This is a genomic window from Streptomyces sp. NBC_00667 (assembly GCF_036226825.1).
Taxonomy (GTDB): Bacteria; Actinomycetota; Actinomycetes; order Streptomycetales; family Streptomycetaceae; genus Streptomyces.
The window spans coordinates 171,277-226,635 of sequence record NZ_CP109023.1 but is presented as its reverse complement, the minus strand read 5'-3'; the positions used below and the strand labels follow the sequence as shown (position 1 = coordinate 226,635).

General features: G+C 72.2%; 55 protein-coding genes and 1 pseudogene (1 of these 56 only partly in view). 7 read left to right on the top strand and 49 right to left on the bottom strand.

Annotation, left to right across the window (positions count from 1 at the left end; all coding sequences use genetic code 11):
- Window positions 1-42: 42 nt before the first annotated feature.
- The 31 genes from OHA81_RS33660 to OHA81_RS33510 form a co-directional block, all read right to left on the bottom strand.
- The gene (locus tag OHA81_RS33660) at window positions 43-1,026 is read right to left on the bottom strand and encodes a carbohydrate kinase family protein (RefSeq protein ID WP_329203069.1); all 984 of its coding nucleotides are present in this window, start codon (window positions 1,024-1,026) and stop codon (window positions 43-45) included.
- Between the two features lie 48 nt (window positions 1,027-1,074).
- Window positions 1,075-2,286 (bottom strand): methionine adenosyltransferase, encoded by a 1,212-nt coding sequence (gene metK, locus OHA81_RS33655; protein WP_329203067.1) that lies wholly within the window; start codon window positions 2,284-2,286, stop codon window positions 1,075-1,077.
- Window positions 2,287-2,392: 106 nt separating this feature from the next.
- On the bottom strand, window positions 2,393-3,133 hold the full coding sequence (locus OHA81_RS33650) for an SDR family NAD(P)-dependent oxidoreductase (protein ID WP_329203065.1): 741 nt from the start codon (window positions 3,131-3,133) through the stop codon (window positions 2,393-2,395).
- Window positions 3,133-3,978, bottom strand: a complete 846-nt coding sequence (locus OHA81_RS33645) for an AfsR/SARP family transcriptional regulator (RefSeq protein WP_329203063.1) — start codon at window positions 3,976-3,978, stop codon at window positions 3,133-3,135. Before OHA81_RS33645 ends, OHA81_RS33650 begins: the two co-directional genes overlap by 1 nt.
- 111 nt (window positions 3,979-4,089) lie before the next feature.
- The gene (locus tag OHA81_RS33640; RefSeq protein WP_329203061.1) at window positions 4,090-7,941 is read right to left on the bottom strand and encodes an amino acid adenylation domain-containing protein; all 3,852 of its coding nucleotides are present in this window, start codon (window positions 7,939-7,941) and stop codon (window positions 4,090-4,092) included.
- A gap of 288 nt (window positions 7,942-8,229) precedes the next feature.
- Window positions 8,230-9,171 (bottom strand): ribose-phosphate diphosphokinase, encoded by a 942-nt coding sequence (locus tag OHA81_RS33635; protein ID WP_329203380.1) that lies wholly within the window; start codon window positions 9,169-9,171, stop codon window positions 8,230-8,232.
- A gap of 14 nt (window positions 9,172-9,185) precedes the next feature.
- Window positions 9,186-10,271, bottom strand: coding sequence for an alkene reductase (locus tag OHA81_RS33630; protein WP_329203059.1), 1,086 nt, complete (start codon window positions 10,269-10,271; stop codon window positions 9,186-9,188).
- Between the two features lie 110 nt (window positions 10,272-10,381).
- Window positions 10,382-11,326 carry a pseudouridine-5'-phosphate glycosidase gene (locus tag OHA81_RS33625; protein ID WP_329203058.1) on the bottom strand — a complete coding sequence of 315 codons (945 nt, stop codon included), beginning with the start codon at window positions 11,324-11,326 and terminating at the stop codon, window positions 10,382-10,384.
- Window positions 11,327-11,336: 10 nt separating this feature from the next.
- On the bottom strand, window positions 11,337-11,570 hold the full coding sequence (locus OHA81_RS33620; protein ID WP_329203057.1) for a tautomerase family protein: 234 nt from the start codon (window positions 11,568-11,570) through the stop codon (window positions 11,337-11,339).
- Window positions 11,571-11,709: 139 nt separating this feature from the next.
- A complete protein-coding gene (locus OHA81_RS33615) occupies window positions 11,710-12,618 on the bottom strand; it encodes an EamA family transporter (protein ID WP_329203055.1) in 909 nt (302 codons plus the stop codon).
- Window positions 12,615-13,283: a uracil phosphoribosyltransferase gene (upp, locus tag OHA81_RS33610; protein ID WP_329203053.1), complete on the bottom strand. Its 669-nt coding sequence runs from the start codon at window positions 13,281-13,283 to the stop codon at window positions 12,615-12,617. Before upp ends, OHA81_RS33615 begins: the two co-directional genes overlap by 4 nt.
- 103 nt (window positions 13,284-13,386) lie before the next feature.
- The gene (locus tag OHA81_RS33605) at window positions 13,387-14,073 is read right to left on the bottom strand and encodes a phosphoribosylanthranilate isomerase (protein WP_329203378.1); all 687 of its coding nucleotides are present in this window, start codon (window positions 14,071-14,073) and stop codon (window positions 13,387-13,389) included.
- A 266-nt stretch (window positions 14,074-14,339) separates the two neighbouring features.
- Entirely contained in the window at window positions 14,340-14,558 is a 219-nt protein-coding gene (locus OHA81_RS33600) for a hypothetical protein (protein ID WP_329203051.1), read from the bottom strand.
- The gene (locus OHA81_RS33595; RefSeq protein ID WP_329203049.1) at window positions 14,555-15,067 is read right to left on the bottom strand and encodes a nuclear transport factor 2 family protein; all 513 of its coding nucleotides are present in this window, start codon (window positions 15,065-15,067) and stop codon (window positions 14,555-14,557) included. Before OHA81_RS33595 ends, OHA81_RS33600 begins: the two co-directional genes overlap by 4 nt.
- A gap of 35 nt (window positions 15,068-15,102) precedes the next feature.
- On the bottom strand, window positions 15,103-16,407 hold the full coding sequence (gene rfbH / locus OHA81_RS33590) for a lipopolysaccharide biosynthesis protein RfbH (protein WP_329203047.1): 1,305 nt from the start codon (window positions 16,405-16,407) through the stop codon (window positions 15,103-15,105).
- 221 nt (window positions 16,408-16,628) lie between these two features.
- A complete protein-coding gene (locus OHA81_RS33585) occupies window positions 16,629-16,865 on the bottom strand; it encodes an acyl-CoA carboxylase epsilon subunit (RefSeq protein WP_329203045.1) in 237 nt (78 codons plus the stop codon).
- Between the two features lie 39 nt (window positions 16,866-16,904).
- Window positions 16,905-17,858 (bottom strand): ACP S-malonyltransferase, encoded by a 954-nt coding sequence (locus tag OHA81_RS33580; RefSeq protein WP_329203043.1) that lies wholly within the window; start codon window positions 17,856-17,858, stop codon window positions 16,905-16,907.
- A gap of 23 nt (window positions 17,859-17,881) precedes the next feature.
- Window positions 17,882-18,709: a 4'-phosphopantetheinyl transferase family protein gene (locus tag OHA81_RS33575; RefSeq protein WP_329203041.1), complete on the bottom strand. Its 828-nt coding sequence runs from the start codon at window positions 18,707-18,709 to the stop codon at window positions 17,882-17,884.
- Window positions 18,706-19,083 (bottom strand): acyl carrier protein, encoded by a 378-nt coding sequence (locus OHA81_RS33570; RefSeq protein ID WP_329203039.1) that lies wholly within the window; start codon window positions 19,081-19,083, stop codon window positions 18,706-18,708. The genes OHA81_RS33575 and OHA81_RS33570 overlap by 4 nt, the downstream gene beginning before the upstream one ends.
- Window positions 19,080-20,522: an MFS transporter gene (locus OHA81_RS33565; RefSeq protein WP_329203037.1), complete on the bottom strand. Its 1,443-nt coding sequence runs from the start codon at window positions 20,520-20,522 to the stop codon at window positions 19,080-19,082. The genes OHA81_RS33570 and OHA81_RS33565 overlap by 4 nt, the downstream gene beginning before the upstream one ends.
- A gap of 136 nt (window positions 20,523-20,658) precedes the next feature.
- The gene (locus OHA81_RS33560) at window positions 20,659-23,043 is read right to left on the bottom strand and encodes an SDR family oxidoreductase (RefSeq protein ID WP_329203035.1); all 2,385 of its coding nucleotides are present in this window, start codon (window positions 23,041-23,043) and stop codon (window positions 20,659-20,661) included.
- Window positions 23,044-23,045: 2 nt separating this feature from the next.
- The gene (locus tag OHA81_RS33555) at window positions 23,046-23,993 is read right to left on the bottom strand and encodes an aromatase/cyclase (protein WP_329203033.1); all 948 of its coding nucleotides are present in this window, start codon (window positions 23,991-23,993) and stop codon (window positions 23,046-23,048) included.
- 44 nt (window positions 23,994-24,037) lie between these two features.
- The gene (gene fabG / locus OHA81_RS33550; protein WP_329203032.1) at window positions 24,038-24,826 is read right to left on the bottom strand and encodes a 3-oxoacyl-ACP reductase FabG; all 789 of its coding nucleotides are present in this window, start codon (window positions 24,824-24,826) and stop codon (window positions 24,038-24,040) included.
- 101 nt (window positions 24,827-24,927) lie between these two features.
- Entirely contained in the window at window positions 24,928-25,203 is a 276-nt protein-coding gene (locus OHA81_RS33545; RefSeq protein ID WP_329203030.1) for an acyl carrier protein, read from the bottom strand.
- A gap of 125 nt (window positions 25,204-25,328) precedes the next feature.
- Window positions 25,329-26,546 carry a ketosynthase chain-length factor gene (locus OHA81_RS33540; protein WP_329203028.1) on the bottom strand — a complete coding sequence of 406 codons (1,218 nt, stop codon included), beginning with the start codon at window positions 26,544-26,546 and terminating at the stop codon, window positions 25,329-25,331.
- A complete protein-coding gene (locus OHA81_RS33535) occupies window positions 26,543-27,811 on the bottom strand; it encodes a beta-ketoacyl-[acyl-carrier-protein] synthase family protein (protein WP_329203026.1) in 1,269 nt (422 codons plus the stop codon). Before OHA81_RS33535 ends, OHA81_RS33540 begins: the two co-directional genes overlap by 4 nt.
- A gap of 37 nt (window positions 27,812-27,848) precedes the next feature.
- Window positions 27,849-28,181: a TcmI family type II polyketide cyclase gene (locus OHA81_RS33530; RefSeq protein WP_190187511.1), complete on the bottom strand. Its 333-nt coding sequence runs from the start codon at window positions 28,179-28,181 to the stop codon at window positions 27,849-27,851.
- Window positions 28,182-28,214: 33 nt separating this feature from the next.
- Window positions 28,215-28,880, bottom strand: a complete 666-nt coding sequence (locus OHA81_RS33525) for a TetR/AcrR family transcriptional regulator C-terminal domain-containing protein (RefSeq protein WP_329203023.1) — start codon at window positions 28,878-28,880, stop codon at window positions 28,215-28,217.
- Window positions 28,881-28,951: 71 nt separating this feature from the next.
- Window positions 28,952-30,421 (bottom strand): FAD-dependent monooxygenase, encoded by a 1,470-nt coding sequence (locus OHA81_RS33520; RefSeq protein WP_329203021.1) that lies wholly within the window; start codon window positions 30,419-30,421, stop codon window positions 28,952-28,954.
- A 203-nt stretch (window positions 30,422-30,624) separates the two neighbouring features.
- The gene (locus tag OHA81_RS33515; protein WP_329203019.1) at window positions 30,625-31,461 is read right to left on the bottom strand and encodes a hypothetical protein; all 837 of its coding nucleotides are present in this window, start codon (window positions 31,459-31,461) and stop codon (window positions 30,625-30,627) included.
- 53 nt (window positions 31,462-31,514) lie between these two features.
- A complete protein-coding gene (locus tag OHA81_RS33510; RefSeq protein ID WP_329203017.1) occupies window positions 31,515-32,285 on the bottom strand; it encodes a response regulator transcription factor in 771 nt (256 codons plus the stop codon).
- A gap of 251 nt (window positions 32,286-32,536) precedes the next feature.
- On the opposite strand from OHA81_RS33510, the gene OHA81_RS33505 reads away from it, so the two are divergent.
- Window positions 32,537-33,136 carry a ScbR family autoregulator-binding transcription factor gene (locus OHA81_RS33505; RefSeq protein WP_329203015.1) on the top strand — a complete coding sequence of 200 codons (600 nt, stop codon included), beginning with the start codon at window positions 32,537-32,539 and terminating at the stop codon, window positions 33,134-33,136.
- 43 nt (window positions 33,137-33,179) lie between these two features.
- Here the strand turns inward: OHA81_RS33505 and OHA81_RS33500 are convergent, their stop codons facing one another.
- From OHA81_RS33500 to OHA81_RS33475, 6 genes are all read right to left on the bottom strand, one after another.
- Window positions 33,180-34,175 carry a cyclase gene (locus tag OHA81_RS33500; RefSeq protein WP_329203012.1) on the bottom strand — a complete coding sequence of 332 codons (996 nt, stop codon included), beginning with the start codon at window positions 34,173-34,175 and terminating at the stop codon, window positions 33,180-33,182.
- Window positions 34,176-34,249: 74 nt separating this feature from the next.
- On the bottom strand, window positions 34,250-34,513 hold the full coding sequence (locus tag OHA81_RS33495) for an actinorhodin polyketide synthase (protein WP_329203010.1): 264 nt from the start codon (window positions 34,511-34,513) through the stop codon (window positions 34,250-34,252).
- A 158-nt stretch (window positions 34,514-34,671) separates the two neighbouring features.
- Entirely contained in the window at window positions 34,672-35,493 is an 822-nt protein-coding gene (locus tag OHA81_RS33490; protein ID WP_329203008.1) for an AfsR/SARP family transcriptional regulator, read from the bottom strand.
- A 207-nt stretch (window positions 35,494-35,700) separates the two neighbouring features.
- On the bottom strand, window positions 35,701-36,537 hold the full coding sequence (locus tag OHA81_RS33485; RefSeq protein ID WP_329203005.1) for an AfsR/SARP family transcriptional regulator: 837 nt from the start codon (window positions 36,535-36,537) through the stop codon (window positions 35,701-35,703).
- Between the two features lie 392 nt (window positions 36,538-36,929).
- Entirely contained in the window at window positions 36,930-37,592 is a 663-nt protein-coding gene (locus tag OHA81_RS33480; protein WP_329203003.1) for a ScbR family autoregulator-binding transcription factor, read from the bottom strand.
- Between the two features lie 101 nt (window positions 37,593-37,693).
- Window positions 37,694-38,395, bottom strand: coding sequence for a ScbR family autoregulator-binding transcription factor (locus tag OHA81_RS33475; protein ID WP_329203001.1), 702 nt, complete (start codon window positions 38,393-38,395; stop codon window positions 37,694-37,696).
- Window positions 38,396-39,001: 606 nt separating this feature from the next.
- Between OHA81_RS33475 and OHA81_RS33470 the strand changes: the two genes are divergently transcribed.
- Entirely contained in the window at window positions 39,002-40,081 is a 1,080-nt protein-coding gene (locus OHA81_RS33470; protein ID WP_329202998.1) for a ScbA/BarX family gamma-butyrolactone biosynthesis protein, read from the top strand.
- A gap of 401 nt (window positions 40,082-40,482) precedes the next feature.
- On the opposite strand, the pseudogene OHA81_RS33465 reads toward OHA81_RS33470, so the two are convergent.
- Window positions 40,483-41,004: pseudogene (locus OHA81_RS33465) on the bottom strand (NAD-dependent epimerase/dehydratase family protein); the annotation flags it as partial.
- A 140-nt stretch (window positions 41,005-41,144) separates the two neighbouring features.
- On the opposite strand from OHA81_RS33465, the gene OHA81_RS33460 reads away from it, so the two are divergent.
- Window positions 41,145-41,630 (top strand): GNAT family N-acetyltransferase, encoded by a 486-nt coding sequence (locus OHA81_RS33460; RefSeq protein WP_329202996.1) that lies wholly within the window; start codon window positions 41,145-41,147, stop codon window positions 41,628-41,630.
- A gap of 39 nt (window positions 41,631-41,669) precedes the next feature.
- On the opposite strand, the gene OHA81_RS33455 is transcribed toward OHA81_RS33460, so the two are convergent.
- From OHA81_RS33455 to OHA81_RS33440, 4 genes are all read right to left on the bottom strand, one after another.
- Entirely contained in the window at window positions 41,670-41,876 is a 207-nt protein-coding gene (locus tag OHA81_RS33455; protein WP_329202994.1) for a DUF4287 domain-containing protein, read from the bottom strand.
- Window positions 41,873-42,466, bottom strand: coding sequence for a dihydrofolate reductase family protein (locus OHA81_RS33450; RefSeq protein WP_329202992.1), 594 nt, complete (start codon window positions 42,464-42,466; stop codon window positions 41,873-41,875). Before OHA81_RS33450 ends, OHA81_RS33455 begins: the two co-directional genes overlap by 4 nt.
- Window positions 42,467-42,522: 56 nt before the next feature.
- Complete coding sequence (locus OHA81_RS33445) at window positions 42,523-43,206, bottom strand: DUF998 domain-containing protein (RefSeq protein ID WP_329202990.1); 684 nt, start codon at window positions 43,204-43,206, stop codon at window positions 42,523-42,525.
- A gap of 154 nt (window positions 43,207-43,360) precedes the next feature.
- Complete coding sequence (locus OHA81_RS33440; protein ID WP_329202988.1) at window positions 43,361-43,768, bottom strand: SgcJ/EcaC family oxidoreductase; 408 nt, start codon at window positions 43,766-43,768, stop codon at window positions 43,361-43,363.
- 59 nt (window positions 43,769-43,827) lie between these two features.
- Between OHA81_RS33440 and OHA81_RS33435 the strand changes: the two genes are divergently transcribed.
- Window positions 43,828-44,367: a flavoprotein gene (locus OHA81_RS33435; RefSeq protein ID WP_329202986.1), complete on the top strand. Its 540-nt coding sequence runs from the start codon at window positions 43,828-43,830 to the stop codon at window positions 44,365-44,367.
- A gap of 95 nt (window positions 44,368-44,462) precedes the next feature.
- On the opposite strand, the gene OHA81_RS33430 is transcribed toward OHA81_RS33435, so the two are convergent.
- From OHA81_RS33430 to OHA81_RS33415, 4 genes are all read right to left on the bottom strand, one after another.
- A complete protein-coding gene (locus tag OHA81_RS33430) occupies window positions 44,463-44,969 on the bottom strand; it encodes a DinB family protein (protein ID WP_329202984.1) in 507 nt (168 codons plus the stop codon).
- Between the two features lie 626 nt (window positions 44,970-45,595).
- Window positions 45,596-46,351, bottom strand: coding sequence for a ScbR family autoregulator-binding transcription factor (locus tag OHA81_RS33425; protein WP_329202981.1), 756 nt, complete (start codon window positions 46,349-46,351; stop codon window positions 45,596-45,598).
- A gap of 110 nt (window positions 46,352-46,461) precedes the next feature.
- Window positions 46,462-47,316, bottom strand: coding sequence for an AfsR/SARP family transcriptional regulator (locus tag OHA81_RS33420; protein WP_329202979.1), 855 nt, complete (start codon window positions 47,314-47,316; stop codon window positions 46,462-46,464).
- Window positions 47,317-47,533: 217 nt separating this feature from the next.
- Complete coding sequence (locus OHA81_RS33415) at window positions 47,534-48,121, bottom strand: ScbR family autoregulator-binding transcription factor (protein WP_329202977.1); 588 nt, start codon at window positions 48,119-48,121, stop codon at window positions 47,534-47,536.
- Window positions 48,122-48,394: 273 nt separating this feature from the next.
- On the opposite strand from OHA81_RS33415, the gene OHA81_RS33410 reads away from it, so the two are divergent.
- A complete protein-coding gene (locus OHA81_RS33410; RefSeq protein ID WP_329202975.1) occupies window positions 48,395-49,165 on the top strand; it encodes an SDR family NAD(P)-dependent oxidoreductase in 771 nt (256 codons plus the stop codon).
- 170 nt (window positions 49,166-49,335) lie between these two features.
- On the opposite strand, the gene OHA81_RS33405 is transcribed toward OHA81_RS33410, so the two are convergent.
- The 3 genes from OHA81_RS33405 to argG all read right to left on the bottom strand — a co-directional run bounded on the left by OHA81_RS33405 (window position 49,336) and on the right by argG (window position 52,963).
- Window positions 49,336-50,553: a cation:proton antiporter domain-containing protein gene (locus OHA81_RS33405; RefSeq protein WP_329202973.1), complete on the bottom strand. Its 1,218-nt coding sequence runs from the start codon at window positions 50,551-50,553 to the stop codon at window positions 49,336-49,338.
- A 92-nt stretch (window positions 50,554-50,645) separates the two neighbouring features.
- Window positions 50,646-51,374 (bottom strand): TetR/AcrR family transcriptional regulator, encoded by a 729-nt coding sequence (locus tag OHA81_RS33400; protein ID WP_329202971.1) that lies wholly within the window; start codon window positions 51,372-51,374, stop codon window positions 50,646-50,648.
- A gap of 143 nt (window positions 51,375-51,517) precedes the next feature.
- Window positions 51,518-52,963, bottom strand: coding sequence for an argininosuccinate synthase (gene argG, locus OHA81_RS33395; RefSeq protein WP_329202969.1), 1,446 nt, complete (start codon window positions 52,961-52,963; stop codon window positions 51,518-51,520).
- Between the two features lie 792 nt (window positions 52,964-53,755).
- On the opposite strand from argG, the gene OHA81_RS33390 reads away from it, so the two are divergent.
- Both OHA81_RS33390 and OHA81_RS33385 read left to right on the top strand, forming a co-directional pair.
- On the top strand, window positions 53,756-55,030 hold the full coding sequence (locus OHA81_RS33390; protein WP_329202967.1) for a ParA family protein: 1,275 nt from the start codon (window positions 53,756-53,758) through the stop codon (window positions 55,028-55,030).
- Window positions 55,027-55,359, top strand: the 5' end (the start) of a protein-coding gene (locus OHA81_RS33385; protein ID WP_329202965.1) for a ParB/RepB/Spo0J family partition protein. Its footprint extends 651 nt past the window's final position; 333 of the gene's 984 nt are visible here — the first part of the coding sequence; the start codon lies at window positions 55,027-55,029; its stop codon lies off the right edge, out of view. The genes OHA81_RS33390 and OHA81_RS33385 overlap by 4 nt, the downstream gene beginning before the upstream one ends.

Sequence of the window (55,359 nt, the reverse complement as noted above, 5' to 3'; positions counted from 1 at the left end):
TGGGCGCGCGGCCCCCGGGCGTCCCGCTCCCGCACTTCCCCCTCATGCGCGCCCCGCCAGACCCGGCTCGATCTCCCGCGCCGCGGCGCTGCCGTAGACGCGGTCGATACGGGACAGCAGCTCGGAGGGGAGCAGCTTGTACTCCTGCGTGCCGACCGATTCGAGGACCACCGTGGCCAGCGCGCAGCCCAGTTGGGCGGCCCGCTCGTACGGCAGGCCCCAGGACACGGCGGCGAGGAAGCCGGCGCGCAGGGCGTCGCCCACGCCGGTCGGGTCGGCCGCGGCGTCGGTGAGGACGGCGGGGACGTCCGTACGGGAGGCGCCGGCCGTCAGGATCGAGACCCCGTCGGCGGCGCGGGTCACGACCCAGGTGCCGACCCGCTCCAGCACCTGCTCCTCGTCCCAGCCGGTGCGTTCGCGCAGCAGTGCGCTCTCGTACTCGTTGGTGAACAGCAGGTCCGCCCCGTCCACCAGCAGCCGGGTCTGCTCGGTGTCGAGCCGGGCGAGCTGCTGCGAGGGGTCGGCGGCGACGGGGATGCCGAGTGCGTGTGCCGCAGCGGTGTGGCGCAGCATCGCGGCGGGGTCGTCGGCGCCCACGAGGACGAGGTCGAGGCCGCCCACGCGCTCGTGGGTCTCGGCGAGGTCGATCCTTCCCGCCTCGGCCATGGCACCCGCGTAGAAGGTGGCGATCTGGTTCTGGTCGTCGTCCGTGGTGCACACGAAGCGTGCCGTGTGCAGGGTCTCGCTGACGCGGACGGAGGTGGTGTCGACGCCCGCTTCGCGCAGCCGGGCGCCGTATTCGGTGAAGTCGAGGCCCGCGGCCCCGATGAGCAGGGGCCGCAGGCCCAGCCGGCCGAGACCGACGGTGATGTTGGCCCCGACGCCGCCGTGGCGGACTTCGAGGCGGTCGGCGAGGAAGGACAGCGAGACCCGGTCCATCTGTTCGCTGATCAGCTGGTCGGCGAAGCGTCCGGGGAAGACCATGAGGTGGTCGGTGGCGATGGAGCCGGCCACGGCGATACGCACAACGATTCTCCTTGGAGTGTGGCGGGGCCAGTTGGCGCGGACCGGCGTCTACCGCAGGCCGGCGGCGGCGCGCAGGGCGTCGACGCGGTCGGTGCGCTCCCAGGTGAAGTCGGGCAGTTCGCGGCCGAAGTGGCCGTAGGCGGCGGTCTGGGCGTAGATGGGCCGCAGCAGGTCCAGGTCGCGGATGACGGCGGCCGGGCGCAGGTCGAAGACCTCGCCGATGGCTTCCTCGATCTTCGAGGTCTCCACCTTCGCGGTGCCGAAGGTCTCCACGAACAGGCCGACGGGCTCGGCCTTGCCGATGGCGTACGCGACCTGCACCTCGCAGCGCGAGGCCAGACCGGCGGCGACCACGTTCTTGGCGACCCAGCGCATCGCGTACGCGGCCGAGCGGTCCACCTTGGACGGGTCCTTGCCGGAGAACGCGCCGCCGCCGTGGCGGGCCATGCCGCCGTACGTGTCGATGATGATCTTGCGGCCGGTCAGGCCCGCGTCACCCATCGGGCCGCCGATCTCGAACCGGCCCGTCGGGTTGACCAGCAGCCGGTAGCCCTCGGTGTCCAGCTTGATCCCGTCCTGCGCCAGCCGGTTCAGGACGTAGTCGACCACGTGCTCGCGGATGTCGGGGGTCAGCCGCGCGTCGAGGTCGACGTCGGCGGCGTGCTGCGAGGACACCACCACGGTGTCGAGGCGGACGGCCTTGTCGCCGTCGTACTCGATGGTGACCTGGGTCTTGCCGTCGGGCCGCAGATAGGGGACGGTGCCGTCCTTGCGGACCTCGGACAGCCGGCGGGAGAGCCGGTGCGCGATGTGGATCGGGAGCGGCATCAGCTCGGGGGTCTCGTCGCAGGCGTAGCCGAACATCAGGCCCTGGTCGCCGGCGCCCTGCTTGTCCAGCTCGTCGCCGTCGCCTTCGACACGCTGCTCGTAGGCGGTGTCGACGCCCTGGGCGATGTCGGGGGACTGCGCGCCGATGGACACCGACACGCCGCAGGAGGCGCCGTCGAAGCCCTTCTTCGAGGAGTCGTAGCCGATCTCCAGGATCTTCGCGCGGACGAGCTGCGCGATCGGCGCGTACGCCTTCGTCGTCACCTCTCCCGCGATGTGCACGAGACCGGTGGTGATCAGCGTCTCGACCGCCACGCGCGAGGTCGGGTCCTCGGTGAGGAGCGCGTCGAGGATCGTGTCGCTGATCTGGTCAGCGATCTTGTCGGGGTGGCCCTCGGTCACGGACTCCGAGGTGAACAGGCGACGGGACACGGGCGGATTCCTTCTGTGGTGTGGGCGGGAGGCGACAGTCTCCGACCCCTCTGGAGATCCGCTCGAGGACCGGAAGCGGCCCTGCCCAGCAGCGGTGTGGCCCGCCTCACCAGGCGAGGCCCCCGTTGACCTCCAGGACGTGCCCGTTGACGTAGGCCCCGGCGTCGCCCGCCAGGTAGACGGCGGCCCCGGCGATCTCGCGGCCGGTGCCCATGCGGCCCAGCGCCACCTTCGGCGCGTACGTGCTCCACACCGCCTGGTTCTGCTTCAGCAGCCGCCCCATGCCCTCGTCGATGAAGCCGGGGGCCAGGCAGTTGACGACGATGCCCTTCGGCGCGAGTTCCAGGGCGATGACCTTGCTGAACATCTCCACAGCCGCCTTGGTCGCGCAGTACGCGGACGCTCCCGGGGCGGGCCGGCTGCCCAGCGCCGAGGACATCGTGATGATGCGGCCGCTACCGCTCCGCTCCAGGTACGGCACGGCCGCCTGCACGCAGTGGAAGAGGCCGTTCACGTTCGTGTCGACGACCTCCGCCCAGTCCGCGCCGGCCAGCCCCGCCGCGGGCCCCGGCCGGCTCAGACCGGCGTTGGCCATCAGGATGTCGACCCCTGCGAACCGGTCCGCCGTCGCCTCCATCAGCGCGCGCACCGATTCCGGGTCGCGTACGTCGGTCTGCCGGAAGACGGCGCGGCCGTCCAGGTGCGCCAGGGCCCCCTCCGCCCCGGCCTCGCCGCGCGCGGCGACGACGACGCGCGCGCCCTCCGCGACGAACGCCTCGGTGATCTTGAGGCCGAGGCCCTTCGTCCCGCCGGTCACCACGGCGACCCGGCCCTCCAGTGCCCCCATCAGGTACCGGACCGCACCGCGAACCGCTCGCCGCCGGCCCGGGGGGCCGCGGCGCCGGGCGGTCCGGGGACGCGCCCGGGGACGCGCCTGGGGGCGGGGCTCAGCAGCCGGGCCTGGAGCTGCCTGAGTTCCGGCGAGGGTTCCATGCCCAGCTCGTCGGCGAGGATCCGGCGGACGTTCTGGTAGGCCCGCATGGCTTCCGCGCGCCGGCCGGCGCCCACCAGGGCCGCGATGAGCCGGCTGTGGAACCACTCGTTGAGCGGGTAGTCGTTGGTGAGCTTGCGCAGTTCCGGGATGGATTCGCGGTTCAGACCCAGCTGCTCCTGCGCCTCGATCCGGATCTCGAAGGCCCGTACGCGCAGCTCCTCCAGGTGCACGAGGTGGCCGGTGAGCACATCGCCGACGGGGTGGTTCGACAGCGCGGGCCCGCGCCACAGGTCGAGCGCCTGCCGGACGCTGCGCAGCGCCGCGCCCGGGTGTCCGCCGCCGAGTTCGGTACGGGCCTGGGCGACGAGCCGTTCGAAGACGCGGATGTCGATCTCGGTGTCGTCGGCGAGGATCCGGTAGCCGGGCGGGCTGGTGACGATCAGGGAGCGCCCGGCCGGCACCAGGTCCTCGCTGACCAGCATCCGGCGGGCGTGGTACACGTACGTCTGGAGAGTGGTGACGGCGCTGCGCGGCGGTGTGTCGCCCCACAGCTCATGGATGAGCGCTTCCGCCGTGACGATCTCATGGGGCCGGGTGAGCAGCAGCGCCAGTGTCTGGCAGACCTTGGGGGTCCCCGGCCGGTACACCCGTCCGTCGTCGGAGACGATCTCGAACGGGCCGATGAGATTGAAACGCATGGGAGATGGCTCCTCGTCAACAAGACGGCGGCGGCCGGACGGCCGTCGACGGACGGGGCCGCCCCGCCGGATCGCTCCGGCGGGGCGGCCGTCACCGCGTGGTCCGCGCCGTCACTCCTCGCCGAGCAGGTAGCGGATGTGCTTGACCAGCTCGCCGATGTCCTCGCGCAGCAGGCTGTAGTGGTCGGCGTCGAGGTCGATCACCGTCGGCGGCTCGGCCGAGTAACCGCTGCTGTTCTCCAGGAACGAGTAGTCGTCGCCCACGGCCTTGAAGATGCTGATCGGCGCCTGGAGGGTGCGCTCGGCCAGCTCGTGGAAGGAGTACTCGAACTCGTAGGTCTGGCCCACGACCGAGATGATCCGCCGGGCGAGTTCGACGTCGATGCCCTTGAGCTCGCTGATGAACTCGGCGAAGGACGCCTCGTCCGTCACGGTCTCCAGGCACTTGTCCAGGTCCGGACCGGAGATGGTGCCGGTGAAGACGGAGAAGAGGATGGTGGTGTAGCCGCGGTTGGCGAAGGACGCCTCGCGGCCCCACACCTTGCCGTTCTCGGCGCGCACCTTCGGGGAGCCCGGCGCGATCAGGAACAGGTTGTCCACCTTCTCGCCGGCCTGCTCCAGCTGGTAGGCGGTCTCGAAGGCCACGCGGGCGCCGAAGGAGTAGCCCCACAGGGTGTAGGGGCCGGTCGGCTGGAGCTCCTTGATGGCCTCGATGTCCGCCTTGGCCATCTCGACGATGGTCTCGTACGGGCTCTCGCCCTCGTTGATGCCGTGCGACTGGACACCGTAGAAGGAGCGGCCGAGGCCGATCTCGCCGGCCAGGGAGCGCAGGTTCATCGGGTAGCCGCCGAGGCCCGGCCAGCAGATCACGGGCTTGGCCTTGCCGGTCTCCGCGTGCAGGCGCACCAGGCGCGAGGACTCCTGGGCGACCTCCCGCTCCAGGCGCCGGGCGAGCTTCTCGACGGTCGGGGACTCCAGGACGCTCTGCAGCGGCAGGGAGACGCCGAGCCGGGAGTTGAGCTCGCGGATGAGACCGACGGCGATCAGCGAGTTGCCGCCGGACTCGAAGAAGTCGTCCTGGACGGAGACGCTCTCGCGCCGCAGGGACTTCGCCCAGATCGCGCTGATCTCCTTCTCGGTCTCCGTGCGCGGGGCGACGAAGGGGCGTTCGACGAGTTCGGCGTTGACCTGCTCGGAGGCGGCCAGTGCCTTGACGTCGACCTTGCCGTTGGCGGACAGCGGCATCCGCTCGAACACCACGACCCGGTTCGGGATCATGTAGTCGGGCAGGAAGCTGACGAGGTCGTCGCGGATGAGCTCGGCCGGACCGCGCATGTGGACGCTGTCCTCGCGCATGCCCTCGTGGCCGACCTGCTCGTCGCTGATGCGGCCGCCGACGAAGAAGTACATCGGGCCGCCCTCGACGCCGTTCGCGGCGAGGACGGAGTCCATGCGGCGCGAGGCGGGCAGCGGGTTGCCGGTCTTGGAGCTGTAGCCGGAGGACATGAAGCCCAGGTTCAGCCCGTTCATCATCAGGTGCTGGAGCTTCTTGCCCAGCTCGATGTAGTGCATCCACGCCTGGGGGGCGCGGCTGTAGACGCTGATGCCGAAGCTGGCGGCCTGGTACACCGACTGGTTGATCGCGATGACGTGCTTCTTGAGGACGATGTCGTCCGAGAAGCGGGTCAGCTCGCCGTCCTCGTAGCGGTACAGGGCCTCGGGCAGGCCGGCGATCTTGCTGCCGTGCGTCTGGACGTAGACCTCGGCGTGGTCCTCGCGCGGGCCCGCGTGCGGGACGAGCTCGAAGGTGCCCAGGTAGTAGTCCTCGTCGGCGACGTCGAGCAGTTCCCGCACGGCCGGCTCGTAGGCGCGGTCGTGGATGTCGAGGCCGTAGGACGGCAGGATCTGCTCGAAGAGGCCGACCATGTGGCCGGTCTCGATCTCCAGCACTTCGAGGATGTTGTTCTTGTAGACCGGCTCGATACCGCTCTTCTTGCCGATGAAGTGGATCTGCGCGGTGGGCTTGCCGGTGGCCTCGCGCTCGCTGATCAGCACGAGCTGGTGGCGGACCGGCTGGTAGTAGTAGTAACCCGGCCGCAGCCCGCCGACGCCCTCCAGCTCGAAGTACATCTGCGTCGCGTACAGGGCGCCCGGGGAGGCGTACCCGTACTTCGGCAGGAGCCGCTCCTCGCTGACGAACTGGCCGAACCAGCGCAGGATCTGCCCCAGTTCGGCGGGGGCCAGGTCGGCCGCCTTGCGCGAGTAGCCCGCGGTGACCTTGGCGCCGAGCAGGTCGAGCAGGTCGGCCCGGGTGACCTCGCCGCCCTCGTAGAAGCGGTAGGTCTTGCGGGCGAAGACGCGGGCGCGCTGCTCGGGGGTGGCTTCGGCGCCCGGCAGGTCGTAGGCGGTGCGGGCGGCGAGCTCGGCGTCGTCGCGCAGGCCCGGGTTGGACAGCTGCGCCTTGACCTGGAGCTTGCTCTTCTTCGAGGCGTGGTGGGAGCCGTGGTTGCCCTGGTCCATCAGGGCGGCTTCCTTCTCGCTCAGCTCGACGCAGGCGATCAGGTTCTGGAAGCCGGTACGGCTGTCGTTCTTGACGATGACGGCCGCGTTGCGGACCCACTCGTGGTTCTCGATCGCGAGGGAGATCTCGTCGAGTTCGACGCGGTAGCCGCGCAGCTTGACCTGGTTGTCGGCGCGGCCGGCGAACTGCACGGTGCCGTCCGGGTTCCACTGGCCCAGGTCGCCCGTCTTGTAGAGGCGGGTGGGGGTGTCGCCGTCGCCGAGGGGGATCTCCAGGAAGCGGTCGGCGGTCAGGTCGGGGCGGTGCAGGTAGCCGCGGGCCAGCTGGACGCCGCCGATGTAGAGCTCACCGATCTCGCCGACGCCGACGGGCCGCAGGTCCTTGTCGAGGATGTGGTACTCGGTGCGGTGGACCGGGCTGCCGATCGAGATCGACTGGGGGCCCTCGTCCAGGGCCTCGGGGTCGACGGTGTACGAGGAGGAGTTGATGGTGCACTCCGTCGGCCCGTACAGGTTGATCAGGGAGCGGCCCGGCATCTCGCGGGTGACCTGGATCGCGAGGTTGCGCGAGAGCGCCTCGCCGCCGCTGAATATCTGCTCCAGGGAGGAGCAGGCGTCGAACTTCTCGGTGTCGATGAGCGCCTGGAGCAGCGTCGGGACGCACTGCAGGGTGGTGACGCCGTGCTTGTGGATGGTCTCGATGAGGCCCTCGGGGTCGGCGTAGACGCCGGGGGCGCCCATGACGACGGTGGCGCCGTTGGCCGGGGAGAGGATCTCCCACTGGGCGGCGTCGAAGCTCATCGGGGTCTTCTGCAGGACGACCTTGCTGCGGTCGATGCCGTGCGTCTCGCGCAGCCAGCCGAGCTGGTTGACGACGCTGCGGTGCTCGATCATCACGCCCTTGGGCTTGCCGGTGCTGCCCGAGGTGTAGATGACGTAGGCGAGGCTGTCGGGGCGGGCGCCTTCGGCGGCGGGCGCCGGCGCGCCCGCACCGGGCAGGACGAAGGCGTCGGAGTCGCGCAGGGTGACGACGGTGACGTCCTTGGGCGCGAGTTCGCGCAGCCGGGACACCAGGCGCTGCTGGGCCAGGATGATCTTCGCCTGGCTGTTCTCGATCATGTAGCGGAGCCGGTCCTCGGGGTACTCCGGGGACAGCGGCAGGTAGGCGCCGCCGGCGGACAGGATGCCCCAGGCGCCGATCATCAGGTCGAGCGACGGCTCGACGAAGAGGCCGACGCAGTCGTCCGCCGAGACGCCGAGATGTCTGAGGTACTCGGCCAGGGCCGAGCTTCTGGCCGCCAGTTCGCGATACGTGAGGCTCTGGTCACGGTAGACGACGGCGGTCGCCTCCGGGTGCTCCGCGACCCGCTCGGCGAGCAGGTCCGGCAACGCCTTGGTTCCCAGAAGGGTGGGATCGAGCACGCTGGTCTCCTGAAAGGTCATTTCTCGCTTCCTTACTTCCTTCGTGGAACAGCGGGCGTGCTCGACGCCCGCGCGACCGGGCCGCGCTCCTTGCGGCAGACCGGTCTGCAGCGGCTCACCGCGGTGCGGACGGCACCCGCGGGCCGGGGAACACCGCGGGGGTGAGCCGGAAGAGCCGGGCGGCGGCCCGGAGTGAAGAAACCGACGGACAGGGGACCAGGACCGCTCCCCCGGTAGGGCTGCCGGGACGGCGCGCCGCGCGCACCGCCCCGGGGTACGGGCGGGCCCCCTCGGCCCGCCCGTCCCGGCCTACCGGTCCTGGAGCAACCGGGTCACCGATCCGTTCTCGAACACCTCACGGGCGGCACCCGCGATGAGCGGGGCGATCGACAGGACGGTGACCTTGTCCAGTCCGAGCGCCCCGGGCACCGGCAGGGTGTCCGTGAAGACGAACTCGCTGACCCGCGAGTTCTTGAGGCGGTCCGCGGCGGGGCCGGACAGCACCCCGTGCGTGGCCGCCACGATGACGTCCCGCGCGCCCTGTGCGAAGAGGGCGTCGGCGGCGGCGCAGATCGTGCCGCCGGTGTCGATCATGTCGTCGACGAGGACGCAGTCCCGGCCCTCGACGTCACCGACCACCTCGTGGGCGGTGACCTGGTGGGCCACGTCCTTGTCGCGCCGCTTGTGGACGATGGCCAGCGGCGCGCCCAGCCGGTCGCACCACCCGTCCGCGACCCGGACGCGGCCGGCGTCGGGCGAGACGACCGTCAGGTTGTCGCGGTCGGCCTTGGCGCCGATGTGGTCCGCGAGGACCGGCATCGCGAACAGGTGGTCCACCGGCCCGTCGAAGAAGCCCTGGATCTGGTCGGCGTGCAGGTCCACCGTCAGGATCCGGTCCGCTCCGGCCGTCTTGAGCAGGTCCGCAACCAGACGGGCCGAGATGGGCTCGCGGCCGCTGTGCTTGCGGTCCTGGCGGGCGTATCCGTAGAACGGCAGGATCACCGTGATGCTGCGGGCCGAGGCCCGCTTCAACGCGTCGATCATGATGAGCTGTTCCATGATCGCCTTGTTGATCGGTGCGGTGTGGCTCTGGATGACGAAGCAGTCCGCGCCGCGCACGGAGGCGTGGTAGCGGATGTAGATCTCGCCGTTGGCGAAGTCGATCGCCTTCGTCGGGACCAGCGTCGTACCCAGTTCGGCTGCCACGGCCTGCGCCAGCTCGGGGTGTGCGCGCCCCGAGAAGAGCAGCATCTGGCCCGGGCTGCTCACGCGGAACCGGCCTCGGCCAGCGTCGGGTAGTCGGTGTAGCCCCGGTGGTCGCCACCGTAGAAGGTGGTGGTGTCCAGTGCGTTGAACGGGCCGCCGGCGCGGACGCGCTCCGGCAGGTCCGGGTTGGCGAGGAACGCCGCGCCGAACGCGACGGCGCAGGCGACGCCGGCCTCCAGTGCCTCGGTGGCGATCTCGGCCGTGACCGGGACGCCCAGGTTCTCCGGGTGCGGGCACAGGATGATGGTGCCGGTCCACTGGGCGCGCAGCGCCTCGGTCTGGCCGCGGTTGCCGCCCTCCAGGACGTGCAGGAACGCCACCGGCGGCAGGGCCGCGACGAGCGCCTCGTACAGGGCGGCGGTGTCGCCCTCGACGATGTCGTTGTACGGGTTGGCGGGCGAGATGCGCACGCCGACGCGGTCCGCGCCGATGCGCTCGGACACCGCCTCGATCACCTCGACGGCGAAGCGGATGCGGTTCTCGATGGAGCCGCCGTACCGGTCGGTGCGCCGGTTGGTGTTCTCCGCGAGGAACTGGTGGAGCAGGAAGCCGTTGCCCGCGTGGACCTCGACGCCGTCGAAGCCGGCCTCGATGGCGTTCTGCGCGGCGTCCGCGAACTCCTTGACGGTGTCAGCGATCTCCTCGACCGTCAGCTCGTGCGGCTCCTGGTACTCCAGCGGGCCCTCGGGGCCGAAGCACTGGCCGGCCGCGGTGACGGCCGACGGCGCGACGGACTGGTGGGCGCTCGGGTACAGGGAGGGGTGGCCGATGCGGCCGCAGTGCATGAGCTGGGCGGCGATCAGCCCGCCGGCGCGGTGCACGGCGGAGGTGACCTGCTTCCAGGATTCGGTCTGCTCCTGGGAGTACAGGCCGGGGCTGTTCATGAACCCCTGGCCGACGACGTTGGGCTGGATGCCCTCGGTGATGATGAGGCCGGCGCCCGCCCGCTGGGCGTAGTAGGTGGCCATCAGCTCGGTGGCGAGGCCGTCGGGGGTGGCGCGGTTGCGGCTCATGGGCGCCATGACCAGGCGGTTGCCCAGGGACAGCTTGCCCAGGGTGACCGGCTCGAACAGCTTCTCGGACATCGTGTGTCTCCTCATTGAGGTCATGTCGTGGTGCGGACGTACGGCGGCGTGGCGCGGTGGCCGGGACGGAGCCCGGGCCGGACGGGGGCCGGCGGCCCGCGCGTTCGGGGCTAGCGGCCCGCGCGTTCGGCGAGGTGCGCGGCGTGGGCCACGGCCAGGCGGCCCGCGGCCTCGGCGCAGGAGGCGAGGACGGCCATGTTGGCGCGCGCCGAACGCCCGTCGGTGGCCGCGTCCACGGCCCGCATCAGGTACTTGGTGATGCCCTGGCCGGAGACCCCGTCGGCGGTGGCCCGGGCGACGGCGGCGCGGATGGCCGTGTCGACCTCGGTGGAGTCGATGGCGTCCTCTTCCCTGACCGGGGTGGTGATCAGGAAGGAACTGTTGTTGCCCAGCGCCCAGTGCGCCTCGATGGCGCGGGCGATGACCTGCTCGTCGTCCAGGCGGTGGGGCGCCCGGTGACCGCTGGTGCGGCAGTAGAAGGCGGGGAAGTCGTCCGAGCGGTAGGCGACGACCGGGACGCACTGCGTCTCCAGGTACTCCAGCGTCAGCCCGAGGTCGAGGATCATCTTCGCTCCGGCGCAGACGACCGCGACCTTGGAGCGGGTGAACTGGATGAGGTCGGAGGAGACGTCCCAGGTCTCCTGCGCGCCGCGGTGCACGCCGCCGATGCCCGCGGAGGAGAAGAAGGGGATGCCCGCGAGCTCGGCCGCCACGACGGAGGACGCCACGGTGGTGGCGCCGAGGCCGCCCTTGGCCAGCACCAGGGGCATGTCCCGGCTGGAGACCTTGGGGATGTCCGGCAGGGAGGCGAAGCGCTCGATGTCCGAGTCCGACATGCCGACGCGGATCTCGCCCGCCTCGATGCAGATCGTCGCGGGTACGGCACCGCCGGCCCGTACGGCGTCCTCCACCTTGCGGGCGGTGGCCGCGTTGTCGGGGTAAGGCAGGCCGTGCGTGATGACGTTGCTCTCCAGGGCGACGACGGCCGCGCCGTCGTGGAGGGCCTCACGGACTTCCTCGGTGTAGACGACGGGGATGCCGCTGCTTGCGCTCATCGAAGGTCTCTCACTTCTCGTTCCAGTAGCCGGGCGGTTTGACCAGCAGGTCCCGGCGGGCCGCTATCTCGGTGAGGACGTGGGCGTCCCAGTCCTCGGGTTCGACCGGCTCCAGCGAGATCGAGACGGTCTCTTCGCCGGTGGCGAAGGTCCGCATCACCGCGGAGGTGACCGCGTCGTCGATCGCCCGGAGCTGTTCGGCCGTGAAGTCTCTCGGGTAGTGCCGGACGTGGATGTGGGGCACGGGACTCGGTTCCTCTCCTGATCGGTGGCGGACGGGTGGCACACCGAGGACGGGGGAGACCTCGGTGTGCCACCACCTCTCCCGGCCCCCACCAGGGGGGTTTCGGCGGGGCCGGGAGTTCGGGAGGAGCTCCGGCGCGTCAGGCGTCGACGGGCTCCCGCGCACTGGCCCTGGCCGCCTGCCTCCTGGCCCGGCCCGGACGCGGCTGGGCCAGGATCACGGCGGCGACCACGGTGAGGGCACCGACGAGCTGGAGCGGCGACAGGGCCTGGCCGAGGACGAAGTAGCCGAGCAGGGTGGCCGCGAGCGGCGAGGCGAAGCTCAGGAACGACACGGCGAGCGCGGGCAGCCGTTCCATGCCGCGGAACCAGATCGCGTAGGCGAACAGGGCGCCGATGATGCCGAGGTAGGCGAAGCCGGCGAGGTTCTTGCCGGTGATCGTGTCGGGCAGGCCCTCGCCGATCAGTGCGACCGGCAGGAGCACGAGTCCGCCGACGGTCAGCTGCCAGCCCGTGAAGGTCAGCAGGCCCACCCCTTCGGGGCGGCCCCAGCGCTTGGTCAGCACGATGCCGGAGGCCATGCTGAGCGCGCCCAGCAGACCGGCGATGACCCCGGTGGCGTTCAGGCCGGCGTTCGGCTGGAGGACCAGCAGGGCCACACCGGCGGCGCCGAGCGCACAGGCGACCAGGTGGATCTGCTTGATCTTCTCCTTGAGCAGCAGGGCCCCCAACAGGAGCACGATCATCGGCTGGATGGACATCACCAGCGCCGCGACCCCGCCCGGCAGGTGGTACGCCGCGACGAACAGCAGGTAGAAGAAGGCGCCGATGTTCAAGACGCCCAGGACCAGCGCACGCCACCACCAGATGCCGCGGGGCAGCGTCCGGCCGATGAGTACGAGGATCAGGCCGGCGGGCAGGGCCCGCAGCAGGGACGCCAGCAGCGGGCGGCCCTCCGGGAGCAGCTCGGTGGTGACCAGGTACGTCGAACCCCAGATGGCGGGTGCGAGCGCGGTCAGCGCCGAGTCGGACAGCGCGCGGCTCTTCATCGGACCACGGCCGAGTCGGTCGTGCCGAAGAAGCGGTCGCCGAAGTCACCGATGCCGGGGATCATGAACGCGTTCTCGTTCAGCCGCTCTTCGACCGACGAGGTGACGATCTTGACGGCGGGGTGCTTGGCGTGGACCGCCTCGATGCCCTCGGGCGCGGCGAGGAAGTTGACGAACACGATGTTCTCCTCGCGCACGCCCGCGTCGAGCAGCAGGCCGATGGCGGCGTTGGCGCTGCCGCCGGTGGCGAGCATCGGCTCCAGCAGCAGTACCTGCCGGTGCGCGATGTCGTCCGGGAGGTTCTGGTAGAGGTACTGCGGGAGCTTGGTGGTCTTGTCGCGCTGGATGAGTATCTTGCCGACGCGGATGTTGGGAACCAGGGCGCGCAGCTCGTCCACCATCGAGTCCCCGGCCCGGATCACGGGCACGGCGCACAGGTCCGGCGTGAACTTCAACCCCTCGAAGGTCTCGCCGACCGGCGTGGTCACCTTCTGCTTGTCGAACGGCAGCAGATCCAGCGCCGATTCGAGCAGGAGGCGGATGATGCGCCGGGAGTAGAAGACGAAGTCCGCGCGCGAGGCGTCACGGTCTCGGATGATGGTGTGCATCGCCCGCAGCTGGTTGGTCTGCGGAAGCGGGTGGACGTTGTGGTGGCCGGTCGCCATGAGAACCTGCTATCTCGTCGGTCGGTGGAGACGGGCTGCGGCCGGGCCCGGTGGGGGTGCCCCGGGGCGGCCGCAACCACGGGGTCGGGCGGTGCCGTCGGCGTCAGGCGCTCTCGGCCGCGATCTCGGCGAACGCCTTGCGCGACTCGGCCACGAACTTGGCGACCTTGGCGCGGTCCTTGCGGCCGTCGGCGCCTTCGAGGCCCGTGTGGGCGTCGACGGCGGCCGGCTTGACGAAGCGGATCGCGTCGGCGACGTTCTCCGCGTTCAGGCCGCCGGCCATCATCAGGGGCTTGGGGGAGCGGCGCACGAGCTCGGCGCTGACGTTCCAGTCGTGGGTGAGGCCGGTGGCGCCCTTGGCACCGGTGGCCGGGTTGAAGGTGTCGGTGATGAACATGTCCACCGAGTCGGCGACGTCGTCGACGAGCTGGAGCAGCTCCTCGGCGTTGTCCTCCTTCACGACCAGGCTCTTGAGCACGTACAGGTCGGGACGGTTGGCCTTGAGCTTGCGCAGCTGTTCCGGCTCCACGTCACCGTGCAGCTGGACGGCCTTGACGCCGAGCTGAGTGGTGAAGGCGCTGATCTCGTCGGCGTCCGTCATGTAGCTGATGAGGACGCCCTCCTGGGGGGCCTTCAGGCTGCCGATGATCTCCGTCGCCGCCACCTCGGAGATGTCGTCCTTGCCCGACGGGAGGCGGAGCGGGAACCCGAACCAGTCGACGCCCTCCTCGGCCAGCAGAGCGGCCTCTTCGGCGTCGATGATCCCGGCGACCTGCACCAGATCCTTCACGTCACTCATGTGTATTCCTCTTCAGGGTGAAACCGAATGAACAGAACACTTGCGGGCAGTACTACGGAGGGACGTGCCCCGGTATGACGGTTTTCGGTACACGTCGCGGGATGCTCTCCAAAAGCCTCGTTGGTACCGATCCGTGGGTCAACGGGGTCTATGTCAGATCCGTGTCAACCTTCCTCACGTCCGTGTCAGAGACGGTCAGGGACCGGGTAACTCACCCCATCCGCAAGGGCGTTGGGGGAAGCTGGGCGCGAGAACGGTCAGCGGCCGCGGCGGGCGGCGCGCCCCCGGACGAGGGCGATCCCCCAGGCGGCCCGGCGGCGCAGCAGCGTGGACAGGGGCGGCCCGGGGTGGCACGGCGCGGGGTACACCAGCTCGGGGAACCAGAGCGCGGCGCGCTGGCGCGCGTGGTCGCGTACGGGTTCCCGTACCGGTTCACGGCGTGCGGGGACGAGGTAGCCGGTGATCCCGGTGCTCACCACTGCACCCCGGTCAGCTCGGGCAGGCGGTCCCCGGCGTCCCACACGACGTGGAAGGAGACGTGGCTCAGCCGCCAGCCGGCCGCCGTGCGCACGGCGCGGGCCCGGCAGTACCCGCCCACCTCGAAGGGTGCCGAGGGCTGCTCGCCGGGCCGCCCGTCGCCGGCTCCGTGGAGGTGCCGGGTGAGCTGCTGGACCCGCAGCGTGGCCCGGTCGCCGTCGAGGCGGATGTCGTGGTTGGCGCTGATGTGGTGGGTGCGCGACCAGCGCGCCCCCGCATCCCGGCGCAGCACGGCGAAGCCCTCGACGCCGGTGCACGTGCCGACGGGGAAGGCGAAGACGGCGTCCTCGGTGAAGAGCTCGTCGAACGCCACCGCCCCGGGGTCGGTGTGGTCCCCGGTGTCGAGGGCGCCGACGTAGCGGTCGAAGAGGTCCCGCAGCTCGGCTCGGTCGCGCAGGACCCGTACTTGCGCGGACAGATCCGCGATCTCGTCGTGGATCGATGGCATGGCCGCTCCTGTTCGGGAATCGTCGGTCGATTCGGTCATGTCCGGGACTGCACGAACTCCTTGACGGACGCGACGACGTAGTCGAGCATCTCGTCGGTCAGCGCCGGGTAGACCCCGACCCAGAAGGTCTGGTCGGTGACGATGTCGCTGTTCGTGAGGTCGCCGACCACGCGGTGCGGTTCGCCGATGTAGGCCGGGTGCCGGGTCAGGTTCCCGGCGAACAGGCGCCGCGTGCCGATCTTGCGGTCCTCCAGGAAGTCCACGAGGGCCGCCCGCGTGTAGGGCGCCGCGGGGTCCACGGTGAGGGCGAAGCCGAACCAGCTCGGGTCGCTGCGCGGGGTGGCCTCGGGCAGGATCAGGTGGGGCACGCCGTCGAGGCCCTCGCGCAGCCGGCGCCAGTTGCGGCGGCGGGCCTCGCAGAAGTCGTCCAGCTTGTCGAGCTGGGTGAGACCGAGTGCCGCCTGGATGTCGGTGGCCTTCAAGTTGTAGCCGACGTGCGAGAAGATGTACTTGTGGTCGTAGCCCTCGGGGAGGGTGCCCATCTGGTACTTGAAGCGCTTGAGGCACTTGTTGGTCTCGCCCGGCTCGCACCAGCAGTCCCGGCCCCAGTCGCGCAGCGATTCCACGATCCGCGCGAGCGCCAGGTTCGAGGTCAGCACGCAGCCGCCCTCGCCCATGGTCAGGTGGTGGGCCGGGTAGAAGCTGACCGTCGTCATGTCGCCGAACGTCCCGGTGAGCTGCCCGTCGTACGTGGAGCCCACCGCGTCGCAGTTGTCCTCGATGAGGAACAGGTCGTGGTCGGCGGCGAGCCGGGCGATCTCCGCGACCTCGAACGGGTTGCCCAGGGCGTGCGCGATCATGATGGCGCGGGTCTTGGGGCCGATCGCCTGCGCGACCCGGTCCGCCGTCGTGTTGTAGGTGCCCAGCTCGATGTCGACGAAGACCGGGACGAGTCCGTTCTGGATGATCGGGTTGACGGTGGTGGGGAAGCCCGCGGCGACGGTGATGACCTCGTCGCCCCGCCTCAGGCGCCGGTCCTCGAGCAGGTGCGAGGTGAAGGCCGTCATGGCCAGCAGGTTGGCGGAGGAACCGGAGTTGGTCAGGTGTGCCTTGCGGTGCCCCAGCTTGCGGGCGAAGCGCGACTCGAACCGGCGCGAGCTGGGTCCGGCGGCGATCCGCATCTCCAGGGCCGCCTCGACCAGCGCCGTGCGGTCGCGCTCGTCCAGTACCGCGCCGGCGGGCCAGATTTCGGTGGTGCCGGGGACGAAGGGCCGGTCGGCCTGGGTGTCCTGATGGAACTTCACGGTCTCGTCCAGTACGAGGCCCTTGTGGATGTTCATGACGTGATCCCTTCCCGGCGCTCACCTGTCGCCGGTCGTACGAAGCCTCGGTCGGTCTAGGCCGTCTCTTTCGGATCTTGCCGGTCAAGCCCGCGTCGTCCGGCGCCGTGCCTCGCAAGGCGGAGGGGCGCCGGTGTACTGGACGTACTCCGGCGCCCCGACAACGCGGCGAGGTGCGGTGCCGGGCGGCGCGGGTCAGGCAAGATCCGGAAGAGACGGCCCTAGGCCGGCCGCGGGGCGGCGGGGTCTTCCCGCCAGGTGTGGGCGCGGCCGGCGGTGCGGTCGCGCCGGAGCCGGTGCCGGTTCGCGGGGGCGGGCCCGGCGCCCGCCGTGCCGCCGTACTGGCCCTCGTGGGCCGCGGCCCGGGCGAGGACGACGGCGGTCAGGGCCGCGAGTTCGTCGGTGTCGGGCCGGCCCTCCACCTCGCGGACGAACCGGCCGGGATCGTGTCTTGTCACAGGGTGCTCCTCGTCTCGACGGCCCCGCGGGGCCGCTGGTCAGACCGCGGTGTCGCTCGGCGCGTCCGGCGCCGCGGCCACCGACGGGGCGGCGGTCCGCGTCGTGTGGACGCGGGCGTCCGGCAGGATGCGCCGGACCAGGCCGCCCAGCACCCGGCCCGGGCCCACCTCCACGAACCGGTCGGCGCCCGCGTCGGCGAGCGTCGCGACGGCTTCCGTCCACCGCACGGGCCGGGTCAGCTGGCCGCGCAGCGCGACGACGGCCTCGGCGGCGGTCTCGATGCGCCCCCCGGTGACGCTGGAGGCCAGCGGCAGCCGCGGGTCACGGAAGTCGGTGGCGATCAGGGTCTCGGTGAACTCCGCCTCCACCTCGCGCAACAGGCTGGAGTGGAAGGGGCCGCCGGTCCGCAGCGGCCGCACCCGTGCCCCGGCCGCGCGGGCGGCCTCGGTGAGGTGGGACACCGCCCCGGCCTCCCCGGACACCACCGTCTGGCGGGGTTCGTTGTCCCCGGCCACCTCGACGACCTGGTCCGTCGCCGCACGGGACTCGGCGCACAGCCTCACCAGGTCCCGGCGGCTGAGGCCGATGACGGCCGCGGTGGCGCTGCCGACCCGGTCGCCGACGGTGGCGACGAGTTCGCTGCGCAGCCGGACCAGCCACAGCGCGTCGGTCCACTCCAGGACCCCGGCGGCGACCAGCGCCATGTACTCGCCGAGGCTGTGCCCGGCTACCGCGTGCGGCTCCAGGCCTTCGCCGCGCAGCACCTCCAGGGCCGCCAGGCTCGTCAGGAACACGGCCGGCTGCGCGACGACCGGGTCCTCCAGGTCCCGGTCGGATCCGTCCCGGCAGATCCTGGCCAGCGGGATCCCGAGGAGGTCGTCGGCGGCGCGGAAGTAGGTGTCGGCGAGCTGCGGACGCCGGGCGAGCAGCTCCCTGCCCATGCCGGCGCATTCGGAGCCCTGCCCGGGAAATACGAAGGCGGTACGGGTCATCCGGTCACGTCCTTAATCTGCGGTCAACTGGCGAGTGCCGTGCGGTCCGGCCAGGGGGCGGACGCACCGCACACGGAACCTCCGGCGGCCAGCCAGCTGTCGGGGACCCAGCGGACGTCGACCACCGCGGGGGCGGTCCCGGCCACCGCCACGGCGGCGGCGTGGGAGGTGTCGGCGGGGATGCCGACCATGGTCCAGTCGTCCGGGTGCCGGTCGTGGTCGGTGCCGAGGTAGTCCTCGGCGGGTGAGCGGCTCAACCCTGTCCCGAGTCCCTTGAGAAACGCTTCTTTTCGAGTCCAGATCTGGCCGAAGAGCTGTCGTCGGGCCTCGCCGGCGGCGGCCCGGGCGATCTCCAGCTGCTCGTCCGGGTGCAGCGCCTTCGAGCAGATGTCGACGGTCTCCACTCCGGGCAGCTTCTCCACGTCGACGCCGAGCGGCACCGTGCCGACGCCGACCAGGGCCACTCCCCCGCTGTGCGAGAGGGAGTAGTGCAGCGGTGGCGGGGGCGGGGACAGCGCGGGGCGGCCGTGCGGTTCGCCGCACCCCGGGCAGGGCTCGCGCATGAAGCGCACGTCCTGCGGCAGCGTCGCCGTGTAGCGGCCGAGCAGCCGGCGCACCGCGACGTGGGCGGCCGCGTAGAGCATTCCGTCGGAGCGCCTGATGAAGGCGTCCGTGCGCTTGCGCTCCTGCGCGTCCAGTTCCGCGACGGCCAGCGCTTCGGCGTCGGCCCCGGTGGGGCGGCGCACCAGCCACAGGTCGACCCGGTCCGGGGAGAGGGTGAAGTCGGCGTCGGGCAGGTCGAGGTGGTTGACGGTCGGGCGGGTGGCCGGCCGCAGGGTGGTCGTCGTCATGCCGGCACCGCTGCCCCGTGCAGGTGCGACTCCGGGCCGAACTGGCCGACGAGGCATTCGATGAGCTCCTGCGCGCTGTTCGCCGTCAGCAGCCGCTGGAGGTTGAGGTCGACGCCCAGCACCGCCTCCATCCGGTACTGCAGTTCGATTCCGGAGATCGAGCCGATGCCCAGGCAGCCCATCGGGCGGCCCGTGGTGTCGACGCGGTGCGGCTCGATGCCGAGGATGCGGCCGAGCTCCTCGCGTACGTACTGCTCCAGCATCCGGGTGCGCTCGTGCCTGCCGACGGTGTGCAGCAGGGTGACGTCGGGCGGGCTGATGTGGACCGGCCCGCTGTCCGTTTCATAGGTGTGCGACATGTGAAGTGTGGTCATGATGCTTTCCGTTCAGGGCGTACGGGTGTCCCCGTACGCCCGGGGGCGGGGAGGTGGGGAAGTCGGTTGCGGCCGGCCAGGGCGCTGAGTGCGACGCCCGCGCCGGTCAGGCCGACGGCCGTGACCAGGGCGAGCGCCGCGCCCCGGTCCGCCGGGTACAGCGCGGCCACGGGGACGGCCGTCAGGGCGGCGCCCAGCTGGACGCAGGTCTGGTAGAGCGCGCCGGCCGGCTGCCGGTGCCCGGGCGGGAGCCCGCCGGTCGCCTGGAGGTGCAGCGCGGTGAAGGCGAGGACGAAGGCGGCGCCGACGCAGCCCGTCGCGGGCAGCAGGTCGGCGAAGCCCGGGCCGACGGGGCCGGCCCGCGGGTAGAGCGCGTAGCCGAGCGGCGCCGCGACGGCGCCCGCCGCGACCGCCCGGGCGGGTCCGAGCCACAGCGCGATCCGGGCCGAGTACAGGGCGCTCACCGCGAGCGGGGCGCCGGCCGGCAGGAAGGCGAGCGCGGTCTGCCAGGGGGTCGCGCCGACCCGGTGCAGGTCCAGCGCGGCCACCAGCAGGAAGGCCACGTAGGAGCCGTTGAGGGTGGCCGCCCCGATCGCGGAACGCACCAGCGGTGCGTGCCGCAGCAGCCCGGCGGCGACCAGTGGGCGCGGGGAGGCCCGTTCGGCCGCTACGAAAACGGTCCCGGCCAGCAGCGCCCCGGCGAAGGCGGCGCCCGCGCGGGCGGGTTCGCGCCCGGCGCCCACGGCGCAGGAGAGCCCGTACAGCAGCAGCGTCACCGCGGCGCCGAGGGCGAGGCCCGCCACCAGCGCGCGGCGGGTGGCGCCCGCCGCGGGCCGCGGGGCGGGTCCGTCGCGTGGGACGAGCCGCAGGCCCGCGGCGAGCAGCAGCAGTGCGACGGGGGCCGGGAAGGCCAGGGTCCAGCGCCAGCCGACGCCGGTGAGCAGGCCCGACAGCAGCAGGCCCGCGCAGAACCCGGCGGCGCCGAAGAAGGAGTAGAGGGAGACCGCCCGGCGGCGGGCGGGGCCCTCGGGGACGGCGGAGACGAGGATGGCGAGTCCGGTGGGAGCGGTGAGCGCGACGCAGCCGCCTTTGACGGCCCGGGTGGCGATGAGCACCGCCGCGCTGTCGGTGAGTGCGCCGGCCAGCGAGACCGCCGCGAAGAGGAGGAGGGCGGCGAGGTAGACCCGGCGCCGGCCCAGGCGTTCGACGAGCCGGTCGCCGAGGAGCACCAGCGCGCCGAACCCGGCGGCGAAGGCGCTGACGATCCACTGGAGCCCGGGCACCGCCAGCCCGAGGCCGTCGCCGATCCGCGGCAGCGCCACGACGGTCGCGGACACCTCCAGGGCGTCGATCAGCATGTTCGCGGAGAGTACGGAGACCAGGGCCCAGCGGGTCCCGCTCCGCCCGGCCCCGGCCGGGGAGGTGGTCGAGGAGTGCATGCTCCCGCTTCGACGTGGGGTGTGGGGAACGTGAAGGGCGGCCCGGCCGGGGAGGGTTCCCCGGCCGGGCCGCCCGTCGCCGGCGTGGCGTGGGTGTTTCACGCCGGCGGCCTCGGGGGGCGGTACGCGGCGGCGGTCAGCCGAGCAGCGTGCCGCCGGTGGCGTCGACGAACGAGCCGGTGATCCAGCGGGCTTCGTCGGTCGCGAGGAAAGCCACCACATCGGCGATGTCCTCCGGTTCTCCGACCCGGTTGAAGGCGGACAGCGCCGCCATCTGTTCGACGGCCTCGGGGATGTCGAAGACCGGGTTCCCGTTGCGGGTGATGCCGGGGGCCACGGAGTTGATGGTGATGTTCCGCGGGCCCAGGGACTTCGCGAAGTGCAGGGCGAGCTGTTCGAGTGCGCCCTTGCTCATCGCGTACGCGATCTCGTCCGGGTTCGCGAAGCGGGTGAGGCCGGAGGAGATGTTGATGATCCGTCCCCCGTCGGGCATGTTCCGCAGTGCCCGCCGGATCAGGAAGAACGGGGCCTTGGCGTTGACCGCGAAGATCCGGTCGAAGTGCTCGGGGGTGATCTCGGCGGCGCTGGTGCCGCCCATCACCCCCGCGTTGTTGACCAGGATGTGCAGGTCGGTGCTGCCCGTCCGGTCCAGCAGCCCCTCCTCCAGGTCGGCGAAGAGGCCCTCGACGTCGCCGTCGACGCCCAGTTCGGCGCGGATGGCGAAGGCCCGGCCGCCGTCCCGCTCGACGCAGGCGACGACCTCGTGGGCGGCGGCCTCGTCGGTGGCGTAGTGGACGGCGACGAGCGCGCCCTCCTCCGCGAGCCGCCCCGCCACGGCGCGGCCCATGCCCCGGCTGGATCCGGTGACCAGCGCGGTACGGCCGCTGAGCCGTTCCGTGCCGTTCCTCCTCTTGCCCGCCGTCGAGGTCGCGGCCGTCGTCGAGGTCGCGGCCTTCGTCCGCCGCTCCTGCGGCCGGTGCGCCGGAGCCGACGAGGGCTCGGGCAGGGCGGCCGGGCGTGTGGTACGGGGTGACGCGGGCCCGAACCACCGTTCCAGGGCGGCCGTGAGTCCCGCCTCCCCGGGGCCGTCGGACCAGACGACGTGGCCGTCCGGCCGGATCAGCAGGGTGCCGGCGGTGGCGTCCGCGCCGGCCGCGCCGGCCGGTCCTTCGGCGGGCAGCGCCGTCGCCAGGCGCACCCGGTCCGTCCAGGGCTTCGCCAGGGCGCGCAGTTCCTCCCGTCGGGCCTCGTCGCCCGCCGGGAGGAGCAGCAGCCCCTGCCCCGAGCGCAGCAGCGCGAAGGTGGTGGTCGTGCCGTCGCCGGTGACCGCTGCGCACCGGGGGGCGCGCAGGCCCAGCACCGGGCCGTCGCCGGGGCCCGCTTCGTAGCGCACGTCGAGGCCCGAGACGGCCGCGGCGAGGTGGGTGCGTACGTCCTCGTGCCCGGTGAGTTCCGCGAAGACCTCCCGGACGGCGTCGACCTCGGGGCCGCCGAGCAGCAGCAGCGCCTGGGTCCGGACGTTGCTCTGGACCGCCTGTCCGACGGCGTGCCGCTCCTCGTGGTAGCTGTCGAGCAGCTCCTCGCCGCCGTGTCCGTCCAGCAGCGCGGCCAGCTTCCAGCCCAGGTTGAAGGCGTCCTGGAGGCCGAGGTTGAGGGCCTGGCCGCCGATGGGCATCTGCTGGTGCGCGGCGTCCCCGGCGAGCAGGAGCCGGCCGCGGCGGTAGTGCGCGGCCTGGCGGGAGGCGTCGCCGAAGGAGTTGACCCACAGCGGGGTGCCGGAGCCGATGTCCTCGCCGGTGATGCGCTTCCAGGTGTCGGCGACGTCCTGGAAGGAGGGCGCTCCGGCGCGGGGTGCGCTCCCGAATTCGTGGACCATGACGCGGGTGACCCCGTCGGGGCGCCGGGCGGCGATGACCAGGCCCTGCTCCAGGCGTTCGAAGCGGCGGGCCGGTATGTCGATGCCCTCGACGTCGGCGCGCAGCAGTTCCCGGCCGGCGTCGGTGCCGGGGAACTCGAAGCCGCCGAGGCGCCGTACGGCGCTGTTCTCGCCGTCGCAGCCGACGGCGTACGCGCCCCGTACGGTCAGCCGGGTGCCGTCGTCGGTGCGGACGTCGGCGACGACCCCGTCCGCGGTGGCGGTCAGCCCGGTCAGTTCGTGGCCGCGCCAGATGTCGGCGCCGAGGTCGGCGGCCCACTGCCCGAGCACTTCTTCCAGGCGGGTCTGCGGGACCTTCCACTGGCCCGGGTAGGGCGTGGGGAGGCTGAGGTCGAGGGGGATCCCGCCGAAGTGGCCGACGGGGTCGTGCGGGACGTCGTCCAGCCGTTCCAGCAGGCCGCGGGTGTCGAGGATCTCCATGGTGCGGGCGTGCAGGGTGGAGGCCCGTGATGCGGTGGTCGGCGCGGTGAGCTTTTCGAGGACCACCACGTCCGCGCCCGCCAGCCGCAGTTCCCCGGCGAGCAGCAGCCCCACCGGTCCTGCGCCCACCACGATCACCTGGGTGTCGGTGTAGTCCCCAGCCATGATCAGTCCCTGTTCTTCTCGGCGTACGCCTTGGCGTGTCCCAGCGTGGCCAGGCTGTTGGTGCTCAGCGCGGTGCGCACGTACTGCCGGGCGTCTTCGACCGTCGCCCCCTCGCCGAGCACCGCGGCGATGTTCGCGGTGTTCAGGGTCACGGTGTGCTGCGAGGACGCGGCCACGCCCCCGTCGTTCTCGGCGAAGGTCCAGTACCCGGTGTGCAGGGTCATCAGCGCCGGGAGGGTGGTCTGCTTGTAGGCGATCCGGGTGTGCGGGAAGGTGACCCGGTAGGACTTGGTGGTGTGCAGCGACCCGTCCTTCGCCCGGGTGTCCATCTCCAGTTCCTGCAGTCCGGGGGTGTCCTCGGTCAGCCGTACGCTCGCCACGTGCGGCAGCCGCTCGGGCCACAGGGCGGCCTCGTTGACGAAGTCGTAGACGTCCTTGGCGGAGCCGGCGACCTGGACCGTGTCCTCGAAGGAGAACGTCAGGTCCTCGGTGGCGTGGGCCAGCTCCAGGTTGGTCTTGAGCGCGGCGAGTTCGGAGCGGGAGTTGCGGTCGACGGCCTCGTCGATCCAGGCGAGGTGCGCGGGGTCGTCGTCGACGGCCCGGTAGTCGTGCAGCAGCCTGACCCGCGACTCGCCGGCGGAGAGCTCCTCGATGACCCAGGCGCCGCCCATCGCGGCGACCGGCGGGGCCGGCAGTTCCTGGCGGAAGGTGATGCGCAGGGCCGCCGGGTCCAGGGTGCGGCGGGAGGTCCAGTTCTTGGCCTCGCCGTTGGCGGTGGCCCAGATGCGGATGTGCTCCTCGCCGGCGCCTTCGGCGATGTGGTCGACGTAGAGGGTCGGAGGGAAGATCCGGGGCCAGTTCCGGACCTCGGCGATCAACCGGTAGACGGCGGTGGCCGGGGCCGAGACCGTGATCTCGTGCTCGACTTCGCGCAGGCCGGGCTGCGACATGTTGACGGCTCCTTGAGGCTCGGGACGGTTGGGGCGGTTCGGGATCAGAAGTTGCCGAGGCCGCCGCAGACGTTGAGGGCCTGCGAGGTGATGGAGGCGGCGTTGTCGGAGGCCAGGTAGCCGACGAGGCCGGCCACCTCCTCGGGGGTGGAGTACCGGCCCAGGGGGATCTTGGCCTGGAACTTTTCGAGGATGGCGTCCTCGGTGGAGCCGTAGGCGGCGGCGTACCCCTGCCGCACCCGCTGTGCCATCGGCGTCTCCACGTACCCCGGGCAGACGGCGTTGACCGTGATGCCGGTGGGGGCGAGCTCGTTGCCGAGCGCCTTGGTGAAGCCGACCACGCCGTGCTTGGAGGCGGAGTAGGGGGCGCCGAGCACGACGCCCTGCTTGCCGGCGGTGGAGGCGATGTTGATGATGCGGCCGCGGTTCTTCTCGCGCAGGCCGCCGGTGGTCAGCGCCTCGCGGGTGACGCGGAAGACGCTGTTGAGGTTGGTGTCGATGACGTCGTGCCACAGTTCGTCGTCGATGTCGGCGGTGACTCCGCCGCCGGAGCGGCCCGCGTTGTTGACGACGACGTCGATGGGTCCGAAGCGGTCGACGGCGGCGCGGATCCAGGCGCGGACCTCGTCGGTGGAGCGGACGTCGACCACGGCCCCGCAGACGTCGAGGCCCTCGTCCTGGAGCAGCTTGACGGTCGCGGCGACGTTGTCGGCGCTGCGGGCACCGATGAACACCTGGTGGTCCTGGGTGGCCAGCAGCCGTGCGACGGCCAGGCCTATCCCGCTGGTGGCACCGGTGACGACGGCGACCTTCTTGCGGTCCTGATCCGACATGTGTCTGTTCTCCAAAATGAGCTGGGTGGATCGGGGTGGGGGCGGCGGCCGCCGCGGGACGGATGCGGTCGGCCGCCGTGCCTGCACTGGCCCTGCGCTTCCTACGCGTCCACGAGGGCGGCGGCCCGCAGGGTCTCGTTGACGGCCGCGATCAGCGCGCGGGGCGTGCTGTTGTCGCTGAAGACGTCGTCGTCCAGGGTGATCGCGAACTCGCGCTCGATCCGGCCGCCGGTCTCCAGCAGCGCCAGCGACTCGTAGCCCAGGGATTCGAAGTCGGTGTCGAGGATGTCGCCGTCGAGGTCGATCTCCTCGTCGGCGCCGGCGCCGTCCAGGAGGATGCGCTTGAGGTCGTCGAAGGTGAATTCGGTCTTGGACAAGGTGGGTCCCTTCGTGGGTGGACGGCGGTATCCGACGGATCCGCCGGGGTGGCCGGGTGGTGGCGTGGGGGAGCGGCCGCCGCCGTCGGGGGCGGTGACGGGGGCGGCCGCCGGCTCGGGGGCCGTCAGTCGACGGCGCGGACGATGACCGCGGAGTTGAAGCCGCCGCGGCCGCGGGCGAGGACCACGGCGGTGCGCACCGAGGCGGTCCTCGGGCGTACGGCGACCAGGTCGAGGTCGTAGGCGGGCGACAGCTCCACGTTGGTGGTGGGCGGGATCAGGCCCTCCCGCATGGAGAGCACCGCCGAGACGACGTCCACGGGCGCCGCGCCCGCGCCCAGCCGTCCGGTCGTCGTCTTGGGCGCGGTGACCGGCACGCCGCGCGGGCCGAACACACGGGTGATGGCCTCGGCTTCCTCGCGGTCGAGCCGCTTGGTGCCCGCGGCGTCGGCGAAGACCACGTCGACCTCGGCGGGGTGGCAGCCGGCGTCGCTGAGCGCGGTGTCGATGGCCCGGCGCAGGCCCGGCTCGCGTCCGCTGCCGGGCCGGGGGTCGAAGGTCGCCCCGTATCCGGCGAGTTCGCCGTAGACGGTGCGGGCGCCGCGGGCGCGGGCGCTGTCCTCGTCCTCCAGGACGAGCAGGGCGCCGCCCTCCCCCGGTACGTAGCCGGCCGCGTCCTCGTCGAAGGGCAGGTAGGCGCGCTCGGGTTCGGCGCCGGTCGACATCAGGCCGCCGGCGAGCTGGGCCGCCCAGCCCCAGGGGCAGACGGGGGCGTCGAAGCCGCCGGTGGCGGTCAGCCTGCCGCCGGCGCGGATCTGGCGCCGGGCGTGCGCGAGGGCGTCGAGGCCGCCGGCGTGGTCGCTGACGACCACTCCCGAGGGCCCGGACAGGCCGTGGCGGATGGAGATCTGCCCGCTGTTGGCGGCGTGGAACCAGGCGAAGGACTGGTAGGCGCTGACGTGCTTCGCGCCCTGGCCCCACAGCTTGCGCAGCTCGTTGCCGCCGAACTCGACGCCGCCGGACCCGGCCGCGGTGACCACGCCCATGCCGTACGGGTCGATGCCCCCCGGCGCCACTCCCGCGTCCGCGAAGGCGTGGTCGGCGGCGGCCAGGGCCAGCTGGGTGACCCGGTCGGTCTGCGGTACGAGCCGCCCGGGCAGGTGCTCCTTGGCGTCGAAGCCGTGGATCTCACCCGCCAGGCGGGAGGGGTAGGAGGAGGCGTCGAAGCGGGTGACGGGGCCGATCGCGTTCTTCCCGACCCGGGTCGCCGCCCAGAAGTCCTCCACGCCGAGTCCGCTCGGGGCGGCCACCCCGATGCCGGTGACCAGGGTCCTGGCACTCATGCGGTCCTCCTGTCGGGGCGGGTCAGCACCATCGCGCTGTGGAACCCGCCGAATCCGCTGCCCACGGTGAGGACGGCGTCGGTGCGGTGCTCCCGCGCGTGGAGCGGGACGTAGTCGAGGTCGCACTCGGGGTCGGGAGTGCGCAGGTTGGCGGTGGGCGGCACCACGTGGTGCCTCATCGCGAGGACGGAGGCGGCGATCTCCATCGATCCGACCGACCCGAGCGAGTGCCCGATCATCGACTTGATGGAGCTCATCGGGATCCGGCGGGCGTGCTCGCCGAGCGCCAGCTTGTACGCGGCCGTCTCGTGGAGGTCGTTCTGCCGGGTGCCCGAGCCGTGCGCGCTGACGTAGTCGATCTCGGCGGGGTGCAGGCGCGCGGCGTCCAGGGCGACCGTGACGGCCTCGGCCAGCTCGCGCCCGTCGGGGCGCAGCCCGGTCATGTGGAAGGCGCTGGAGCGGGCGGCGTGTCCGGCGATCTCCGCGTACACGTGCGCGCCGCGCCGGCGTGCGGCCGTCAGCTCCTCCAGGACGAACACGGCGGCGCCCTCGCCCAGTACGAAGCCCTTGCGGGAGACGTCGAAGGGGCGGGAGGCGGTGCCCGGCTGGTCGTTGTACGGGGTCGTCGCCTTGATGGCGTCGAAGCAGGCCAGGGTGATCGGGGTGATCGGCGCGTCCGTGGCGCCGGTGACCATCACGTCGGCGCTGCCGTCGCGGATCAGGTCCGCGGCGTACGCCACCGAGTCGATCCCCGAGGTGCAGCCGGTGGAGACGGTGGTGACGGGGCCCTCGGCGCCGACGGCCCAGGCCACCTCGGCGGCGAAGGAACTCGGCACGAAGTGGTCGTAGAGGTCGGGCGAGGCGTAGGTGTGGTCGACCGCCTCGAGCCGGCCGTCGTGGCTGACGGCGCGGTACTCGCGGTCGAGCGCGCCGGGGGCGCCGACGCCGGTGCCCAGGGCGACACCGGTGCGGTGGGGGTCGAGCCCGGTGAGGGCCAGCCCGCTGTCGGCGAACGCCTCGCGCGCCGCCACCACGGCGAACTGTGCGGCGCGGTCCATGCGGCAGATCTCCCGCGGGGTCAGCCCGTGCGCCCGCGGGTCGAAGTCGGCCTCGGCCGCCACCCGGGAGCGGAACGGCGAGGCGTCGAAGAGGGTGATCTCCCGCGTCGCGGTGCGCCCTTCGCTCAGCAGGCGCCAGAAGGCCCCGGTGCCCGTGCCTCCCGGCGCCAGCACTCCGACCCCCGTGATCACTACCCGGCGAGCCACCGGTACGGCCCTCCCCTCGTGTCGGTGTGGCGGCCGCTCACTCGGACGCCGTCCAGTCGTAGAAGCGCGTGGCCATGGCGTCGGCGGGGGTGCGCCAGGTCGCCGGGTCGTACGGCTGGATGAACGGCAGCAGGTCGTGGCTGATCTTCATGAAGCGGGGGTCGTTGCGGGACTCCTGGATGCGCCGGCCGCCGTCGTCCTCCGCGAAGTCCTGGAGGTGGAAGTAGAGGCCCTTGTACATGAACAGCCGGCGGCGCAGGGTGCCCATCCGCTGGGGCATGTCGGTCTGGTCGAACTCGGTGAAGAGACGGGCCACTTGCTCGCTGGACATGCTGTCCATCCGGGCCACGATCAGGTTGCTGTGCGTCATCTGGTCTCTCTCTTCCGTGCGTCGGGGAGCGGTTCAGGGGTGGTACAGGCGGATGAAGTCCGCGACGCCGTCGGCGATGAGCGCGTCGGCCTCGGCGCGCGGCACGGGCAGGGCGCCGAGGAAGGAGCGCTGCACGACACCGGAGGGGACCAGCAGGATGAAACGTTCCGCCGCCTGGTCGGCGTCGGGGATGTCGAGCAGTCCGCGGGCCGCGACGCCCCGCAGCCTGCGGGCCAGCTCGCGGCGTGCCTGGCGGGGGCCGGCCGCCTGCCACTTCTCGACGGCTTCGACCGGCAGCCGGGTCACCTCGGCGCTGACGTGGCGCACGATCGCGAAGTGCTCGCGGAACGCCTCCAGCGGCGCCAGCCAGGCCCGGCCCAGCGCGATGAGGTCCTGCTCCAGGTCGGTGATCTCCGCCAGGCAGCTCTCGGCGACCGCCGCGAGGGCGGCCGCGACGGAGACGGAGCTGTCCAGCAGCACGCCCACCAGCAGCTGTTCGTGGTCGGGGAAGCACCGCCGTACGGTGTCCAGCGGTACGCCCGCCTCGGCGGCCGTGGCCTCGGCGGTGCAGCGTCTCCAGCCCTCGCGGGCCAGCACGGTGCGGGCCGCCCTGACGATGGCGCGGCGGTCGTCGGCCGCTTCGTCCGACGGCCGGGGGGTGCGCTCAAGGGTGGCCGACGTCGCTCGCGGCAGTGCCATGTCCGGTTTCCTTTTCGTGACGTGCTCGTCCGGCCGGCGGGTGCGCCGGCCGGCAGGTGGTGCGGGCGTCGTCAGGGAGTGCCGAACCAGCGTTCCAGCGCCATGGGCAGGTCGTGGTGGCTGCCGGGCGCCGCCCAGGCCACGTACCCGTCGGGGCGGATCAGCAGGGCCGTGGTGTCGCGCAGTTCCCCGTCCTGCGGGTTGCCGCGCGGCCTGGCGGTGACGATGTCGACCCGGTCGGCCCAGGCCGTGGCGCGCTGACGCAGCCGCGGGTTGTCCGCGAGGTCGAGGAGCACCCCGCGGGCGGGGTGCAGCAGCTGCGTGCTGGAGGTGGCGGGGCCCGGGCCGGCCAGCTCCAGGTGCGGCATGCGCCGGCCCAGCAGCGGGTGGGTGCCCTTGCCGACGTCGTAGGCGATCTCCAGACCGCTGACCATGGCGGCGAGGTGGCGCGCCACGTCCTCGTACGCCATGAGTTCCCCGAGGGTGTCGCGCAGCGGCTGCACCTCGGCGCCGCTGAGGAACAGCAGTCCCTGGGCGCGGGTGTTCATCAGCAGCCGGCGGCCGACGGGGTGCCGCTCGTCGTGGTAGGTGTCGAGCAGGGCGGCCGGGGCGTCGCCGCGGGCCACGGCGGCGAGTTTCCAGCCCAGGTTCACGGCGTCCTGGATGCCGGTGTTCATGCCCTGACCGCCGGCGGGGAGGTGGATGTGCGCCGCGTCGCCGGCCAGCAGTACGCGGCCGCGCCGGTACTCGCTCGCCTGCCGGGCGGCGTCGCCGAAGGCGCTCACCCACACCGGCTCGGCGGCGGAGATGTCCTCGCCGGTGAGCCGCTGCCAGGCGGCCGCGACCTCCGCGAAGGGCGGCGGGCCCTCGCGCCGGCGCGGCGGTGTGCCGCGTTCGCAGACGATGATCCGGGTGACGCCGCCGGGCAGCGGTCCCACCATCACCATGCCGCCGGGCAGGGTCTCGCCGATCATGCGCGGCTTGAGCTCGACGCCCTTGACGTCGGCGAGGTACATCTCCATCGTCGCCGCCGTGCCGGGGAAGTCGAACCCGGCCGCCTTGCGCACGGTGCTGCGCCCGCCGTCGCATCCCACCAGGTAGGCGGCGCGCAGGGGGTGCGTCCCGGCGGGGCCGCGCACCTCCACCTCGACGCCGTCGCCGTCGTCGCGTACGGAGAGCACCTCGTGGCCGCGCCGGAGGTCGGCCCCGAGGCCGGTGGCCCATTCCTCCAGGCGGCTCTCCGTGACCGACTGCGGCACCGTTTTGGCGGCGCGGCACGTCGTTTCGCCGAGCACGCCGAAGTCCAGGGGCAGGCCGCCGAAGTGGCCGAGCGTGCTGGTCTCGATCTCGCCGAACCGGGCGAGGAGGCCGCGCTGGTCGAAGGTCTCCAGGGTGCGGGCGGTGAAGCCGAGGCCGCGCGATTCCCCGGTGCGCCGCTCCAGCCGCTCCAGAACGACGACGTCGACCCCCGCGAGCCGCAGTTCGCCGGCGAGCATCATTCCCGTGGGTCCGGCGCCGACGACGATGACCGGTGCGTCCATCACGTCTCCTTGAATTCGCCTCCGGAGACAGTGCACCGGATCTTGACTACAAGGTTCTTCGGATGCGAACGGGCATTCAATGGCGCTGGATTCAGGACTCGGTCAGGTTCCACAAGAGCCGGTCCGCAGCCTCGGAGGACGGCCAAGAGCATGTCAAGGCAAGGTCAGGGGCACGGCCCCGGACCCTGCGCGGGCGGGTGGGGTCAGCGGCGGGCGGCGCGGCGGCTGAAGCAGGAGCGGACGTCGCTCTCGTTGTAGTACGTGCGCCCGGCGCGGTTGCGGCGGCGCCAGCGCTCCTCGCTCGCCAGCCGGTAGACCGTGCCCATCGGCACCTGCCACAGCTGCGCGATGTCGGCGCCGGCCAGCCAGCGTTCGGCGGGCGGGGCGCCGCCCGCCGGCCGTTCGGAGTCGGCGCCGTCCAGGCAGTCGCTCAGCTCGCTCCACCGGTCGCTGGTCCAGCGGTGGGCCGGATCGGCGTCGCACACGATCGCCCGGCCGGCGTCCCGCTCGCCCCCGCGGGCGGCGAGGGCGAGGGCTCCGGCGCACTCCGGTTCCGGGCAGGCGCCCAGCCGGATGCGGCGGGCGGGGTCGGGGAAGGCGGCGCGGCGCCCGGCCCGTACCAGGCGGGCCACCTCCTCGCTGGCCTCGGCCGCGGCCGGGTGCGCGGCGAGCCAGTCCGTGTGGCGGAGCAGGAAGGAGGTGAGGGCGGTGGCGGTACGGGGCGGCGCGGCCAGCCCGCGCTGCTGGGCGACCAGGCCGCTCCACGAGCCGAGGACGGAGACGATGCGCGCCCGTACGTCGGCGGCGGCGCCGTTGAACGGCAGGCCGGGGAGGTCACCGCCGGTGGTGCGTTCGCGCAGGCTGCCGGGGGCGCCGCCGCCGAGCATCCGGCCGCACTCCTCGTAGAGGTGCGCCAGTTCGGCGAGTCCCGCGGCGAGGTGGTCCCGGCACTGGCGGCACAGCCGGGTGCCCGCGGACGTGCGCCGCCGCGTGTGGCCGCCGCGGCAGCCCTCGCCGTGGCACAGAGCCGTCACCGTCATGTCGTTCCCCCTTCTGCTGGCGCGCCGGGTCCGGGTGCTGTCGTGGACCTGTTTCAGCCGTGGCCGAACCGGAAGCCGACGCCGCGGACCGTGATGATCCAGCCGGCGCCGATCTTGTTGCGCAACGTGCTGACGTGCGTGTCGACGGTCCGGCGCGACCAGGAATCGCCCCAGACCTGCTCCATGAGGAGCTTGCGCGGAATGACGGTGCCGGGGTGGGAGGCCAGGAGGTAGAGCATGTCGAACTCCTTGCGGGTGGTCTCGACGGGCTCCCCGTCCAAGGTGACCTCCCGGGTCCCCGCGTCGATCCGCAGCGGTCCGGCGGTGATGGCCGCGGCCACGGGACGCGGCGGGCGGGCCCGGCGCATGACGGCTTCCATCCGGGCCATCAGCTCGCGGAACCCGTAGGGCTTGACCAGGTAGTCGTCCGCGCCGGCCTGGAGGCCGAGTACGCGGTCCAGTTCGCTGCCCCGGGCGGTCACCGCGATCACGGCGATCTCGTGGGCGGAACGGATGCCCCGGCAGACCTCCAGCCCGTCCAGGTCCGGCAGTTCCAGGTCGAGCAGGACGAGGTCGGCGTCGGTGTAGCTGCGCAGCGCCTCGCTGCCGGTGGCGACGATGTCGACCTCGTGCCCGTGGCGCCGCAGGCCGCGCGCCAGGGTCTCGGCCTCGACGGCGTTGCTCTCGACGATGAGAATGCGCCACAGCGCCGACTGGGCGGGGCCGCTCGCCTGCGTCCTCAAACCCTCCGCGAGGGAGAGCCCTCCGTTCACTTGCGCAGCGACCGTGTGAGGTTCCAGCACAGCCATGGAACGCTGGTTCATCTGCCCCCCGTCCTCAAGCTCAGTTGAGTCAACGTCAACGAACATACAAACCGCTTCGTCGGTTTGTCAAAGATCTGATTACCCCTCAAACCCTGTCGAGATATGCAGGAAACGGGTCAAAGAGGGAGGGCGACGCAGGCAGACTTCCACGCGCCTCTCGGGTAATCCACCCACCTTGCCGGAGCACACGGTGCTGGACAATACCAACGAGACGGTTTAATAAGGGAGTAACTGTCATAGGAGCAAGCGTGATGAAACAGGAGCGCGCCCTCCGGACCCGCCAGGCCCTGATCAAGTCAGCGGCCACGGTGTTCGGACGGCGCGGATACGCGGAGGCGACGCTGAACATGATCAGCGCGGGAGCGGGAGTGACCCCGGGCGCCTTGCACTTCCACTTCGAGAACAAGGCGGCGGTCGCGGCGGCCGTCGAGGCCGCGGCGGCCGGCTCCCTGCGCACCGTGGCCCACGAGGTGTACGCGCGCCGGACCTCGGCCCTCCAGGCCCTCGCTGAAAGCTCACTGGCGCTCGCCCACGCGCTCCTGTCCGACGTGGTGGCCCGGGCGGGCTTCCAGCTCGGCCACGAGGTCCTGTACCCGACGGTGTACGACCTGCGCGAGGAGTGGCACGCCTACGTGCACCGGCTGCTCAAGGAAGCGGACGCCGAGGACGCGCTGCTGCCCGGCCTGTGCCGGCGGCACGCCGCGGCGATGGTGGTGGCGGCGACCGTCGGCTTCGAGGTGCTGGGCCGGGACGACCCGAAGTGGCTCTCCCGGCGCACCCTGACCGGCTTCTGGCAGGTGGTACTGCCCTGCCTGGCGGACCCGGGGGCGCTGCGCGAGCTGGACCTCTGAAAGCGCCTCGGGGCATCCGTACGGGGCCGCCGCAAGCCCGGTCTCACACCGAGCGCAGGGTGCGGGACGCCCCGCCCGCCGGCTGCCCCGCGGGACCCAGGACGGCCGCGCTCTGGCGCCCGAGCAGCTCGCGCACGTGGCGGCGCGCCGACGCCAGGTCCGCGCCCGGCCCCAGCACCTGCTCCACCGCCCGGCCGTCCAGCAGGACGGAGTGCCGGGACACCACCGTGCACCCGGCCACCGGATCGGGCAGCACCGACCACTCGCCGGTGTGAGCGGCCAGCAGCGGGTGCGGCCGGGTCTGCTTGTGGACGATGCGTCCGGCCGCCGGGAAGCACACCCGCACCGACTCCGTGGTGTACGCGGAGCCGCTGCCGTCCAGCTGGACCAGGGCGGCGCGCTGTACGCCGGGCCGCTCCTCGGTAACGTCGGCGCGCACGACGTGCGGGACCCGGCCGGGCCAGGAGCCCACGCCGTACAGGAACTCCAGGAGCTGTCCGCCCGGTCCGGGCACCCGTACGCGGTCCTCGAAGGTCATCAGCAGCCCGTCGAGGGCCGTCCAGCGCCCGGCCGCCGCCCCGAGTCCGTCCAGTGCGGCGCGGGCGGCGCGCCCGGCGGCCGCGAGCGCCCGCTCCGTGGCCGCCGTCCGGGCCCCGGACAGGGTGCTCTCCTGCGCCAGCGTCAGTCTCGACCAGCCCGGCGCCAGTTCGCTCACCTCCAGCCCACCGGAGACGGAGGTGAAGGGGGCCTGCGGATCCTCCTGGTGGAAGCCGGCCCGCAGCGCGCCCGCGTCGAGGGTCCGGAGCCAGCGCGAGGACGTCACGGCGCTCCCCCCGGGGACGGCGGACCACAGGCAGAACCTGTCGCGGTCGCCGTCGGCGTCCAGCGGCTCGACGTGCAGGGCGTGTGGCAGGAACAGCGGCCAGTGGGTGGTGTCGGCGACCAGCGCGTACAGGACACCGGCCGGGGCGGCGGCATCGACCGCACACGACGTCCGGTGCTGCGCCGGCCCCGAAGGCCGTACCGGCTTCAAAGACATCGGACACCTCCTCCAACGCTTGACGCAGACCTTGTCCGAAGCCGCTGGAGCTTCGCATGAGCCCCGCTGGAGGGTCAGACGGCGGCGCGGGCGCCCAGCACGCTGTTGACGAGGGCGAGGTAGCGCCTGGGGGTGTCGGCGAGTTCGAGCAGCTCGCCGTCGAGGAGGAGGTCGAACTTCCGCTCGATGTAGCCGGTGGTCTGCAGGACCGAGAGACAGTCGTAGCCGAGTTCCACCCAGTAGAGGTCGAGGGCGTCCTCGTTCAGCTCGACGCCTTCCTCCTCGCCTCCCCAGAACCGCAGGATGCGGGTCAGGTCGGTGAGTTCGAGCCGGTCCATGGCCTACCTTCCTCCTCCTGCGGGAGCGGCCTCCCCGCCCCCTCGGCCCTGACACGGCGTGCCGGGCCGAGCAGAGTCTGGGCGCGCGCGGTCGAGCCCTCCTCGAGCGCCCGTGCCGCGCCGCTCGAGCACCGCCGCCCGTGCGGCGGCCGTCCGGCTTACGCCGCGTACAGGTCGAAGGTCGAGCTGCGGCGCGGGCCCGCCGCCACGTCCAGGGCGGGGTCCACCCGCAGCATCGCCTGGTGCAGGCGCTGGAGCTGGTGCGAGGGCTCCACCCCGAGGTCGTCGATCAGCCGGGTGCGCAGCCTGCGGTAGACGTCCAGTGCGGTGGCCTGCCGGCCCGAGCGGTAGAGCGCCACCATGGCCTGGGAGTGCAGGCCCTCGTGCTGGGGGTGGCGGGCCATCAGCTCCGTCAGCTCGGCCAGCAGTTCGGTGTGCCGCCCGAGTCTCAGGTCCACGTCGATGCGCCGCTCGGTGGTCACCAGCCGGCTCTCCGCCAGCCGCAGCACCTCGATCTCCAGGACCGGTCCGACCCGTACGTCGACCAGCGCCGGCCCCTCCCACAGCGCGAGCGCCTTGCGCAGCAGGCCGGCGGCGCGTTCGTCGTCCCCGGCTTCGAAGGCGCCCTGGCCGTCGGCCACGAGCCGCTCGTACTCGTGGACGTCGACGCTCTCCGGCGGGATCTGGAGCAGGTAGCCGCCGTGCCGGGTGGTGAGCACGTCCTTGGCGGAGCCGGGGGCTCCGGGACCCATGGCCGTCCCGAGCCGCCGGCGCAGCTGGAGGATGTACGTCTGCAAGGTGGTGAGCGCGCTCTGCGGCGGTTCGCTGCCCCAGATCTCTTCCATGAGGGTGGGGATCGGCGCCACCCGGCCGGGGTGGAGCGCGAGGAGCGCCAGGATCTGGCGCGGCTTGCCCGCCGTAGGAACGATCGATCCCCCGTTGACTTCTGCGTTCAACGGTCCCAGAACCTGAATCTTCACGGTCTCCCGTCTCCCCTCCGGAATGGGTCGAGATGCTCACGGCTGTCAGCATTCGACGCGAGCACGGTAGCGGCGCGGTGTGCGATGTCCCCGAAATCTCCAGCCGCTGTCGAGCGGCGCTCCGAGGGCGCTGGGGCGGACCGTCGGCCCGGAGGGGCCGTCGCTCCGCCGGCCGTCAGCCCGTAGGGGCCCTCGTCCCGCGGGCCGTCAGCCCGCGGGGACCAGCCGCTTGCGCGCCGGGCGCGCCGTCTCCTCCTGCGCGTCGGCGGCGTTCTCGGGGTCGGCCAGCAGGATCGAGCGCTGGAGCGCGCGCAGGGCGCCCGAGGGTTCGATGCCCAGCTCCTCGACGAGGTTGGTGCGCAGCCGCTGGTAGGCGGTGAGCGCCTCGCCGCGGCGTCCCGAGCGGTGCAGGGCCAGCATGAACTGGCCGTGGAGGTTCTCGTGGGTGCGGTAACGGCTGGCCAGGACGGTGAGTTCGGCGAGCAGCTCCCGGTGGCGGCCGAGCCGCAGGTCCGCCTCGATGCGCCGGTCCAGGGCGCACAGCCGGGTCTCCTCCAGCCGCCAGGTCTCCATGTCCAGCTGTACGCCGCCCGCCACGTCGGCGAACGCGGGCCCGGACCACAGGGCCAGCGCCTCGCGCAGCAGCCGCGCCGCGGTGCGGTGGTCACCGGCGTCCATGGCGCGGTAGCCGAGGCCCGCGAGCCGGTCGAACTCGCGGACGTCGCTGGTGCCGCCGCCGCTGTTCAGCTGGTAGCCGCCGGGCAGGGTGACGAGGACGTCCTTGGCCGTGCGCGTGCCCTCGCCGCCCCGTTCGAGGGCGGTGGTGATGAGCGAGCGGAGCTGGAGCACGTACGTCTGCAAGGTGGTGCGGGCGCTGCGCGGCGGTTCGCCGCCCCACAGCTCCTCTATCAGCGCGGACACCGGGACCACGCGGTCGGCGTGCAGGGCCAGCAGCGCGAGCACCTGCCGGGGCTTGGCGGCGGTCGGGGTGATGGAGACGCCGTTCTCCCGTACCACCAGTGCGCCCAGTACTTCGATGTCCACGACGTGCTCCCCCTGCTTTGGTCCTGGATGAGTCCTTGAGTCCCGCTGGAATGAGGAAAAAACAGCATCGCCGGTTTGTCAATACCAGACCGTTCGTACTGTTTCGAACCGGACACTGTCCGGAATGCTTCCTCTAGGGCTCTGACCTGCTCGTTCACGCCTCTGGGGCCCTCTCGGCGCCGGCGCGGCCCATGAAAAATCCCTTCGGGGAGAATCCCGAAGGGAGGGCGAAACGGGCCGGAACCCGACCGCGCGGTCCGGTCACGGGCTCCGGTCGCCCGGAGCGGTGCGCCGCGTCGGGGCGGGTGTCGTGCGGCCGTTGGGGCCCGTGGGACAGGTGGGGCCCCAACGGCCCGCACGGCCCGAGTGACCCCGAGCGGCCGGTGCCGGCCTCAAGAGGCCTTGGCGGACCGGGCGCCGGACGAAGTGCCCGACCCTCCTGCCAGTACGTCGCCGAGCCGGTGGGGGGCCACCAGCTGGGGCAGCATCAGGTTCCAGTACCGGGTGAGCGAGGAACGGGAGGACCACTCGCGCCGGTCGGCCCCGAGCACTTCGAAGCCGACGATCGCCGCCACGACGGCCGCGGCCGCGTCCTGCGGCGACACCCTGTCGGCCAGCAGCCCTTCGGCCGCCGCTTCGCGGAACATGGTCTCGACCCACCGCTGCCACTGCCGGCGCACCGCCCAGCCGCGCTCGCGGCCCACCGCCGACCGGGCGCCGTTGCCCGCGACCAGTCCGAACGCCGCGCTGACGACGGCGTCCCGGGCCAGCAGGGCCACCAGGTCATGGGTCGAGTCGATCAGCAACTGGAGGGAGTTGGATCCGGCGACCCGTGACACGGTGATCGTCCGCAGGGACTCCGCGGCCCGTTCGACCACCGCGTCGGCCAGGGCGGTCTTGCTCCCGAAATGGAAGTGCAGCCCGCCCGTGCTGACCCCGGCCCGCTTGCTGATGGTGGCGATGGAGGCGGTTTCGTACCCCTCCTCCGCGAACACCTCTGCTGCCGCGCGGACCAGACCTTCGCGCGTACGGGCCGCGCGCTCCTGCTTCACCATGACATCTCCACAAACCGTACCAGCGGTTTGCCCCAGGGAACGTGTGGATCATGATGGTCGGCCGGGCCGGACGAGCCGGCCCGGAGTCCCGCTCGACCGGCTCAGGAGGCCAACGATTCCCTGACCGGGGCCTGGTCCACCTCCACCTCTTCCCCGAGGGCCAGTTCCAACGCCCGGATCTCCGCCACGACCCGGTCCCCGCGGTCGGCCGCCATGTCCAGGCGGGCGAGCACGGCGGGCGTCGCGATGCTGGGGTAGAGGTGCTGGTAGAACGAGGCCACCCGGTATTCGAGGTCGGCCCGGCCGGTCAGCGTCTGGGAGTACAGCTGCACGCCGGCCCAGCCGGCGGAGATGATCCAGGCGGCTTCGGCGGGTTCCACGTGCGGGAGCAGTTCGCCCTGTGCCTTCGCCTGCGTCAGCCGGTCCTCGGTGACCTCGATCCAGGCGGGCACCGATCCCCCGCCGAAGATCTCCCTCATGTCGGGCCCCAGGGACAGCCGGGCGCCGGCACTGAGCATGGGGTGGCGCCGCATCCGGTGACCGAGCACCATGCCGACGTCGAACAGTTCCTGGAGCTTGCTCTCACGCGGGGGGACACCGCCTTCGGCCATCTGCTCGTCGAGGACGCCCTGGGCCAGCTCCTGCTTGGAGGAGAAGTGGAAGTACAGGGCGCCCTTGGTGACGCCCGCCCGGGCGAGGATGTCCGCGATCGTCGCCGCCTCGTAGCCCCGCTCGTCGAAGACGGCGGCGGCCGCCTCCAAGATTGCGCGCCGCGTGCGGACCGCACGCTCTTGCCGTGCCACGATGCCTCCGGTGATGTTGGGAAACCGACCAAGGGGCCCTCTCTGGAGATGCCCCGCCCCCCCACCATAAAAAGAACCAGAAGGTCCGTATTTTATCAACCCCAGCTAGGTAACAACCTGGAGTTCGAGGCGCTTTCATCGACGCGCCTCCTGCCTGTCGCCTCGCTCCACACGAGAACCGGGCACCCTCTTCCGGCGGGAACCCCTTCCCCGACCGTTGAAGACGTTACTAAACCGCTTGATCGGTTTGTTAGTCGCCCAAGAGTCGCGACCGAAGCGCTCCCGAACATGCCCGTCACGACCACTCTCCGCAGGCGGCAGGGGGTGCGGACTTTTGGCGCGATCACGTCCCGCAGCGGCGCCCGAGGAGCGGAATACCCCCTCCCACTTGGGACGGGACCTCCCGGTCCCACGCAGTGCGATCAGTTCGTAACGTGCCTGGTAGGGGTCGGGTTGGGGTGCTCCCACCCCTCGGTGGGAGGACCCCCGCGACACCGCCCATGTAACAACTGGGCGTACGAAGTACCTTGCAAACAAAACCGGAGAGTACGTATCTTGCGTGACCAGGAGCACCCCAACCGTCGTTACGACTCTGTGGAGAGGTCAATGACCCTGCTGACGTTCCAGACCGACGCCCAGGTGCAACCCCTGTCTGGAACAGGAGCACCTTGGGCGCGCTGCAACGACCTTCCAGAGCTCACGAGCACGGTACCGAGGGAATACGTCCACCGGAGTTCCGTCGCGGAGGTGTTCCTGACCGGTTACCGTCGCATCGGGGACGACCTCTTCCTGCTCAACGGCCAGTGGCCCCGCGCCCACACCTTCTTCACCACCGCCGACGGCACCAGCCACGACCCCGTACAGGCCGGCGAGACCATCCGCCAGGCCGGGCTCCTGCTGTGCCACGCCGAGTACGGCGTACCGCTCGGGCACAACGCCCTGCTCTGGAACCTCGGCTTCAAGGCGGATCCCGAGGAGCTCTTCATAGGAACCCGCCCCACCGACCTGGAACTGATCGCCTCGTGCCGCGACTTCGCCTGGAAGGGCAACCGGTTCTCCGGCTTCCTCGAAGTGAGCATCCGCCGCGACGGCCGGGTGACGGCCACCGGCACGGCGTTCTTCAGCTTCGTCCCGCCCGCGGTCTACAGACGGTTGCGCGGCGAGTGCACCAGCAGTGCCAACGCGCCGGTGGTCCGGGCGACGCCGATCCCGGCGGTCGAGGCCGGCCGGCTGCTTCCGGTCGACGTCGTACTCGCCCCGTCCGGGGAATCGGGCCGCTGGCTGCTCAGCCCGCACCTGAGCCACCCGATCCTCTTCGAGCACGCCAATGACCACCACCCCGCGATGGTCCTGATCGAGGCGGCCCGGCAGGCCGCGTACAGCACCTTCGCCGCCGACTCGTTCACCGTCACGGGGATCGAGTCGTCCTTCCTCAACTACGCCGAGCTCGACGCCCCGTGCTGGATCGAGGCCGAGGTGGCCCCTTCAACGGACCCCTCCGTCCGCAGCGTGCAGGTGATCGGTCGTCAGGGCGACGTCAAGGTCTTCGAGGCGCTGGTGAGCGGTACGGTGTCCGCCGCCGGGTCCGCGCCCGTCAGCCTGTCCTCGGTCGGCCTGCCCGCCGGCGTCACCGCGGCGCCCGTCGACGTGGCGCCCCTCGCCGTCCCGGCGCTCGCCGCCCTCTGATCCCGGTACCAGGAGGCGTACCTCCCGAACGCCTCCCCCAGTCCCGGGCCCGGTCCGGTCCCCAGCAGCCTCCACAGCCGCCCGCTGTCGTACCAGTGGTCGACCGTGAGCAGGGACAGCCTGCGGCGCACCACGGGGTCGTCCGCGCCGCCCAGCAGCTCCAGCGCCTCCTCCGGGGTGACCTCGCCCTGCGGTAGCGGCACCTCCAGCGCCCGGGCCACGGCGGTGATCAGCTCACGGCAGGTGACCGGCTCCGGGTGGGAGGCGTGCAGCACCTGCCCGGCGGGCAGTCCGGGCAGCCGGGCCAGGTCCGCGACCGCCCCGGCCAGCGCGTCCACCGAGATCATCGACATCCGCGCGCGGCCGCCGTCCACCCAGTGCGGGAGCCGCACCATCAGGTCCGCGACCGCGGGGATCACCCAGGTGTCTCCGCGGCCGTAGACCAGATGCGGCCGCAGGACGGTACCCCCTGCCTCGAGCACCAGCCGCTCGCCGGCCAGCCGTGTGACGCTGGTCGGCGAGGAGGGCTCCTCGGCCAACACCCCCTCGGCTTCACCCCGGTGCGGTTCGTCCCGGTACACGGCGGCGGTGCCGAGGTGCACGAAGCGGCGTACGCCCGCCCGCGCGGCCTCGGCCAGCAGGGCGCGGGTGCCTTCGGTGTTGACCGCCCGGCACTGCTCCTGGGTGCCTCCGATGCGGGTCGCGAGGTGGACGACGGTGGTGACGCCGTCGCAGACCCCCCGCAGCGAGGCCGGGTCGGTGAGATCGCCGGTCACGGTCTCGACGGTCCGTGCACCGGCCCCGGAGCCGTCGCCGGGGCTGGGGCGGCGGTGGGTGAACAGCCGCAGCACGGGGGCGTCCGGGCCGGCGGTGCGCAGCCTCTGTGTCACGTGGGAGCCGACGAAGCCGGTGCCGCCCGTCACGAGGATCCGTTCGGGTATCAACGACAGCCTTTCGCCGGGGGGGTGGTGGGCGTGAACCGGGGTCCGGGACGTGCCCTCGTCCTGTCATACCCCATGCCGTGCCCGCTGATCACACCGCCGTAGGAAAGTAGGCTGAGAATATGACCAGCTCAACTCCCCGTCTGGCGCCGGTGACCCCCGACAACTTCGACGCCGTGTGCGCGATCCGGCTCCATCCGCATCAGGAGGGCTTCGTCTCCCCTGTCCTGAAATCGCTTGCCGAGGCGTACGTCTACGGGCCGCTCGCCTGGCCCCGGGCCATCGTCGACGGGGACGAAGTGGTGGGGTTCGTCATGGCGTTCCTGGACTTCGCCTGGGACGGGAACCCCGCCGACCGGCGCTCGGGACTGTGGCGCCTGAACATCTCCGCCCGGCACCAGGGCAAGGGCTACGGCCGCTTCGCGGTCGGGGCCGTCGCCGAGGAGGTCCGCCGCGCGGGCGGCTCGCGCCTGTACGTCACCTGGCACGCCGGTGAGCGCGGCCCCGAACCCTTCTACCTCGGCCTCGGCTTCCGCACCACGGGCGAACTCAGCGGCGCCCAACGCGTCGGCGTCCTAGACCTCCCGCCGTCCTCAGGGCCGGCCTAGGGCCCTGTCCGGGCGACCTCCTCGGGCCCGCACAGGGCCTTAGACGCCGCCGGCCAGGTGGTGGGCCACGAGGGCGTTGGCGTGGCCGTGTCCCAGCCCGTGCTCGGTCTTGAGCCAGGAGACCAGCTCCATGTGCTTCGTCAGCGGGGAGGTCCGCAGGAGCTCCTGCCACTCCGCGATCGGGCGGCCGTACTTGCGCTCGATGGACGGGAAGTAGCTCGCGGGTCCCTTCACCGGGGCGCTCATGCCGTCACCGGCCGGTAGGTGCAGACGTTCACGCCCGTGGAGCCGGTGACCACGGAGACCAGTTCCAGGGTGCGCAGGCCTCCGTCGTCCGGGAAGATCGACTTCCCGCCGCCGAGCAGCACCGGCATGACGACGAGCCGCAGTTCGTCGACCAGGCCCTCGCCGAGCAGGCTGCGCACGAGCGTGGGGCTGCCCATGACGAGCAGGTCGCCGCCGTCGGTGGCGCGCAGCTTCCCGATCCGGGCGACGGCCTCGGCGGCGGGGATGAGCCGGGTGTGCTCCCAGGTCAGGTCGGCTTCGCCGAGGGTGGCGGACACCACGTACTTGGGCAGGGAGTTCATCCGGTCCGCGAAGGGGTCCCCGGCCCGCTCGGGCCACGCCGCGGCCATCGTCTGCCACGTCCGGCGTCCGAACAGCAGCGCTTCGGCGCCGGCCACGGTGTCGGTGAAGGCGCCGCCGACCACTTCGGGGTCGAAGAACGGGTTCGACCAGCCGCCGTGGCCGAAGCCGCCGTCGCGGTCCTCGTCGGGGCCGCCCGGGGCCTGGACGACCCCGTCGAGGCTGATGAACTCGCTGATGACGATGCGCATGAGGGCAGTACTTCCGTTTCTCGGGATCTGAGTGGGTCTCACGAACGGTGGGTGCGCTACCGGGCCACGCCGTCCCCGGCGAGCCGGACGCACACGGCGGTCAGCCATGCCAGTCCGAGCACGGCGCCGGTGGTGAAGGCCAGGACGGTGACGGCGGAGGCCAGGAATCCGCCCGCCACCGCCACCGGTACGAGACGTGAGGCCACGGCCCAGCCACTCCGGCCGCGGGCGGTGAAGGTACGGCCCAGGACGACGAACGCGGCGCACAGCGCGAGGTAGCCCACCATGCCGCTGAGCATGTGAACGGCCCCGTGTCCGCTGAGCGTTGCGGCGGCCGCCTCCGGCGTCCCGGCGGGGAATCCGGCTCCGGGGTCGGCGTCGAAGGCCGCCGCGGCGAGGAACGAGGCGCCGAACACCCCGAGCAGGACGGGCACCCAGCGCTCCCCGGGCCCTGCGTGCAGCGCCCGCCGGGCACCCACCGCACCGGCGAGGACGAGCGCCCCGGTCAGCAGGAAGCCGGCCACCTGGACCCAGCCGAGGTCGCCGAGGCTGAGCTGGCTGAGGGCGTTCCGCCGGAAGTCGAAGCCCGGGCGGGTCAGCCCCTGGGCGACGCCCACGGTGACGAACAGCGGCCCGCCGGCGGCCCCGCAGGCCAGCAGGGCGCGCGTCCTGCGCTCCGAGGCCACGTCGTGCGTCCGCCTCGTGACCGCAGGGCGCGCGTCGTCGAGTGTCCCGCTCATCCTTGACTCCCCCTTCTACAATGTGGACGCCGTCCACATCCAGACAGCGGGAAGCCTACAAACAAATGTGCACGCTGTCCACATTGAATGTCCCGCTGCTCACAGGGATGGACCCGGCTCCCGCCCGAAACTCATCGGTCCGCGGTGAACAGGCCTAACCACCCCGCACTTCGGTGTTCTGGCAGGCGGTCAGCAGCCAACGCCCGTCGCCCTGCCGGGTCATCACGTACAGGGGCGCCCCCTCACTGCCGGCGCCCTCCGCCGGTGCGTACACCTGACGGACCTTCACGGCGGCCACGTCCGGCCGCAGGAACGCGGTGTGCGCCACCTCGTACGTCACCCGGCCGTCCCAGCTCGCGTTCGGGAGCACGGTGCGCGTGAACGCGGCGATCTCCTCGAAGCCGATCAGCACCTTGCCGTGGGCGGTGGTCCATATCGCGTCGGGGTGGAAGAGTGCGAGGAACCCCTCGGCGTCCTTCGCCCGCTGGGTGCGTTCGACGGTGGCGACGACCTCCGCGATGGCCTTGACCGCTGCGTTCCGCTCTTCGTTGTCGATGTCCATGACGCACACCCTGGACCCTCAAGCATGGTTGAGGTCAAGAAATATGATCACATGGCGGTATGACGAGGACTCTGCACCTGCTCTGCTCAGCCGCCCCGCCCGTCTTCGACGTGGCGCACGTCATCGAGGACGCCCAGTCGCGCGGCTGGGACGTGTGCCTCGGGCTCAGCCCGACGGCCGCGCACTGGGTGGCCGGAAGCCTCGACGGACTGGCCGCGCTCACCGGAAACCCCGTGCGGTGGCAGTACCCGCTGCCCGGTGAACCCGACCCGTGGCCGCCCGCCGACGCCGTGCTGTTCGCCCCCGCCACCTTCAACTCGCTCAACGCCTGGGCCCTCGGGCTCACCGACCGGTTCGTCGCCGGGGTCGCCGCCGAAGCCATCGGCCGGGGCACCCCGACGGTGGCCGTGCCCTGCCTGAGCCCCGCCCTCGCGGCGCATCCCCGCTTCGAGCTGTCCCTGAGCGTGCTGCGGGGCGCGGGCGTCGAGCTCCTGTACGGCGAGACCGCCCCCGTCCCGCCCGCCGAGGGCACCCCCGCCTTCCCCTGGGCCCCGGCCCTGGACGCGGTGGACCGGGCCACGACCCGCCCGGCCCCGTAACCGGCCACCGGATCACGGATCACGGATCACGGAGCCGGGGTCACCGGATCACGGGGGCTACGGGGCCACGGGGGCTACGGGGCTGGGCCGCCGGGCTACTCCCCCGTGGCCCCATCGATCACCTCGCGCAAAAGGTCCGCGTGCCCGTTGTGCCGGGCGTACTCCTCGATCATGTGGGCCAGCACGTAGCGCAGGGAGTACGTCTCCTCCCCGAAGTGCCCCTGCACGTCGAACGACCCGGCCGCCTCCACGATGGCCCGCGACCGCGCGCAGGTCTCCTCCCAGATCCGGAACGACTCGGCCGGGTCCGCGTCCTCGACGTGGAACTCCGTCCGCTCCCCGGCCGCGTTCTGCGGGAAGTAGCCCCGTACGTCCTCGCCGTTCAGGACGTTGCGGAACCAGCCCCGCTCGACCTCCGCGAGGTGGCGCACCAGCCCCAGCAGGCTCAGCTGCGAGGGGGCGACGGCCCTGCGCCGCAGCTGCTCGTGCGTCAGGCCCGCGCACTTCATCATCAGGGTGTCGCGCTGCCACTGCAGCACGCTGGTCAGCGTGGCCCGTTCATCGCCGTCCAGTTCGGGCGGTGTCCTCTTCTCGTCATTCACCGCCCCATGATCACAGCACGCCGCGGAAGAAGGCACCTACGATCCCGACCGGCAACTCCGGCACCCCGGTGGCCGGGCAGTGCCCGCCCGGTCGTACGAGGTCCACCGCCCGACGCGCGCGGTGGGCGTGGGTGCGTGGGGAGGAGCTGCGGGCGGCGGACCGCCCGTTTCCCGTGACCGGTACGGCATCACGTCGGTGAGCATCCGGTCGCGGTCGACCGGGCCCAGCGGATCGCTCCACTCCCCGCGCTTCTCCGGATCCGGGTGAGCGGCCCGAGCGGTGAAATCGTTCAGCGCCTCGGCGAGGCCCTGCGGCCGGGTCGCCCGGATGTCGGCGTACCCCTGCCGCTCCCCGGGCCGGATCCTGCCTGGCTCCCGCGAGGCGGCGGCCCACGGTCGCCGCCCTGGACCCCGTACGTCTGGTCATCCCGGGAGGTACGGCAGCGCGACCTCGAAGGCGCTCCTGGGGTCTCCCCGGTACGCCCCGCGGATCGATGGGCGGCCCCACGTCCAACCGCCCCCACAGGCCGTCCTGCTGCGCCCGCCCCGATGTCGGCCCGGGACCGCCGCAGCCCGCCCGCGCCGCCCTCAGTGCCGCCTGCGGACGCGCCGTCCGGGCGCGGCCCTCACCCCACCGCGCCGAGCGGACCCGCCCCGGCGCCGGCCGTCTCGGTGTCCACGTGCGCCATCCCGCCCGTCCGGTACTCGCCCACCCGTGTCGCGCCCACCAGGCTCGGCAGCAGCAACCCCCACAGCGCCGCGACCTTGCGCCGCAACTCCTCGTAGGACAACCCCGTCCCGGACAGCACCTCGATGCCCGACAGGGCGGCGGCGACCAACGACTCCGCCTCCTCCCACCGCCCCGCGCCGAACTCCCCGTCCCCATCGAACCCGGCGCCCCCGGCAAAACCGGCGTCGTCACCGAACTCCCCGGCCCCGACGAAGCCCGCCGCCGCCAACTCGCCCGCGTCCCGCGCCATCCGCAGCAACCCGCACACCGACGCCAACCACGCCCCGTGGAAGTCCATCACCGCCGGCTGCTGCCCCGCACACTCCTTGGTGATCCGGAAGCTCGCCGGGACCGCCGCGTCCTCGTGCAGCGTCCGCGCCAGCCAGTGCGTCGTGTCGATCAGCACCTGCAACGGCGAGGCCCCGCCCTCCCGCAGCCCGCGTACCGCCTCGTGCAACAACCGGCACCCCTGCCGCTGCACGGCGTCGGCCAGGTCGTCCTTCGACGCGAAGTGGAAGTACAGCGCTCCCTTGGTGACGCCCGCCGCACGCGCGATGTCCCCCAGCGTCGCGTTGGCGTAGCCGTGGCGGTGGAACAACTCGGCCCCGGCGAAGACCAACCGCCTACGTGTCCGCTCCGACCTCTCCTGCACCGTTCGTCTCCTCTCGCCCGCGCCGCCACGCACGCACCACATCGCCCCGACCCGCACGTCGGGCCGTCCTCCGGGGCCCGCACATCAGCCCCTTACCCCCAACCCGCACATCAAGCCCGTACGAGCCGCTCCCGCACATCCGTCACGCCCGCACCGGCAGTCGCGCCCGCGCCGACGACCCGCCCCGCGGCCACCCCGTCCGGCCCGGCCATCAGGATCGACCGCTGCAACCGCCGCAACGCGGCCGACGGCTCCAGCCCCAAGTCCCGTACCAGCGTGGTCCGCAGCCGCTGGTACACGTCCAGCGCCTCCCCGCGCCGCCCCGACCGGTGCAGCGCGAGCATGAACTGCCCGTGCAGGTTCTCGTGCGTCCGGTACCGGCTCACCAGCACCGTCAGCTCCGCCAGCAGCTCCCGGTGCCGACCCAGCCGCAGGTCCGCCTCGATCCGCTGGTCCAGCGCGCACAGCCGGGTCTCCTCCAGCCGCCGCGCCTCCATGTCCAGCTGCACACCGCCGTGCACGTCGGCGAACGCCGGCCCCGACCACAGCGCCAGCGCCTCCCGCAGCAGCCTCGCCGCCCCCGGGTGGTCACCGGCGTCCATCGCCCGGTAGCCCAGCCCCGAGAGCCGGTCGAACTCCCGTACGTCACTCGTCCCGCCCCCGCTGTTCAGCAGGTACCCGCCCGGCAGGGTGACCAGCACGTCCTTCGCCGTCCGCGAGCCGTCGCCCCCCTCCAGGGCGAGCGCGATGAGCGAGCGCAACTGCAGTACGTACGTCTGCAACGTCGTCCGGGCGCTGCGCGGCGGCAGGCTGCCCCACAGTTCCTCGATCAGCGCCGATACGGGTACCACCTGATCGGCATGGAGGGCCAGGAGGGCCAGGACCTGCCGGGGCTTGGGGGCTGTCGGCGTTATGGAGGTCCCGTTCTCCCGCACGGCCAGTGCGCCCAGTACATCGATGTCCACGTCGTACTCCCCTGTCCTTGGATGAGTCGCAAGAGCCAGTAAAAAACGGGACAGACGGTTTGTCAACCGGGCTCGCACCACCTCTTTTCATGCACCCTGCTCCCCCGCCACCCCCTACCGCGTCGCCTCACCTGCGGGGTTGACGCCTCAGCCCCGGCCGTCGGGCCCACCCCCCTCACCCGATTACCAAACCGTTTGGTCTTATTCCGTTACCTTGTCACGTCGATGCCTGCCCGCCCAGCATGAGCGTCCAGATCCGCGCCAGCGTCTCCGGCCCCACCCACTCGGGCTCGGCGGCACCCATCAGCTCAAGGCCGACCGTCGAAGCCACCACCGCCCGCGCCGCGTCCCGCCGGGAAACGCCCTCGGCCAGGATCCCGCCGCGCTCGGCGGCCTCCAGTAACTCGTCCACCCACAACCGCCAACTTCCCCAGACGTCGACCCGGCCCCCGCGCGAGACATCGGCGGACAGCCCGAAGCCGGCCCGCACCACGACGTCCTCGGCCAGCAGCGTCATCAGCGCGGACGTGGAGTCCAGCAACACCCGCAACGGGTCCGCCGCCACCTCCCCCGCCTCCCTGGCCGCATCGATGATCCGCCGCACCGCCTCCACCGACCGGTCCTCGACGGCTCGCGCGAGCGCGGCCTTGCCGGCGAAGTGGAAGTGGAACCCCCCGGTGGTCACTCCGGCCCGGCGGCTGATCGTCGCGACGGACGCGGCGGCGAACCCCTCCTCGGCGAACACCTCCGCCGCGGCGCGCACGAGTGACTCCCGCGTGCGCGTCGCACGCTCCTGCTTATCCATGGGGGCTCCACAAACCGCATGCGCCGCATGCGCGGTACACCGAAGAAGGTGTGACGAGTTCGGGCGGCCACAGTCCGTGTCGGCAGCCGAGCCCGGGCGGACTCCCACTGGAGCCACAGCTTCCGAGTCCCCGTCGGCCCCTTCGCGCACCCTCCACACAACCCGCCCTCCGGTCCTCTCCCGCCGCCCGTCCCCACCCCCGGTCCGACCGACGAACCTGATCACGTGACGGCCTGGTCCCAACCCGCCTACCCGCTGCTACTGTCAGCCCTCATGAGCGGTGACATCGGTGTTCTCATAGGCAAGTCGGCCCTGATCACGGGTGCCAGCGCAGGCATAGGAGCTGCCGCCGCCCGGGTGTTCTGCCGTGAAGGCGCCGCGGTCACACTGGTCGCCCGCCGTGAGCCGCAACTGGCCGCACTCACCGAGGAACTGCGCGCCGCCGGACACCGGGCCCAGTACGTCGTCGCCGACGTCGCCAAGAGCGAGGACGTGGCCCGCGCCGTCGCCGCGGCCGTGGACACGTACGGCAGGCTGGACGCCGCTTTCAACAACGCGGGGTTCGGCGTCGAGCCGAAGCCCCTGCACCTCCTCGACGAGGACGCGTACGACACCACCATGGACACCAACGTCCGCGGCGTCTGGAACTGCATGCGCCACGAGATCCGCGCGATGCTGCTCACCGGGGGCGGCGCGATCGTGAACAACAGCAGCACCGCCGGCCTGGTGGCCACCCCGGTGTCGGCCCCGTACATCGCCTCCAAGCACGCCGTCATCGGCATGACCAAGGCCGCCGCCACCGAGTACGCGCCCCACGGCATCCGCGTGAACGCCATCGCCCCCGGCTCCACGCGCAGCGAGATGATCGACGGCTGGCTCAAGAGCAACCCGGAGATGGAGGACGTCCTCCTGCAGGCGGCCCCCCTCCCCCGCATCGCGGATCCGGCCGAGATCGCCGAAGCGGCCCTGTGGCTGTGCAGCGACCGCGCCTCCTTCGTGGTCGGCACCACCCTCTCCGTGGACGGCGGCTGGACCACCCGCTGACATCCACGGCGTTAACGCCGTTAACGCCGTTAACGCCCGACGGGCTCACGGGCTGACGACCGGGGAGCGTTAACGCCGTTAACGCTCCGCCGCCGCGCCGGCGTTAACGCCGTTAACGCCCTGCGGCGCCCCCTCGCCCCACCCGCTCACCGTCAACGGCGTTAACGCCGTTAACGGTTGCCCCCCACCATCCGCCGGACCACCGGCCCCGTGAGCGCCGTGGTCACCACGGCCATCAGCACCAGCACCGTGAACAGCTCCGGCCCGATCACCCCCAGGCCGAGCCCCACGTTCAGCACCACCAGCTCCGTCACCCCCCGGCAGTTCAGCAGCGCCCCCAGCACCACCGCGTCCCGTACCGGCTGCCCCGCCACCAAAGCGGCCCCCGCACCTCCGCCCCACTTCGCGGCGACCGCCACCACCAGCACCGCCCCGGCCCACAGCCACGCCCCCGCGTCACCGCCCAGCCGCCCGACGTCCGTCCGCAGCCCGCTCCCGACGAAGAACAACGGCAGGAGCACCGGCACCACCACCTCCCCCATCCGCCGGGCCGCCCCCTCCACCGGGGCCCAGTCCCGCGGCACCACCGCACCGCACACGAACGCCCCGAACAGCGCGTGCACCCCGAGGGCGTCCGTCGCGTACGCCGTCCCGCACAGCCCGGCGAACAGCCCGACCACTCCCCCACCGGCGTCGGCCCACCGCTTCGCACACCGGGCCAGCACCGGCCGTACTCCCCACCACATCCCGGCGAGGAACGCGCCGGCCAGTACCCCGGTGACCGCCGCCCCGGCGACCCCACCCCCGCCCGCCACCGCCACGACCACCGCCAGCAGGCACCACGCCACCACGTCCGCGACCGCCGCGCTCGCCAACGCCACCGCCCCGACCGGCGTCCCGTTCAGCCCCTGCTCCGTCAGGATCCGCGCCAGCACCGGGAACGCCGTCACGCTCATCGCCACGGCCACGAACAGGACGAACTCGCCCCGGCCCACCCCGTCCGGCGCGAAGGACCCGTACATCCCCGCCGCCAGCAGTCCGCCGAGCGCCAGCGGTACGACGACGCTCGCCTGGCCCACCACCGCCACGACCCGCCCGCGCCCGCGCAACAGCCCGAGGTCGAGCTCGAATCCGACGAGGAACATGAAGACGACCAGGCCCAGGTTTCCCAGCACCCCCAGGTACGGGAGCACCCCCGCCGGCAGCAACCACCCCTGCCCCTGCGGCCAGACCCACCCCAGCAGCGAGGGCCCGAGCAGGATCCCGACGGCGATCTCCCCGACCACCGCCGGCTGCCCGCACCTGCGCATCACCACCGCACCCGCCCCGCACAGCAGCAGGACCACCGGTACCGCGATCAGCACTCCCGTCAGCGGATCACCCGCCACAGGCCCCTCCCGAAGACGGCGTCCCCGGCCCCCTCCCCCCGCACCCCGGCGCGGGAAACGGACCTACGCCGCGACGCCGGGACTTCCGAAGGTCACCGCCGCCCCTCCACCAGCAGCCCGATCCCGTCGAAGATCCGCGCCAGCCCGAACTCCAACGCCTGGTCCTGCCCACCGTGCGCCGCGACCGACGCCAGCGCCGCCGTCAGTGCGGGGTAGCCCTCCCCGTGCTCCCGCATCACTTCGTCCAGCGCCTTGGCGAGGTCCGCGTCCGGCCCGGCGGCGCCGCCGCCCAGCGCCCGCTCCTGTGCGACGATCCCCCGTACGTGGCCCGACACCAGCACCACCGCGTCCATCGCCTCGGCTCCGCTCAGCGCGCACCCGTCCATCGCCGCGAGCGCCCGCTCCATCCACCCCACCTCCCGCGGACCCATGACCCGCGCCCCGACCGTCGCCTCCAGCAGCCACGGGTGCGCCCGGAACCCCGCGCACAACGCCCGCGCCCACACCCCGAGCCGCTCACGCCACCCCTCCCGGGCAGCCATCTGCGTATCCAGCCCGGCCGGATCCGGCAGGGCCGCCTCCACCATCAGCGCGACCAGCTCGGCCTTCCCCGGCACGTACCGGTACAGCGCCATCTTCGTGACCCCGAGTTCGCCGGCCACCAGCTGCATCGACACACCGCCGAGCCCCTGCGCGTCGGCGATGGCCACTCCCGCCTCCGCGATGCCCCCGAGCGTGAGCCCGCGCTTGGGCCCCCTCGCCGGCTCCACCGCCGGCCCCCACAGCAGCCTCACGACCGCGCCCCAGTCCTCGTCCGCCATGGGATCCCCCTCACCTGAGAAAATTGCGTCCACCATACACGTTAACGGCGTTAACGCCTCCGCGCCCCACGGCAAAAGGCCGGCCCCACGCCCGAAGGCGCTGAGCCGACCTCTCTTCCCCACTGCCGTCCGGCGGCCGCCGACTAGTCGGTGCCGAACTCCATGGCCGCGCGGTCCAGCATCTCCTCGTCCTCGGAGACCTCGCCCCGCGAGGCGATGGCCTCGGCCCCGCCCTCCGGCATGCTGCCGATCAGCCCGGTCGCAGCCGCCTGCGCCGCGCCGATCGCGGGGTTGGCGGTGCCGATCAGACCGAGCGCCGCGTACTGCTCCAGCTTGGAGCGCGAGTCGGCGATGTCCAGGTTGCGCATCGTGAGCTGACCGATCCGGTCCACCGGGCCGAAGGCCGAGTCCTCGGTGCGCTCCATGGACAGCTTGTCCGGGTGGTAGCTGAACGCGGGGCCCGAGGTGTCGAGGATCGAGTAGTCCTCACCGCGCCGCAGCCGCAGCGTCACCTCACCGGTGACGGCCGCGCCGACCCAGCGCTGCAGCGACTCCCGCACCATCAGCGCCTGCGGGTCCAGCCAGCGGCCCTCGTACATCAGCCGGCCGAGGCGCCGGCCCTCATTGTGGTACTGGGCGACGGTGTCCTCGTTGTGGATCGCGTTCACCAGGCGCTCGTACGCCGCGTGCAGCAGGGCCATGCCGGGCGCCTCGTAGATGCCGCGGCTCTTGGCCTCGATGATCCGGTTCTCGATCTGGTCCGACATGCCCATGCCGTGACGCCCGCCGATGGCGTTCGCCTCCATCACCAGGGCGACGGGCGAGGCGAACTTCTCCCCGTTGATGGTCACCGGACGGCCCTGGTCGAAGCCGATCGTCACGTCCTCGGTGGCGATCTCGACCGAGGGGTCCCAGAACCGCACGCCCATGATCGGCTCGACGGTCTCCACGCCGGTGTCCAGGTGCTCCAGCGTCTTGGCCTCGTGGGTGGCGCCCCAGATGTTGGCGTCGGTGGAGTACGCCTTCTCCGTGCTGTCCCGGTAGGGCAGGTCGTGGGCCAGGAGCCACTCGGACATCTCCTTGCGGCCGCCCAGCTCGGTCACGAAGTCCGCGTCCAGCCAGGGCTTGTAGATCCGCAGGTGCGGGTTGGCGAGCAGGCCGTACCGGTAGAACCGCTCGATGTCGTTGCCCTTGAAGGTCGAGCCGTCGCCCCAGATCTGTACGTCGTCCTCGAGCATCGCCCGTACCAGGAGCGTGCCCGTGACGGCGCGGCCGAGGGGCGTGGTGTTGAAGTACGCCCGCCCGCCGGAGCGGATGTGGAACGCACCGCACGTGAGCGCGGCCAGACCCTCCTCCACCAGCGCGGCGCGGCAATCGACCAGCCGCGCGATCTCGGCCCCGTACGCCTTCGCCCGGCCGGGCACGGACCCGATGTCGGGCTCGTCGTACTGGCCGATGTCGGCGGTGTAGGTGCAGGGAATCGCACCCTTGTCGCGCATCCACGCGACGGCGACCGACGTGTCGAGACCGCCTGAGAAGGCAATGCCGACGCGCTCGCCGGCCGGAAGGGAGGTGAGGACCTTAGACATAGGAAGAGTATGCACTCCCCCGCATGATCATGCAAAACCCCACCCCACCATTAACGGCGTTAACGCCCGGCCGTACGATCCCGAGCCCCAGCGCGCCCCGCGCCACCGTTAACGGCGTTAACACCGACCCGCCCTCGAAGCCCACACCTCCCCCGCACAACGGCTCGCCCCCCTGCGCCACGGCCCGTTCCACCCCACCGGACTCCCGCCCCCACCGTTAACGCCGTTAACGGTCCCCACCCCAGGCGCGAGCCCGACCCCTCCCCGGGGCGGCAACAAGGACTGTCCCGCCATCCCCGGCACCGACCCTGCGCCCGGGCACCCTCACCCCGCACCATTAACGGCGTTAACGCCCGGCCGCACGATCCCGAACCCCAGCGCGCGCCCCGCGCCACCGTTAACGGCGTTAACGCCTCCCCTCCCCGCCCCGCCCAGGAACGCCGCCCTCACCCAACCCGGCACTCCGCAACGACCCCCGCACGCACACACCGGTGCCCCCACGCACGCCCACCCGCGCCGCTCCCTTCCAAGAGGCCCGGCCACGGCCCCGATGCCAACCAGTTCCGTGGCACCGCCGGGGCCTCACCAAGCCCCCGGGCCGCCGGCCGAGTGGCCCGCCCAACGGCCCTGCGCCGTACGACCGCCCCCGGACTCCCCAGCCACCCCGACCGGCTGACGAAACACCACGGCACCCGCACCACGCCCCCGCAACGCGCCACCCGCACCCACTTCGTTAGCAAAACCCAAGCGTGGCGCCCACATCCACCCCAGAACGTTAGTAAAGTCCCTCCCATGACTTCCCCCTCCTCCCAGAGCGACCGAGAAAAGGTCGTCTCCAAGCTCCCCCCGTGGCTCCGCCAGGAGTTGAAGATCCGCACCGCCCAACTCCGCGTCGACATCCAGGACGCCGTCCACCAGGGCATCGCCCACTGGAGCGCCCTCGCCTCCGCCCCCTCACCCGTCGACACCTCCGGCGCCGAGTCCTTCTCCACTTGGCTGCCCCTCGGCCAGTGGGAGTCGTTCCGGGCCGCCTCCAAGGACCGCGGTGTCTCCCTCATCCAGGGTCTCGCCCAAGCGGTCCACCTCTGGCTGGAGATGAACCCCGCCCCCACCGTCAAGCGGCCCTCCGTCGTACGCCGCATCGTCGTGTGCAACCAGAAGGGCGGCGTCGGCAAGACCGCCATCACCGCCGGCACCGCCGAGGCCCTCGCCGAGGACCCGTCGACCCTCCACCCCGTCCGCGTCGCCCGCCAACTGGCCCGCCTCTCCCCCGGTTCCGACGAACCGAACGGAGAACGCGGAGCCTCCTACCCGGAGACGACGCCGGTCGACCTGGAAGACCTCCCCGGCCTCGGCATGCGCGTCCTGCTGGTCGACTTCGACCCCCAGGGCCACCTCACCAAGCAGCTGGGCCAACAGCCCCTCCCCATCGGCGGCGACAGCCTCACCTGCCACATGGCCGGCGAAGCCAAGGGCCCCCTCACCGACCTGATCGTCCCCATCCCCGACGACCGCTTCGGCGACCGCCTGCACCTCCTCCCCGCCTGCACGGACGCCTTCCTCCTCGACGTCCGCCTCTCCACCGTCCGCGCCCGCGAAGCCGCCCTCGAACGCGCCCTCGCCCCCGTCGAATCCGACTACGACGTCATCCTCATCGACTGCCCGCCCAGCCTCGGGCTCAGCATGGACGCGGCCATCTACTACGGCCGCCGCCGCGACACCGAACAGCCGGGCGCCTCCGGCGCGCTGATCGTCGTACAGGCCGAGGACTCCTCCGCAGACGCCTACGACCTGCTCACCTCCCAAATCAACGATCTGCGCGACGACCTCAGTCTCGACATCGACTACCTCGGCCTCGTCGTGAACCTGTACGACGGCCGCCGCGGCTACATCGCCACTTCCTCCCTCCAGGCCTGGATGGACATAAAGGATCCGCGGGTCGTGGCGATCGTCCCCGACCTCAAGGAACAGCGCGAAGCCGTCCGCGTGAAGCAGCCCCTCTTCGTCTACGCGCCCAAGGGCGACCAGGCCGTAGCCCTCCGCGCCCTCGCCCGGGAGATCTCATGAGCAGCAAGGCCGACAAACTGGGCGTCTCCGCCTCCTTCGCCCGGGCCCAGCCCGTCGGCGTCAGTTCCCGACGCGCGGCGATCGCCGAAGCCACCGGGGCCCCCACCTCCGGCATCGTCCCCCCTTCCGAGGTGCCCATCGAGGCACTCGCCCACAACCCCTTCAACCTCCGCGAGGACCTCACCGAACTCGACGAGCTGGCCCAGTCCCTCCTCTCCCGGGGTCAGCTCCAGCCCCTCGCGGTCGCCACCCGCATGGCCTTCATGGAGGCGCACCCGGGGCAGACCGACGGCCTGGGCCGCGCCCCGTACGTGGTCATCGACGGCAAC

Excerpts from the sequence above, each read along its gene's own strand:
- OHA81_RS33580 (WP_329203043.1), bottom strand. The coding sequence starts at position 17,858 with ATGACCCGTACCGCCTTCGTATTTCCCGGGCAGGGCTCCGAATGCGCC.
- OHA81_RS33575 (WP_329203041.1), bottom strand. The coding sequence starts at position 18,709 with ATGACGACGACCACCCTGCGGCCGGCCACCCGCCCGACCGTCAACCAC.
- OHA81_RS33445 (WP_329202990.1), bottom strand. The coding sequence starts at position 43,206 with ATGAGCGGGACACTCGACGACGCGCGCCCTGCGGTCACGAGGCGGACG.
- OHA81_RS33640 (WP_329203061.1), bottom strand. The coding sequence starts at position 7,941 with ATGACCTTTCAGGAGACCAGCGTGCTCGATCCCACCCTTCTGGGAACC.
- OHA81_RS33525 (WP_329203023.1), bottom strand. The coding sequence starts at position 28,880 with ATGGCACTGCCGCGAGCGACGTCGGCCACCCTTGAGCGCACCCCCCGG.
- OHA81_RS33635 (WP_329203380.1), bottom strand. The coding sequence starts at position 9,171 with ATGCTGCTCTTCTCGGGGCGCGCACACCCCGAGCTGGCGCAGGCCGTG.
- fabG (WP_329203032.1), bottom strand. The coding sequence starts at position 24,826 with ATGTCGGATCAGGACCGCAAGAAGGTCGCCGTCGTCACCGGTGCCACC.
- argG (WP_329202969.1), bottom strand. The coding sequence starts at position 52,963 with ATGTCTAAGGTCCTCACCTCCCTTCCGGCCGGCGAGCGCGTCGGCATT.
- OHA81_RS33515 (WP_329203019.1), bottom strand. The coding sequence starts at position 31,461 with ATGACGGTGACGGCTCTGTGCCACGGCGAGGGCTGCCGCGGCGGCCAC.
- OHA81_RS33625 (WP_329203058.1), bottom strand. The coding sequence starts at position 11,326 with ATGAGCGCAAGCAGCGGCATCCCCGTCGTCTACACCGAGGAAGTCCGT.
- OHA81_RS33495 (WP_329203010.1), bottom strand. The coding sequence starts at position 34,513 with ATGGACCGGCTCGAACTCACCGACCTGACCCGCATCCTGCGGTTCTGG.
- OHA81_RS33435 (WP_329202986.1), top strand. The coding sequence starts at position 43,828 with ATGACGAGGACTCTGCACCTGCTCTGCTCAGCCGCCCCGCCCGTCTTC.
- OHA81_RS33390 (WP_329202967.1), top strand. The coding sequence starts at position 53,756 with ATGACTTCCCCCTCCTCCCAGAGCGACCGAGAAAAGGTCGTCTCCAAG.
- OHA81_RS33615 (WP_329203055.1), bottom strand. The coding sequence starts at position 12,618 with ATGAAGAGCCGCGCGCTGTCCGACTCGGCGCTGACCGCGCTCGCACCC.
- OHA81_RS33530 (WP_190187511.1), bottom strand. The coding sequence starts at position 28,181 with ATGACGCACAGCAACCTGATCGTGGCCCGGATGGACAGCATGTCCAGC.
- OHA81_RS33450 (WP_329202992.1), bottom strand. The coding sequence starts at position 42,466 with ATGCGCATCGTCATCAGCGAGTTCATCAGCCTCGACGGGGTCGTCCAG.
- OHA81_RS33630 (WP_329203059.1), bottom strand. The coding sequence starts at position 10,271 with ATGTCCGAGAAGCTGTTCGAGCCGGTCACCCTGGGCAAGCTGTCCCTG.
- OHA81_RS33510 (WP_329203017.1), bottom strand. The coding sequence starts at position 32,285 with ATGAACCAGCGTTCCATGGCTGTGCTGGAACCTCACACGGTCGCTGCG.
- OHA81_RS33560 (WP_329203035.1), bottom strand. The coding sequence starts at position 23,043 with ATGGCTGGGGACTACACCGACACCCAGGTGATCGTGGTGGGCGCAGGA.
- OHA81_RS33480 (WP_329203003.1), bottom strand. The coding sequence starts at position 37,592 with ATGGTGAAGCAGGAGCGCGCGGCCCGTACGCGCGAAGGTCTGGTCCGC.
- OHA81_RS33555 (WP_329203033.1), bottom strand. The coding sequence starts at position 23,993 with ATGTCGCAGCCCGGCCTGCGCGAAGTCGAGCACGAGATCACGGTCTCG.
- OHA81_RS33470 (WP_329202998.1), top strand. The coding sequence starts at position 39,002 with ATGACCCTGCTGACGTTCCAGACCGACGCCCAGGTGCAACCCCTGTCT.
- OHA81_RS33540 (WP_329203028.1), bottom strand. The coding sequence starts at position 26,546 with ATGAGTGCCAGGACCCTGGTCACCGGCATCGGGGTGGCCGCCCCGAGC.
- OHA81_RS33505 (WP_329203015.1), top strand. The coding sequence starts at position 32,537 with ATGAAACAGGAGCGCGCCCTCCGGACCCGCCAGGCCCTGATCAAGTCA.
- OHA81_RS33410 (WP_329202975.1), top strand. The coding sequence starts at position 48,395 with ATGAGCGGTGACATCGGTGTTCTCATAGGCAAGTCGGCCCTGATCACG.
- OHA81_RS33415 (WP_329202977.1), bottom strand. The coding sequence starts at position 48,121 with ATGGATAAGCAGGAGCGTGCGACGCGCACGCGGGAGTCACTCGTGCGC.
- OHA81_RS33645 (WP_329203063.1), bottom strand. The coding sequence starts at position 3,978 with ATGCGTTTCAATCTCATCGGCCCGTTCGAGATCGTCTCCGACGACGGA.
- OHA81_RS33455 (WP_329202994.1), bottom strand. The coding sequence starts at position 41,876 with ATGAGCGCCCCGGTGAAGGGACCCGCGAGCTACTTCCCGTCCATCGAG.
- OHA81_RS33460 (WP_329202996.1), top strand. The coding sequence starts at position 41,145 with ATGACCAGCTCAACTCCCCGTCTGGCGCCGGTGACCCCCGACAACTTC.
- OHA81_RS33500 (WP_329203012.1), bottom strand. The coding sequence starts at position 34,175 with ATGTCTTTGAAGCCGGTACGGCCTTCGGGGCCGGCGCAGCACCGGACG.
- upp (WP_329203053.1), bottom strand. The coding sequence starts at position 13,283 with ATGGCGACCGGCCACCACAACGTCCACCCGCTTCCGCAGACCAACCAG.
- OHA81_RS33595 (WP_329203049.1), bottom strand. The coding sequence starts at position 15,067 with ATGCCATCGATCCACGACGAGATCGCGGATCTGTCCGCGCAAGTACGG.
- OHA81_RS33570 (WP_329203039.1), bottom strand. The coding sequence starts at position 19,083 with ATGACCACACTTCACATGTCGCACACCTATGAAACGGACAGCGGGCCG.
- OHA81_RS33440 (WP_329202988.1), bottom strand. The coding sequence starts at position 43,768 with ATGGACATCGACAACGAAGAGCGGAACGCAGCGGTCAAGGCCATCGCG.
- OHA81_RS33520 (WP_329203021.1), bottom strand. The coding sequence starts at position 30,421 with ATGGACGCACCGGTCATCGTCGTCGGCGCCGGACCCACGGGAATGATG.
- OHA81_RS33400 (WP_329202971.1), bottom strand. The coding sequence starts at position 51,374 with ATGGCGGACGAGGACTGGGGCGCGGTCGTGAGGCTGCTGTGGGGGCCG.
- OHA81_RS33565 (WP_329203037.1), bottom strand. The coding sequence starts at position 20,522 with ATGCACTCCTCGACCACCTCCCCGGCCGGGGCCGGGCGGAGCGGGACC.
- OHA81_RS33650 (WP_329203065.1), bottom strand. The coding sequence starts at position 3,133 with ATGGGGGCACTGGAGGGCCGGGTCGCCGTGGTGACCGGCGGGACGAAG.
- rfbH (WP_329203047.1), bottom strand. The coding sequence starts at position 16,407 with ATGAACATCCACAAGGGCCTCGTACTGGACGAGACCGTGAAGTTCCAT.